Source organism: Psychroflexus tropicus DSM 15496 (assembly GCF_000378765.1).
GTDB lineage: Bacteria > Bacteroidota > Bacteroidia > Flavobacteriales > Flavobacteriaceae > Psychroflexus > Psychroflexus tropicus.
This window is the reverse complement of record NZ_KB905345.1, coordinates 57,672-115,342: the sequence shown is the minus strand read 5'-3', so window position 1 is coordinate 115,342 and position 57,671 is coordinate 57,672. Positions and strand designations below refer to the sequence as shown.

Below are 57,671 nucleotides of genomic sequence, written 5' to 3'. Positions count from 1 at the left end.
TCTCTAAGTTCATCGAGTTCATAAGGTAAAAGGCGTTTTGTTGCCTTTTTTAATTCCCTGCAAAATAACTGAGGATCAAAGCTTACTTTTTTCAAAATTTCTTTGGTGTATTCCAACATCGCTCTTGGCATGGTCGTAAAATTTTAAATTAAGTAATTGTGTGTCATAAATAATATTTTTACTAAAATAATAATTATATGCCTATATAATTATGATTCTTATCATTAAATGTTTCTATAATGAACATAAATTATTTTTTTCTTACCGTCCATTGAAATTTAAATTCTGAGACAATATCTCCTTTTGCATTCTTAGCGACAGAGGTCATCCAAAACTTTTCTCCTTCCGGATTGTTTAGGCATTCTTGAATATTGGATTTAACCAGACGGACATCTTCACAGGTGAAAGTTATTTTTCCCTTTGCTTTCTTATAGAATGATGATGAATTTTCCTGTACAAGCATAGAAATCTTTTCTCCACTATCATTAATCTCTTTCATCACTATGGCTCCAGTACTGAGTTCTGCAGCCATAGCCTGTACCGCAAAATACATGCTGTTAAATGGATTTTGATTGATCCATCTATGAGTTACTGTTGTCTCACAAACGTTTTCATCAATCGTTTTTAGCCTCACTCCACAGAGCCAAGCTGAGGGTAACTTTGAAAATAAAAATAGATTGATTTTGGATGGCGTTAACTTCATTGGTAATCATATTTAAATCTAAAATACTATTTATTTAGGTTCCTATCTTTCTATTTGATGTACATTTTGGATTCTTTTTTATCCCTCATAATCTTTTGTAATGACCATGACATCTAGGATTAGCAATAAATTGTAAGATTTTAAGTGTTAAGTAAAAGTTAAATTATATTACTATGTATTACAAAGTAGTGTTTAAAAGATATATCTTTGTAATATATTATTTGAAAAGAAGAACATGAAAATTGAAAATACGAAAGCCCAAATGCGTAAAGGAGTTCTGGAGTATTGCATATTGTCTGTATTGAGTCATGACGATGCATATGTTGCAGAAATACTAGACACATTAAAGTCGGCTAAGCTTTTAGTAGTGGAGGGAACTATTTATCCTCTACTCACCAGACTCAAGAATGCAAAACTATTAACCTACCGTTGGGAAGAATCGACGGGAGGCCCGCCTAGAAAATATTACAGACTTACAGATGAAGGCAAGGAGTTTTTAAATGAACTCTCAGATACCTGGTCCGAATTAAGTTATGCCGTGACAACAATTACTTCAAAAAAACAAACTAACGATGAATAAAACTATCAACATTAATCTTGCGAACGTATTTTTTCATATTGATGAGGATGCGTTTAGACAACTTGATCAATACTTGAAAGCTATTGAAAGCTATCTTGCAAATGAAGAAAGCAGAGATGAAATCTTGCAGGACATTGAGGCAAGAATTGCAGAGCTTTTTACAGAATCACAAGCTCATAAAGACCAAGTGATTACGATGAAGCAGGTACAGGACATGATTAAAATCATGGGTGAGCCAGAGGCCTATAAAATTGATGATGATGAAGATACTGCTACGAGTGCAAGTAGACCAAGACGGTCTAGAAAACTTTACCGTGACCTAGATCATAATTACTTAGGGGGAGTTTCGTCCGGCCTTCATCACTATTTAGGACTTAACACGCTTCTAATTAGATTTATCTGGATTATTTCTGCATTCTTCTCATTTGGAGCAACTGTAGCAATTTACATTATCTTATGGATAGCTATTCCAGCCGCCAAAACCACTTCGCAGAAGCTTGATATGCAAGGAGAGCCTGTCAATCTTACGAACATTGAAAAAAAAGTAAAGGAGAGTTATTCCAAGTTTGCCGATAGAGTAGGAGATATAGATTATGATAAGTATGGGCAGCAAACGAAGTCAGGAGTTAATCAATTTTTTGAAGGTCTTGGCGAAGTATTAAAAGCTATAGGACTTTTTATTTCCAAGTTCTTAGGCATAATTCTATTGATCATTTCTAGTCTTGCTTTGGTTGGATTGGTCATCTTCTTCTTCAGTTTTGGAACACTATCCATTTTTGAACTTGGAGATTTTAATCAGATGGAATTTTTCTCATTGGGAGCTCCTTATTGGACTCAAGTAGCTTTGTTTTTCTTAGTTGCTGCTATACCTTTCTTTTACTTGATGGTTTTAAGTTTAAAATTGCTTTTCAGAAACCTGAAATCTTTAGGCAAAATCACTCATATCACTTTAGTAGGTATCTGGATCCTGTGTATAATCATCATATCAACCTTAGCTATTAAAAGAGAGATGGAGGTGAGTGTAGATACTGAATTTGTAGAAGTGAACTCACTTGTATTTCAAGAAAACGACACGGTTCGTATTAGAATGAATACTAATCTGTTATACACCGATGATTTTAATAAGAGTAGGTCTCAAAAGATCGTTAAAGACGAAGATGATAATTCCAGACTTTTTAGTACAAACGTTAATGTGAATTTCAGAACCTCTAATGATGATGAATTAAAAGTAAGAGTTACAAAGAAGGGATTTGGTTCTACAGAATCGATAGCCAGAGAAGAGGCCGCTTTGGTAGACTATGATTACACTGAAGACGGTTCTACATTGAAACTTGACAACTATTTTTTAACGACACCTGAATTTAAAGAACAAAATGTAAGAGTAGATGTTACGGTCTATATTCCAGAAGATCGAATTGTGTATTTGGATAAAAGTTTGATGAGATTTAGCAGAATAAGAAACTTCAAATCCTCAGACTACAATACCTATTTAGGCTACACAGACAATGTTTGGAAACCATTAGATAACAAAACCAAAACAGATTCAATATCAACCAATAACTAAAGCCATGAAAACAATTACTTACACGCTTCTTATTTCTATCAGTATTTTACTGACCAGCTGTAATTTCAATTTCAATTATCCTGATAAAGTCAGAGGTGAGGGAGAAATCATTACAGAACAAATTATGCTGGATAAATTCAATGAACTTCAGCTGGAAAGGGGCTGGGACGTCACTCTGGAACCTTCAGATTCAAACTACATGATTGTAGAAGCTAATGAAAACCTATTTGAAGTTTTTGATTATGAGAACCAATCAGGAATACTCAAAGTAAGCTCCACGAAGCAGATCTCCAGTGCTGACGCAAAGCAAATCACTATCTACTTCACTGAGCAATTGCAGCTCTTAAAAGCTTCCAGCGGTACAGAAGTTACTTCTAGCGTACTTTTAAACTTTGATAACTTTATGCTGGACGTTTCCAGTGGGGCTGAAGTTGAATTGGACCTTAATGTCACATCTCTGGAACTTGAAACGTCCAGTGGATCTGAGGCCGAAATAAATGTAGAAGCTGATGATCTATTTGTTAATAGCTCCAGCGGATCTTCTGCAGACGTTCAAGTAAAAGCTATTTATACCAAAGCAGGAACTTCTTCTGGTTCTAATATTGACTTACAAGGAACCACCACAGAATTTGAAGCAAATTCATCTAGCGGCACTGACATTGATGCCAAAGGACTAACATCCAATTTCGTTAATGCAAAAGCAAGCTCAGGATCTTCAATATCAGTATATCCTGTCGAAAATTTGAGTGCAGCTTCTAGCAGTGGAGGAGATATTTATTATTTCAACGAGCCTTCAGGAAAGCTCGACTTAAATCCATCAAAATCTGGTGGGGCGATTAAGCTAAAGAATTAAACATAAAAACCTAACCTTATGATTTCACTAATTAAAATACTTGTTATTCTTTTGTTCTATTACATTCAATGCTATTAGTCAGTTTCCAAGTTTTCATTAAATGCAGATGGTAATAACTGAGGAATAAATTTAATTATGATTGGTAGTAAAACACTCCCTCCTGGCAAAACAAAAATAGCCAGCGAGGGAATGCTTTTAAAAATATCGTATAGCTGCGATTTCACTTTTGCTTTCTCTTCAGCATTCAATTCACGATGTCTGGATTGAGAGATAAGATAGACCAATTCTTTACTTTGAATGATTTCTTTATACAGCCGTTTCCGGTTTCTAGTCAACAAGAGTTTAACCGCTTTTTGGTTTTTCTTGTAAAAATGATTAAGCGGATGACTAAAATTAAAATAAGCAATGCTACTTCTGTGCTTAGTCACAAAATCATATAAAAATTCTAAACTTAAGTCGATGTAATTTGATTTCAATTGTAAATCTGAACCTAAATTTTTCATGAACAACAATTCGGTCAGTTCTATTTCTTCATCACTGTAAACAGCCATACAAGCCATATCAAACACATATAACCTGCCCAAATCACTTAAGCCTTTTTGAAAATCTAACTTATCTACAAAGCCTTTTTTTGAATTTGGAAAATTGTAGCGCAAAGAGCTATTCAGCAGTTTTAAAATGAGAAGATCGTATTTCCCTTTTGATGTTTTCTGTTCCAAAGCCTGATACACTGTGTTCATAATTATACCTTCTAAAGACCTGGCATAAGTATCCGGTTGAATGGATTTTGACAATGTTCTTTCATAGGTTAATACATCTGTAAATAACAAGGCGTTTGTAATAAGATGACTAAAATTCTTTTGAATAATTCCTTCATTGGTTTGAACACGCTTATGGATGAGTTGCTCCAATTGTTGTTCAGCTTTGGTTTTAAATTTAAATATGGAGCTTAAAAATGCTTTGGAGGAATGTAAGGCTTCGTAGAACCCTATTAATCTGTTAATGATTTCCTGGTCAGGCTGATCCTCACAATAGTGATGATCAATATAAATCAGAGTAATAAATAAATTGATTTTATCTAATTCTTCCTGAGTATAAGTTATTTGATCGCTTAAAGGAATAAGGGGATTTTGACTAGACCCATAAATAAAACCTGTAGACCGAAGTGCATTATAAAATTGAAATTGATCCAGACTTAATAGATCAGTTTCTTTAAGACGATGCAAGCATTTTATAAGCCAACCTGACGCTGAAGGATTCATAAATTTAAATATAGTTATAGTTCCAAGTTAAAATAAAAAAGGAGTCTAAATTTAGACTCCTTTACTAGTTAGTTGACTCAGATTATGAGTAAATCTTATTATATAAGTCCATGTATTTATCTTTAATGACTCTGCGTTTCAATTTCATAGTAGGCGTAAGATGTTCTTCTTCGATACTCCAAACATCTGGAGTGAGTTCAAATTTTTTGATTTTTTCCCAGTTTCCAAATTTCTGATTATAAAAATCAATTTCTTCTTGAATACGATTGATCAAGTCTTGATTTTTGACCATTCCAGATAGTGAATCACCAAGCTTGAGACCTTTGCGTTTACCCCAATCTTTTACAAATTCTTCATTCAGCTGAATTAAGGCAGCCGGCATTTTTTCTCCCTCACCAATCACCATGATCTGCTCAATAAAACGCGATTGTTTCATCACATTTTCTATGATCTGAGGGGCGATGTATTTACCTCCAGAGGTCTTAAACATCTCTTTCTTTCGATCTGTGATTTTTAAAAACCCATCTTTACAAATCTCACCAATATCACCAGTGTGGAAATATCCATCGATTAACACTTCGTCTGTCTTTTCTTTGTCTTTATAATAACCCATCATTACCTGAGGCCCTTTGACTAGGATTTCACCATCCTCGGCGATCTTGACTTCAGTTTCTGGAATCGGTCTTCCTACAGTTCCAATTTTAAAACCTTTATCTCTCATGTCGTTTACTGAAACTACTGGCGAGGTTTCTGTTAAACCATAACCTTCCATGACTCCCATGCCAGCTGCATTAAACACCCTTGCCAGTCTCGATTGTAGAGCCGCGCTCCCTGAGGCTATCACTTTTAGGTTACCACCTAAGGCTTCCTGCCATTTGCTGAAAATCAATTTGCGAGCTAATTTGAGCTTTTGCTCATATAACCAGCCATTTTGTCCGTAGGGTTCGTACTGAAGGCCAAGCTCTACAGCCCAGAAAAACAGCTTTTTCTTTAAACCTGTTAAGTCGGCACCTTTAGCAATAATTTTGTCATATACTTTTTCCAATAATCTTGGAACGGCAGACATAACCTCTGGTTTGACTTCTTTTAAATTATCGCTGATGGTTTCAATAGACTCAGCAAAATAAACACTCACTCCATTAAATTGATACATATATTGTAACATTCTTTCATAGACGTGGCAAACTGGAAGAAAGCTAAGTGCTTTGGCATTCCCTTGATCTAAGGGAAGACGAGTGGAGCTATGAATAGCATTACTGGCTATATTTTTATGAGAAAGCATAACCCCTTTTGGTCTTCCGGTGGTACCTGAAGTGTAAATTAAAGTTGCTAAATCATCCTCAGTCACTTTGTCCATCAGAGACTGTACTTCGCTCTGGTTACTGTCATCCTCTCCAAGCTCAAGAACTTCAGCCCAGTTCTTAGCACCTTCTACTTGATCGAATGTAAACACTTCTTTTAAGGATTCAACTTCACCCTTTATAGCCATGACTTTATCATAGACTTCTTTATCAGAAACGAAACAGTAGACAGATTCACTATGATTGAGGACGTAGGCGTAATCCTCTTCAGAGATTGTAGGATAAATAGGGACATCTTGGGCACCGAGTTGCATGATACCAATATCCATAATATTCCACTCTGTTCTGTTGTTGGTAGAGATAAGTGCTACTTTATCATTAGGTTGAATTCCTAATCTAAGTAATCCTCTACTTATTTTATTCACCTGATCGATATATTCCTGTGAAGAAGTCGATTTCCAGACCCCATCATATTTGGTGACCAGTGCATCGTTAAGATTATATTTTTCTAATTGGTAATATGGAAAGTCAAATAAACGTTTCAATGCAGACATAAAAGTTCGAATTTTGGTTAGGCAAAATAGAAAATATTTCCCTTAAATTCTACTAAAATATAATTTTAGATATCAATATTCTATCAAAATATTAAATTTTACTGCTAAATATTTGCAATTCAATAAGATCGGCTAAATAGTAAGTTTTTAAAAGCCAACAGCGGTATCATCTCCGCGATGATCTGCACCCCCTTCCAGTTTTTGATTAGGTAATCTTAAAATACCATCTACCTTACCTAAGATTTTAGAATCCTGCTGAATTACTTTATAACCTCTTTTACTCAATGAATCTAAAAGTTTTGATTTAAAACCAATGGTTTCGAATGTGATTTCATCAGGCTTCCACTGGTGGTGAAACCGAGGGGCGTCTACTGCTTCCTGCATGGACATATTGAATTCACTGACGTTTAGTATAGTTTGAAGAACTGAAGTAATGATCGTAGACCCTCCTGGAGTGCCGACACTCATCCAAAAATCACCGTCTTTTTCAACAATTGTTGGAGTCATTGAGCTGAGCATGCGTTTGCCTGGAGCAATAGCATTGGCTTCAGCTCCAATTAATCCAAACATATTGGGCACCCCAGGTTTGGTACTGAAATCATCCATCTCATTATTTAGAAAAAAACCTAATTCACTACTGTAGAGTTTCGAGCCATAGGCTCCATTGAGGGTGGTTGTTGCAGCAATAGCATTTCCATACTGATCAACGATAGAGTAGTGGGTGGTTTCATCGTTTTCATAGCCAGTGATTTCACCATGTTCAATATCTTTTGAGTTTGTCGCCTCTTCAAAGCTAAAGCTGATCATGCGCTGCTTAAGGTATTCTGAATCTAAAAGACTGTCTACCGGAATATCAACAAAATCTGGATCTCCTAAATAAAAGCTTCGGTCTGCATAAGCCCTGCGTTCTGCCTCTGTAAGCAACTGAATGTATTTTATTGAGTTATGACCAAGTTGTTTTAAGTCATAAGCTTCTAAAGTTTTGAGGATCTGACCCAAAACGATACCACCACTAGATGGCGGAGGCATGGATATTACCTTTAGATTTTTATAATCGAATTCAATGGGTTGTCTCCATACGGCATGATATTCTTCTAAGTCTTTCAAGCTCATGATTCCTCCATAGTCTGAAAGGAACTCAATCAAAATTTGGCCGGAGTGTCCACCATAAAATTCAGATAAGCCGTTTTCAGAAATTCGTTCTAAAGTATTGGCAAGAGCATAATTTTTTAATGTATCTCCTTTTGCAAATTGTCTTGAGAATAAGATAGAGTCTTTGTTAATTTCCAGAAAATTTTCTTGAAACCGATTAAGCATATTGGCCTGTTTTGCTGTGATCATAAAGCCACGCTTTGCCAAATCAATACTAGGCTTTAAAAGTTTTGCCATAGATAATGTTCCGAACTTCTCATTTACCTGAAACATGCCTGCAACAGTTCCAGGAACACCTACTGCAAGACTCCCTTCTCGACTGAGTTTTGGATTAGGCTCTCCGTTTTTATCCAGATACATAGTTTTACTAGCCTCAAGAGGTGCTTTTTCACGATAATCTAAAGCTCCAGTTGCACCGTCATTTGTCCTGTATACCATGAAACCACCACCTCCTAGATTGCCTGCAAAAGGATAACAAACGGCCAGAGCCATTTCTGTGGCCACCATAGCATCAAATGCATTTCCACCATCTTTCAGGATTTGAAGTCCAATCTCAGAGGCCTCTTTTCGCGCAGAAACCACCATGGCAGAATCTGCTATAGTGGTTTTTGAAGAATGAGTGTGTTGAGCAGTATCTTTTTTACTGCAACTCTGACCTATACTTAGTGTGATAAATATGACACAACTCCAAGAGAATTTTAACATGGCCTTTTTGATGCTAAGTTAATGCTTAACAACGAGTAATGGAATTCTTAAGTCTCTATTGAAAAGATCTTCTGTAACACTACCCAAAGTCAAGTTAGAGAATGTGTTCGATCCTTTATCGGCGACAACAAGCAGGTCGACTTCATTTTTATAAGCTTCTTTTTTTAGTTTGCTGGCTACATTGGCTTCTCGACCAAGAATCTTAAAACTTTGAAGTGTACCAGAATAATTTACTTTTTTCAAGAAATTATCAAATTTTTTATCTACATAAGAATCTAATTTAGGCTCTATTTTGGAGTTATTGACATATGGAGAAAAATGAATAGGTAAGCTATAGACATGAACAGCCTGAACATTCATCGATCCTTTAGATTCTAGATAATTGGTAAACTCAAAGCATTTTTTTGAAGTATTAGAAAAATCTGTTCCCACCCAAATTTTATCCATTTTAGGCTCAAAGTTGGAAGGTATCCAAAGGAATTGGCAGCGTATGGTTCTTAACAATTTGAAAGCTAATATACCAGAACCACTCTCGTTATTTTTATTACCGAGAATAAGCAAATCAATACTGTATTTGTTAACGATATAGCTCATCAATGACTCCGTGTAAGGGTCATCAGAAATCAAAATATCCCATTCAATGCTAGCAGTAAATTTCTGTTCTATTTTTTCTCTTAGTTCTTCTGTAATAATTTCTTCAAGATCTACATTCTCAATTTCTTTTTCAAGCATCTCTGAAATTTCATAGCGCTTTATATTATGAACAAAATAAACTTTATCCACCTCAGTCAATTCAGAAAAAAATGAACTATAGGCAATGAGCTGTTCATCTATTGAGGTTAAGTCTAGCCCAACTAAAATTTTTTTAACAGGTTTCATAATTTTAATTTTTGGTGCGTTTTTTAATGATATTACTTACAATTTCTTCGTAATCCTCTTTTTGCTCGTTCTCCTTTCGTTTCTCATGCTTCTTGGACTCGTCTTTGAGTCCATTAAATAATGAGTAACACATGATAAGGAGTATAATTGCAAAAGGTAAACCTGTGGTTATGGCAGCTGTTTGCAGTGCTCCCAGGCCACCACCTATTAAAAGTACCGCGGCTACGGCGCCTTCAGTAACAGCCCAAAAGATACGCTGTCCCACCGGAGCTTCAATTTTCCCACCAGAGGTTAAGCTATCTATTACTAAAGAACCAGAATCTGATGAGGTGATAAAAAAGCCCATGATAAGTAGAATAGCAACAACGTTTAGAACAATCGTAAACGGAAAGTCCTCAAAAAAGATGAATAAAGCTGTAGCAACATCATTATCTACGGCTGTGGCAATAGCGTTGTTTCCGTCCATAATGGCGTCTAAAGCAGAATTACCAAAGACAGTAATCCAGAAGAACGTAATTAAACTAGGAACTATAAGTACACCTAAAATAAATTCCTTTACAGTTCGACCTTTTGAAACTCTGGCGATGAAGGTTCCTACAAATGGGGACCAGGAGATCCACCAACCCCAGTAGAAAATAGTCCAGTCGTTCTGCCAATCTCCACCAGTAAAACTTTCATTCCATAAGGACAATTCGACAACGCTACTGAAGTAATTTCCCAAATTTTCTAAATAACTTTCAAATACAAATAAAGTAGGGCCTAGAATCAATACTAAAATTAGAAGAACAACGGCAATCCTAATGTTCCACTCACTTAAAATTTTAACCCCTTTATCAACACCAAGAACAACAGATATGGTGGCAACGGCTGTAATACCAGCAATCAACAGAACTTGTGTAGTTGTGCCACTGGACATGCCGAAGACTTGTTCTAAACCTGCAGCTACTTGCTGAACTCCAAAGCCCAAAGAAGTAGCTAATCCAAATAAAGTGGCTAACACAGCAAAAATATCGATGATATCTCCAGTTCTACCATAGATTTTATCTCCAAGAAATGGATAAAATACACTTCTAAAGGTTAATGGTAGGCCTCTGGAATAGGTGAAAAATGCTAAAGCCAACCCTACTAAGGCATAAATAGCCCAAGGATGAAAACCCCAGTGTAAGAAACTAAAATTCATAGCTTCTTTGGCTGCATCTATGGTATTAGGATCTGCATTAGGTGGTGCGCCATAATGGGTAACCGGTTCAGCAACACTCCAGAACAATAAACCGATTCCCATCCCTGCACTAAACAACATAGAAAACCAGGATACTGTTTTGAACTCAGGTTCAGCATCTTTCCCCCCTAATCTAATCTTTCCGAATTTACTAAAGGCCAGAAAAAGGACAAATACTAAGAACACGTTTACACTTAAAACATATAACCAACCTCCAAATTCAGAAACATTGGTTTGAACTTTATTAAAAAATTCCTCAGCAGATTCATTAAAAATCAAGACCAAGGTAATCATGGCGACAATTAATATTACTGAGGTGAAAAAAACAGGGCCATTAATTTCCAGGCCAAAAATCGATTTTTTTTCATCACTTCTAGTTACTTTCTCAGACATAAAATGCGTTTTATATTATTGAAATTATCTTGAAGAATTATCAGTTAAGAAATAATATCCAAAATTGATATTAAATCTAGACTCCCAACCCAGATTGGGCTTTCCGCTTCCAAATTCGTTGGTGAAATCTCCACCAAACCACGAATGATTGTATCCTGCAGCATAATCTACGTAGATATACATGTCTCCTGCAGTCACAAGCATACCCAACACGTTTTGGGCAGTGTTTGTGAATCCTTCGGCTCTCTTGTCCATGTATCCAAAGTCATTATAGAATTGTAAGTTGCTTATGGGACCAATATCTACTGGTAAAGAATATGAAATTGCTGCAGTGTACATCTCAAAATCAGAAGCTACATCATATGGAAATCCGTAAGCACCCATTCTCACGATATCTCTGCTTTGTCCATCTGCATTCATAGGATTGTGACGTGCTGTAAGTACAGTAGTCTTTAGGTTCCATCGCTTATAATCAACTTCATGGTGAAGTGATAAGGCATGATGATTACCCATTTCTTTAGTTTCAATATTGTAAAGACCACCATACTGAGCAGAAAACCCAAACCGTTGTTTGAACTGCTCTCCTGTCTTATAAATGAATTTACCATTAAACTGGTTGACTTCCTTATTGGTACCTACAATATCGTATGCATAGCGTTCAGAATCCACTGGTCTGGCACCTCCCAGGTCAAATAATTCTGAGCCTTTGAAAAAGGCAAGCTGATACTCAAATTTATCACCTATATTCATGTATTTGACACCAAGATCATGGTCATCTTCCAAACCTACGTAATAAGTAAGGTTGAAAAACCAGTTATGAGAATTATAGGTTTGAATTCCAAAAGGAACTTGTGTTAAACCAATATGAATGTCTTCTTTCTCATTAAATTTATAGCCCATCCAGCCTTGTTTCAGGAAGCCACCACCAAAATCTGGGGAGTATTCTCTGTACTCGACATTGAGATAGACATCCTTATAAGATGCCTCAGCATTAACTCTAAAAAAATCGTAGACAAAATCGCCTCCGATATCTTTTTGATCAGAATCCCAGGAACTGATGAGGTAATTGTATCTCAATGCGCCACCTATGTTGACCACTGGCTTTTCCTGGCTAAAACTATAAACTGGCATGAGAACCAATAGGAGTAAAAGTTTTCTCATTAAGTGAAAATTTAAGTTGAATAATTTCAAATTAATTGAAATATTATTCAACAAAAAAAGACTTAGGAGTAACTTAAGAAAAAACTAAACAAAATCTAAATACTATGTTAATTATAAATATGTATAAAACTGTAAATTAGGAAGTTAAGAGTTAATGCCGTTTTCCTTTCCAGGTCCCTCCATATTTGTAATTGGTGTCATTCTGGTGTTTTTCAACGCAAGCCTTACAAGCGAAGATCCATTCCTTGCCTTTTTTTAGTTGAATACGGTAAAGCACTTCAAATTCTTGGTGGCAGATAGCACAATTCTTAGATTTCAAAATATAACGATTAACGGGTCAACTTAGAAATGACACTTGTATGTTCGGGAAATTTCTGCTGAAGTTCAAGCCGATCTGCAAGTTCAAAATCTTTGAAATCAAAACCAGGGGCTACTGTGCAGCCTACAAGGGCAAAGCTATCTTTAGACTGAATTTCTGCGGCAAACCAGTGTTGGGCAGGAACAATGAACTGAGGCGTTTCATCATTCAAAAAATCGTTACCAATATGAATTTTTGAATACTCTCCTTCTGGAGAAATCATATGTAAATCGATTGTCGCTCCGAGATAAAAATGCCAGGCTTCGTCTTGATTGACCTTATGAAAGGCAGAAAATGAATCGGAAGTCAGCATAAAATAAATGCAGGTAGAAACACTTCTATCAGAAGTGAATTCTGAAGGTAAGTTTGACTCGGTTATAGATATTTCGCTTCTGTAGGTTTCCTTAAAATAGCCTCCTTCTGGATGTTTTTCTAAGTTTAACCTTTCAATAAGCTGTTCTTTTGTAAGCATTGACTATACTTTTTCTAACCAGTTTTTCGCATTTTGAAAAGCTTCTATCCAAGGTGATACTTCGTCTGCTTTTCTATCTTTTGGATAATGAGCCCAGTTCCATGAAAAAGTCGACCGTTCCAGGTGAGGCATCATCACTAGATGTCTTCCAGTGTCGTCGCACAACATCGCTGCATTGTAATCTGAGCCATTGGGATTACATGGGAATTCTTCTCTAAAGTACTTTGCAGGAATTGAATACTGGCTTTCTTCTAATGGCAGGTGGAATTTACCTTCACCATGAGCTGCCCAGATACCAAGAGTAGACCCTTCCAGACTTTTAAGCATCACGCTATTGCTTTCAGAAATGGTGACTGCTGTAAATCGACATTCAAATTTTCCTGAATCGTTATGCAGCATTTTTGGTTTTTCCTCATGCCCTGGAGTAATGAGACCAAGCTCAACAAAAAGCTGACAACCATTACAAACCCCAAGAGAAAGGGTATCTTCTCTGTTAAAGAAATTACGTAAGGCAAGATTGGCATTTTCATTATACTTAAAAGCACCAGCCCAGCCTTTGGCGCTGCCTAACACATCAGAATTAGAAAAGCCACCAACAGCTGCAATAAATTGAACGTCCTCCAGCGTTTCTGCTCCAGACATCAAGTCTGTCATGTGGATGTCTTTTACATCAAATCCAGCCAGATGCATGGCCTTGGCCATTTCACGCTCAGAGTTTGAGCCTTTTTCTCTAATGATTGCTGCTTTGATTCGATTGCCTTCTACTGATTTTAAATTTCCATCAAAATGAACCGGGAACTTGAATTTTAGCCCATTGTGTTTGAAATTATCGTGACGTTCTTTGGCTTTCTTTTTACCACTTTGGTGCTTGTCAAATTCATAAGAGGTCTGTAACCAGAAGTTTCTATAAGTATCAACATCAAAGCTGAGTTTTGTATCATGGTGTGCAATAGACAATTGACCTGAAGAATTGACTTCACCTAAATATACTGGATAAATATCAAGTGCTTTAAACTCTGAAGTTAAGTCTGAATTGGTCTGAAAGACTATCCCTGAGTTTTCTGCAAATAATACTTTAAGGATATCATTTTCTGTAAAGCTGTTGAAATCAAGATCAGCCCCCAAATCATTTTCAGCAAAACATAGTTCAAGCAAGGTGGTAAGTAGTCCACCGGATGAGATATCATGCCCGCTTGCAATTTTTCCCTTTTTGATTAAGGTTTGAATCGCGTCAAACTTGGTTTTGAATTCTGAATCGTTTTTAACTGATGGCGCTTCATCTCCAACTTTATTTAAAATTTGGTAAAAAGCGGAGCCTCCAAGTTTCAGATCATCCTGAGAAAAGTCTAAATAATAAATCGATCCTCCGCTTTTTTGAAATACAGGTTCAACCACATTGGTAATGTCGTTGCAATGCCCAGCGGCAGAAATGATGACCGTGCCTGGAGAAAGGACCTCCTGATCTTTATAGCGCTGTTTCATAGATAAGGAATCCTTACCCGTTGGGACGTTAATTCCTAAATTGATAGAAAACTCAGACACTGCTTTTACAGCATCGTAAAGCCTGGCATCTTCTCCGGGATTGTTGCAGGGCCACATCCAGTTAGCCGATAAGGAAACCGATGTCAACTGGTCTTCCAAAGGCGCCCAAATAATGTTGGTGAGAGCCTCGGCAATAGAATTCTTTGCGCCCGCCACTGGATCGATGAGACCTGAAATTGGGGAGTGGCCAATCGAGTTGGCAACGCCCTCTTTCCCTTTATAATCCAAAGCTACAACACCACAATTATTAAGTGGGACCTGAAGAGAGCCTACAGTTTGTTGCACAGCCACTCGGCCAGTTACACAACGGTCTACTTTATTGACGAGCCAGTCTTTACAGGCAATAGCTTCCAGTTGAAGCAGTTGTTCTGTGTAGTTATATATTTTGTCTGAATCTAATTCTGCGTTAGAATAGATTCTTTCTACCCTTTCATCGGTCATGATGGTTTTTGGGGAACTCCCAAACATATCTTCCAACTTGAGATCCAGAGGTTTCTCCTGAGTTTTTGAGTTTTTAAAAACAAATTGATGATCATCGGTAACCGTACCAACCCGGTACATTGGTGAGAGCTCACGTTTAGCTACCTTTTCTAAAAGTTCTGACTCTTTTTTGCCTATCACTAATCCCATACGTTCCTGAGATTCATTGCCAATAATTTCTTTAGCAGAAAGCGTAGAATCTCCCACCGGCAGCTTATCAATATCGATATGTCCACCAGTATCTTCAACAAGTTCACTCAGGCAATTCAGGTGTCCACCGGCACCATGGTCATGAATAGAACGAATCGGGTTCTCATCTAGCTCTACCATGGCACGAACCGCGTTGGCAGCTCTTTTTTGCATTTCTGGGTTGGATCGTTGTACCGCATTGAGTTCGATACCACTTTCAAATTCGCCAGTGTCTGCAGAAGATACTGCAGCTCCTCCCATACCAATTCTGTAATTATCTCCACCTAAAATGATGATATCATCGTCTTTTTGAGGAATGTCTTTAAGCGCCTGATTAGCTTTACCGTATCCAACACCACCAGCCAACATTATGACTTTATCGTAGGCTAGTAGTCTATCATGCTCACTATGTTCGAAAGTGAATAAAGATCCATTGATAAGAGGTTGACCAAATTTATTTCCAAAATCGGATGCGCCGTTGGAGGCTTTTATTAAAATATCCAACGGACTTTGGTAGAGCCATTCTCTTTGAGGAATAGCTTTTTCCCAGGGTTTATTTTCAGTAAGCCTTGGATAAGACGTCATATAAACGGCAGATCCGGCCAAAGGTAAAGAGCCTTTTCCTCCGGCAAGCCTGTCTCTAATTTCACCTCCACTACCTGTTGCAGCCCCGTTAAAAGGTTCTACAGTTGTAGGAAAGTTATGTGTTTCTGCTTTTAAGGATATTACAGAATCGAAAGGCGTGTTTTTATAGTCTGAAGCGATGTCAGGTCGTGTAGGAGCAAATTGCTCTACGCGTGGTCCTTTTACAAAAGCAACATTATCTTTATAGGCAGAAACAATTCCGTTAGGGTGAGTTTCTGAGGTCTTTCTGATCATCTTAAAGAGCGATTCTTTTTGCTCCACACCATCTAATACAAAGGTGCCATTAAAAATTTTATGTCGGCAATGTTCAGAATTGACTTGCGAAAATCCGAAGACTTCAGCATCAGTTAGTTTTCTTCCTAATTTTTTAGAAAGCGATTCCAGGTAGTTGACTTCCTCTTCATTTAAAGCCAATCCTTCTTTTTGGTTGTAAGCAGAAATGTCATCTATGTCTAGCACAGGTTCTGGCTGGATATTGATGGTGAAAATATCCTGGTCCAGTCCATCATAGCTTTGAAAAAGCATTTTATCATATTGCTTTTCGTCACCTTCTACCTCATAAAACTCCTCTATTCTTTGGACACCATCCACACCCATATTCTGAGTAATTTCTACAGCATTGGTACTCCAGGGGGTAATCATCACCTGACGTGGCCCTACAAACTGTCCGTCAATTTCTTTTTCATCGATGAACTGGGCGTCTCCAAAGACCCATTTAAGTTTTTTGATGGTTTCGTAATCTGGACGTTTATCAATGGAAACTGCGAAGTAGTGCGTCGATTTTGCTTTAAAGAAAAGGATCATTTCTTGATGGATTTGAGTTGTGTTTTGACGCCTTCAAAATTACGATAAATATGTGAGTATTTTTATAATTTGGTTAAGTTTGGATTCTAGGCGTTGTTTTACTCAATACTAGTCATCTTACTATAATTTATTCAGCACTTGAAAAAAATCACTTTAAAAGTTCTTGCCTTATTTTTTCCAATTCAGTTAATTCTGATATATTGGCTAAAACAGCATCCGGACTGGGTTGAACGCTATTATAGTAATCACTTTTTTATATTCATCTCACAGCTTCAGCATTACCTCACATCCTGGATTCCCTTTTCGATAGGAGATGTTTTTTATGCCACTATAGTCATCGGCATCGTGTATTGGCTGTTTAAATTATTAAAGAATAAATTCAAAAATTTAGCTACAAAAAGTCTCGAGGCCATAGCTTTTGTATCGCTTCTATATTTCTTATTTCATCTTTTTTGGGGCTTGAATTATTACAGGGTTCCATTGCACAAATCTTTAGGCATTTCAACAGCCTATACCAAAGAAGAATTACATGAGTTTGCCTGTGATTTGATTCAGAAAACTAACGCGCTGCATTCAGATTTAGTAAGTAACGACAGCTTGAAGGTGACGTATAATTATAAACAAATCGACCTTCAGAAATTGGTTTTTGACGCCTATAAAAATTCAACCAATGAAGATTTGAAGATTCCATATCGAGTTGAAAATGTGAAAAAATCATTGTTTTCTTTACCGCTTTCCTATGCTGGATTTAGCGGATACGTCAATCCATTTACCAATGAAGCTCAGTACAACTATAAAATTCCTAAGTACAAGCTGCCCACAACAATGGCCCATGAAATAGGCCATCAGTTAGGCTATTCCAAAGAAAATGAAGCCAATTTTATCGCTGCTGTCATTACTATGGAAGATGAAAACGATTTTTTACGTTACTCGGGTTTAACTTTTTCTTTAAAGTATAGTCTCAATGATATGTACAAAAAAGATCCTCTTTTATCAGAAGCTCTTATCGCAGAACTGCATTCCGGAGTTCTTGAAAATTACAAAGAAGTACAAGAATTTTGGCAGACCTATTCAGGCCCGGTAGAATTAATTATGGAAACTGTTTATGGCAATTACTTAAAAGTCAATAATCAACCTCAGGGCATAGATAGTTATAACTATGTTGTGGCTTTGCTTGTCAATTACTATCAACAAAAACGAACTATTAATCACTAAATCAAATTTCAATGAAACAAAAAGTCTTTCTTTTATTTTGCTTGTTGAGTTTTGGTCTTTTTGCTCAGGATTATTTTCCTGAAAATAAAGGCGTTAAAACAAGAACAAGTAATTACACCGCAGTAAAATCTGCTATCATTCATGTCTCTCCATCCCAAACCATTGAAAATGCAACTCTGCTTTTTAAAGATGGAAAGATCGTTGAAGTTGGTAAAAACGTAAAACTTCCAAACAATACGGTGGTAGTAGATGCTAAAGGCAAGCACGTTTATCCTTCTTTTATTGAAGTCTATTCAGACTTTGGAATTAAGGATATTTCATCAGCACCTCGATCTTCTCAACCTCAATATGACCCTAATCGAAAAGGATACTACTGGAATGACCATATGAGACCTGAGCAATCGGCAAAGTCTCATTTTGAATTTGATGAGAAAACAGCAGCAACTATGCGTAAAGCTGGTTTTGGTGCCGTAAACACTCACATTGCAGATGGTTTTATGAGAGGTAATGGAGCTTTATTTGCTTTGGTAGAAAGCGATAATTTTAATGAAAACCTTCTAAAGGATCAGTCTGCATTCTATTATGAATTCAGTAAAAGTAAGCAATCACGACAGGCTTACCCAAGTTCTATTATGGGGTACACGGCTTTGCTTAGACAATTTTACCATGATGCCAAAGCTTATGAGAACGGCATTATCGAAGAAAAAGATCTAGCTATTGAAGCTTATCTATCTAAAAAGAATCTTCCGCAATTATTCTCAGTAGACGATTACCTGGATGCTTTTAGAGCTGATAAAGTAGGAGATCAATTTGGAGTACAATATACCATCATTGGCTCTGGCGACGAGTACAAAAGAATTGATGATCTTAAAGAGATGAATGCACATTTTGTATTGCCTTTGAAATTTCCAGACGCGTACGACGTGTCAGATCCTTTCTTGAGAGAGTATCTCACTTTAGGAGAAATGAAGCACTGGCAATATGCTCCGGCTAATGCAAAAATCCTAGCCGATAATGGTGTGGATATTTCATTCACGACCAAAGGCTTAAAATCTCCTGGAGAACTGCTTAAGAATCTAAAACAAGCTGTAGAACGTGGTTTAGATAAAACTACAGCCTTTGCGGGAATCACAACTCAGCCTGCCAAAGCCATTGGAGCTTCAGACCTGCTGGGATCCTTAGAAAAAGGTAAGCTTGCTAATTTTATCATCACTTCTGAAGCACTTTTTGAAGACGAGTTCAAAATTTATGAAAATTGGGTGCAAGGTCATCGCCATCGTTTAGAACCTTTAGATGTCATTGATATTTCAGGGACTTATGATTTAATCGTGAATGGAAAAAGTCATGATTTAACGATCAATAACAAATCAGGAAAATTTTCAGCTGAGGTCAAACAAGACACCTTAAAGCTTGGAAGTAAATTGACTTATGAAGATGACTGGATGACATTAGTTCTTAGTGACGCCGATACTTCTAAAGAAGAGTACGCCATCTTAACAGCTAAAATACAGCCTTTTCAATCCAGATTTAATGGTAAGGCTATTTTAGGAGACGGAAATACATCAACATTTACAGCGACTAAAAAGCAAACGGAGTCAACTTCAGAAGAGAAAGAGGAAGAGGAGAAGGATGAAAAAGAGATGGAATTGCTCTCTATGACTTATCCTAATTCGGCTTACGGCAGAGCCTCAGCGCAATCTGAATCTCAACGCATTTTGATTAAAAATGCAACGGTGATCACCGGAGAAGCTGCCGGAACTTTAGAAAATACAGATGTTTTACTTAAAGATGGTAAAATTGATAAGATAGGTAAGGACTTAAGCGATCGAAGAGCTGAGGTCATTGACGGTACTGGTAAGTATCTAACTGCTGGAATAATCGATGAACATTCTCACATTGCTGGGACTTCTATCAATGAAGGTGGACACAATTCTTCGGCTGAGGTCACCATGGAAGATGCAGTCGATCCCGATGATATTAGTATATACAGATCTTTAGCTGGAGGTGTCACCAGTATTCAATTATTGCACGGTTCTGCCAATCCTATCGGTGGACGCTCTGCCGTTTTAAAACTAAAGTGGGGAGAGAATGCAGAAGATTTGATATATGACAATACGCCAAAACACATAAAATTTGCTTTGGGTGAAAATGTAAAACAATCCAATTGGGGCGGAAATTCAAGGTTTCCACAAACCAGAATGGGGGTTGAGCAAGTCTTTAGAGATTACTTCACGCAAGCTAAAGCTTACGGTGAGAAAAAAGCTTCTGGCGAACCTTATCGTCATGATGATGAAATGGAGACCTTATTAGAGATCCTTAATGGAGAACGCTACATCAGCTGTCACTCTTATGTACAAAGTGAGATCAATATGCTGATGAAAGTGGCTGAAGAATTCGATTTCACGGTGAATACCTTTACCCATATTTTAGAGGGGTATAAGGTTGCAGATATCATGAAAGAGCACGGTGCTGGGGGTTCGACCTTTAGTGACTGGTGGGCTTACAAATATGAAGTCAACGACGCTATTCCTTTCAATGCCGCGATTATGCATAATCAAGGCGTAACCGTAGCGATAAATAGTGATGATGGTGAAATGATAAGACGTCTAAACCAGGAGGCAGCCAAGTCTATGAAATACGGCGGAGTTCCTGCTGAAGACGCCTGGAAATTTGTCACTTTGAATCCTGCAAAATTGCTTCATATCGATGATAGAGTAGGTAGCATTAAAGAAGGTAAAGATGCAGATGTAGTGTTATGGAACGCTGATCCACTCTCGATTTACGCCAAACCAGAAAAAACCATTATTGAAGGTGTGGTTTACTTCGATATTGAGAAGGATAAAGCGATGAGAGCAAAGGTCCAGAAAGAAAGACAATACTTAATCAATAAAATGATGAAGGCCAAAAATAAAGGCTTGAAAACACAACCGATTAAGAAAAAAGAGAAGGAATACCTTCACTGTGATAGTTTAGATGATATTAACCACATACACGAATAAGATGAATTATAAACACCTATTAACGAGCTGTATTGTTGCGATAGCTATGGTTTTGACAAGCCAGGCTCAGCAAACGCCAGCTCCAGAACAATCTCAGGCCATTTCTATAGTAGGAGCAACAGCTCATATTGGAAATACTGAAGTGATTGAAAATTCTGTTGTCGTTTTTGAAGACGGAAAGATTATTTATGTAGGCACTGATAAGTCACAGGCCAAGGGACAAGAGATCGATGCAAATGGAAAACATGTTTACCCTGGATTTATCGCTCCCAATGCAACTTTAGGTCTGGTAGAAATCGACGCTGTGGCTGCGACTAATGATGAAGATGAACTCGGTAAAATGCTTCCGCATGTAAGAAGTTTAATCGCTTACAATGCAGAAAGTAAAATTGTAGAAAGTATGCGTCCCAACGGCGTATTAATGGGGCAAATTACCCCGCAGGGAGGCCGAATTTCAGGTACTTCTTCTGTGGTTCAGTTTGATGCCTGGAACTGGGAAGATGCAGTGATCAAAGAGGATGATGCTATTCATATGAACTGGCCGAGAGGATTCCGCAGAAGTGGAAACTGGTACGATGCCGATAGAGTATGGGAAAAGAATAAAGAGTATACCAGCGAAATAGATGAGGTGACTGCTTACATGAATAATGCTAAAGCCTACGTGCCAGGCTCTAAAGACACCGATTTAGAATTTGAAGCTATGGCTGGATTATTTGATGGATCTAAAGCACTTTTCATTCATGTGGAAGGGGAGAAAGAAATAAGGGATGTCATCAGTTTTAAGAACAAAATGAATTTGGATAGAGTCACCATCGTTGGTGGATATCATGCGCATAAGGTCGCCAAAGAGCTTGCAGCTAATGATATTTCTGTTTTAGTACAGCGTACGCACCTCAATCCAAATTTTGAAGATGACGATTATGATTTGCCTTACAAATTGCCTAAATTATTAAGTGATGCAGGTGTTCTTGTGGCGCTAGAAGGAAGCGGTCGTATGGAACGTATGAATTCCAGAAACTTACCCTTCTATGCAGGAACTGCAGCTGCCTTTGGAGTAGATAAAGAATTAGCAGTGCAAATGATTACACTGAATACCGCTAAAATTCTTGGTATGGAAAATCAGATTGGGTCGCTGGAAGTTGGTAAAGACGCGACGCTTTTTGTTAGTGAAGGCGATGCTTTAGATATGAAAGGTAATATTATTAATCATGCCTACATTCAAGGTCGTGATGTGAGTTTAGAGTCGCATCAAACTGAATTATACGAGAGATATTCTAATAAGTATCAGGATTAATAATCTTGTTACATGTTCGAGCGGAGTCGAGAACCAATACATCTCGACTTCGCTCGATGCTAAAAAATATCTAAAAAATAAAGTAAAAATTGATATTGACAAAAAGCTGCTTAAATGAGCAGCTTTTTTATTGTCATTCCGACAGAGAAGTTTTATCTGCTTCGTCGAGTCTGCTTGTCTTGCCTTCGGTAGGCAGGGAATCTTTATGCTTTTTTTGATGTCATTCCGACAGAGAAGCTTCTTCAGCTTCGACGAGGAATCTTCATTTATAAGGTTTTGCTTTTAGTTTGGCTGACATGCCCCTGCATGCAGGGAATCTCAAGAACTTTAGTAGAATAGATTTTTCATTTCTTCCCGCCAGAGGACGGGCAGGCCCGCCTGAACGAGTCAAGTCGGGCAGGCAGAATGGCATTTGGAAAAAGGCTAAATTTTCACGAATTATAGTATTTTCGTTTTATGGATTCCAAAACCCTGCAAACCCCAATAGAATATCTTAAAGGCGTTGGTCCGGGCCGTGCCGATTTGCTGAAAACGGAGTTGGGTATACATAGGTTTCAGGATTTACTGCAGTTTTTTCCTTTTCGGTATATCGATAAGTCCCGATTTTATAAAATAGCAGAGTTACAAGATTCTTCAGCAGAAGTTCAAATTATTGGTAAGATTACCAATGTTCGAACAGTACCGATGAAACGAGGCAAACGTTTGGTTGCCGAATTTGAGGATGACACCGGATCTATAGAATTGGTATGGTTCCGGGGGCACAAGTGGATTTTAGAAAATCTAAAAATCGATGCACCCTATGTCATTTTTGGTAAACTGAATTATTTTAACGGTAGCTTTTCAATGCCGCACCCAGAAATAGAGGAGTTGGAAAAGGCTAAAACTAAAGCTCAAATCAAGCTTCAACCCGTGTATCCTTCTACCGAAAAAATGAGCAAACGCGGTATTTCCAATCGTGTGATCAGTACTTTGATTTTTGGCTTATTGGAGCAGTCCAAAACTTTTCAGGAGACCTTACCCAACAATGTAATGTCTGACTTAAAGTTACTGTCCAAAACCGAAGCCCTACACAATGTGCATTTCCCCCAGTCAGCAGAGCTTTTAGGAAAAGCACAATTCAGACTAAAATTTGAAGAGTTTTTTTACATTCAATTACAACTGCTACGGAAAAATGCAGTTCATAAAATCAAAATCAAGGGATTTACCTTCCAACAGGTTGGAGATTATTTCAATACCTTTTATAAGTCCGTGCTCCCCTTTGAACTCACCAATGCCCAAAAACGGGTGTTGAAAGAAATACGAAAAGATTTGGGAAGCAATGCGCAAATGAACAGACTGTTGCAAGGGGATGTGGGTTCGGGAAAAACCATAGTGGCTTTGATGACCATGTTGATGGCGATTGATAATGGTTATCAGGCTTGTCTAATGGCTCCTACAGAGATTTTGGCGACTCAGCACTATGAAGGGTTAAAAGAACTCTGTGATCCTATTGGTGTTGAGGTTGAACTTTTGACAGGATCTACCAAAAAGAAAGATCGAAAAGTTCTTCACGAACGTCTTCAGAACGGAACATTGCATATTTTAATTGGAACCCATGCCTTAATTGAAGATACTGTTCAGTTTAAAAACTTAGGCCTGGCGGTGATCGACGAGCAACACCGCTTTGGAGTGGCACAAAGAGCGAAGCTTTGGAAGAAAAATTCACTACCTCCTCATGTATTAGTAATGACAGCCACGCCCATTCCCAGAACTTTAGCGATGAGTCTTTACGGCGATCTGGACGTTTCGATTATTGATGAATTACCACCTGGTCGTAAGGCAATTAAAACCGTCCATCGTTATGATAGCAATCGTCTCAAAGTCTTTAAATTCATCAAAGATGAGATAGATAAAGGCCGACAGGTGTATATTGTTTATCCATTGATCGAAGAATCGGCTAATTTCGACTATAAAGACTTGATGGATGGTTATGCTAGTATTGAGCGTGAATTTCCAAAACCCAAATATCAGATTTCTATAGTTCACGGTAAGATGAAACCCGAAGACAAGGCGTACGAAATGGAGCGCTTCGTCCAGGGTAAAACACAGATTATGGTAGCGACGACAGTGATAGAAGTAGGGGTGAACGTGCCTAATGCCAGTTTAATGATTATCGAAAGCGCTGAGCGATTTGGTTTATCTCAGCTTCATCAGTTACGAGGTCGGGTTGGGCGAGGAGCAGAGCAGAGCTACTGTGTACTCATCACGGGTAAAAAGTTAAGCTCCGACGGTAAAACCCGTATGGAAACCATGACGGCGACCAACGACGGGTTTGAGATCGCAGAGGTAGACTTAAAACTTCGTGGTCCCGGTAATCTGATGGGGACTCAACAAAGTGGTGTGCTGGATTTAAAAATCGCTGATTTAGTCAAAGACAATCAAATTTTAAAAACTGCTCGTAGTTATGCGCATCACGTTATCAATGCGGATCCTAACTTTCAATTGGTAGAGCATAAAATGATCAATCTGACCTACAGAGCCCTATTTAAAGACAAAACGATTTGGAATTATATTAGCTAGTAGTCGTATCCGACTAAGATAAAAGACCGCTACGCTGATAGACTTAAGAACTAAGAATTTGAGTTTATAAAATTGATAATCAACTACTTTATTGAATCATAATCAATCTTCTTGTCAACTATTTCGGAAAAGAAAATAGTAAGATCTATAAATTGAAAAAAGACTGATAACATTTTATATGTTAAGCTTTAAACTTTTTGTAAAATTTTATCGGACACTAATGTTTAGTTAGTTTAATTTTTATTTTCAATTAATATATGTTTTAAATAATACTCTTTTATGAAGTTTTCATCAGTTCTAAGTCATTTTATAAATTTAAGATATATTCTATGGATTTGTTTTATCCAATTCCCATTAACCTTCTCAATTCAAGCTCAATCTCCAGGCGTTTTCGAGAACGAAAAATGGCTCGTGGAATCACAAACGGGATTGTCCTTTTCTTGGGCAGATTTAGCGCTTGCAGACAACTCCTTGACTCTTGAGCAAGAAGCTACTTTTGAAAATGCGTTTAAAGCTGAGCTAAATTTGGGTATCAATTATAGCTTAGCAAAAAACCTTCTGGCCGGGTTTAATGCAGGAGTTGGGTACTTATCTTACGACACTCAACAAACTGGTTTAGCGAATACGTTTACCAATTATCAATTTGGCCCCTACCTGCGATACTATATTCCTCTTAATGGTCTTTTTGCCTTGTTTGCTCAGTCGGGTGTAGATCAAAATTTCCTGACGTCCAATCGGTATTCCAATACTTCATATTTCGATGCTTACCTTGACCTGGGTTTCAATATGAAATTAAAGTCAAAATGGTGGATTTCTTTGCGGTTCACAAATCTGGCTTCTTATTATTCTGATGATTTCAATTTTGAAGATAGGGACGGATTTGAGATCAGCAACCCACTTAAAAACTTTATCGACTTCCCTGTGTTTGGAGTGTTATATCAACTGGATTAAGATCAAATATTAAAAAGAAGTGTTTATTACTCGCCGACTTCAGTAGATTATCCCTCAAAACTGTTGATTGAAGCTACTTCTTAACTTTAAGAAATGTATCTATAGCCAACAAGCCAACCTTAACAAATTCAACTTAAGAAAACCTGAGTAATTATAGCCTTGGGGTTTTAAACCAAAACCGTATTTTTAAGTCTTAAATCAAACTCAAATTATACTTATGAAACATTTTAAGTTTGGCTTACTTCTATTTTTGCTTTGCGCGGTTTCCAGCGTGATGGCTCAATACGATGTCAAAGCCAATTACGACAAGCAGGAAGTCAATATCGAAATGCGAGATGGTGTGAAATTGCACACGACGATCTACACGCCAAAAGACAAAACCAAGGAGTATCCTATCTTGATGCAACGCACACCCTATAGCTCTAGACCTTATGGAGAGGATAAGTTTAGACGGCAAATTGGACCCAACAAGTTCCTGATGGAGCAGGGAAATATCATCGTCTATCAAGATGTGCGTGGACGCTGGATGAGTGAAGGTACTTACGATAATATGCGAGGCTATATCCCTAAGAAAAAACGTAAAGAGTCAGACGAAGCCTCCGATACTTACGATACTATCGAATGGCTGATCAATAATGTAGATAACAATAATGGTAATGTAGGTACTTGGGGAATTTCCTACCCAGGCCATTATGCGGCCATGTCGGTGTTGTCTGACCATCCAGCCCTAAAAGCGGCCTCTCCTCAAGCGCCTATCGGTGACTTTTACTTTGATGATTTTCATCATAATGGCGCTTACTTGTTGAGCTACTGGATTGCGACAGCAGTCTTTGGTTATGATAAAGAAGGGCCTACGACAGAGTCCTGGTATCAAATTCCAGATATCGGCACCAAAGATGCTTATCAATTCTTTTTAGATATTGGTCCGTTATCCAATCTTGATAAATACTATGGAGAGGATAATGTATTCTGGCAGCAGTTAAAAGAGCATCCAGATTACGATGAATTCTGGCAGGAGCGTGGACTTGTTCAACACATGAAAGATGTTGAGCCTGCTGTTCTAACTGTGGGTGGATTATTTGATGCTGAAGATCTTTACGGTCCGTTTGAAGTTTATAAAAGTTTAGAAAATAACAGCGATAACTTTAATGCCATGGTTTTTGGACCCTGGAGTCACGGCGACTGGGCGAGATTAAGAGAAAGACAAGCTGTAGGTAATGTGTATTTTGGTGATAATTTGTCTGAAAACTTTCAGGTGAATTACGAAACCAAATTTTTCAACCATTTCCTAAAAGGAGAAGGTGAGTTTGATGCTGCCGAAGCGACGGTTTATGATACTGGCGCCAGGCAGTGGGATAAATATGAAGTGTGGCCACCAGAAAATGCTACAGCAACTGAATTTTTTCTGGGAGATAACCAAAGCTTAAGCATGGAAGCGGATGCTGAGTTTGAAAATAAATTCGTCAGTGATATTACAAAGCCCGTTCCTTTTACGGAAGATATTAAAGTCACCTTCACGCCAAGAAAATTCATGACTGATGATCAGCGATTTGCGGCCAGACGTCCAGATGTGTTGGTCTATGAAACTGAGGTGTTAGAAGAAGACATGAAGCTATCTGGTGAAGTGCTTGCCGACCTGGAAGTCGCCACGACGGGTACAGCAGCAGACTGGATTGTAAAAATTATCGATGTGTATCCCGCAGATGCAGAAGATTCTGAAGAAATGCAGGATCATTTAAGAATGAGCAATTACCACATGATGGTAAGGAGTGAAGTCTTTAGAGGGCGTTACAGAGAAAGTTTCTCTGATCCTAAGCCATTTGTGCCTAACCAAAAAACAAGCGTTGAGTTTGCTTTACAAGACATCAACCACACCTTTAAGAAAGGACATAAGCTACAAATTCAGGTCCAAAGCACGATGTTCCCATACATCGATAGAAATCCACAAAAATACGTGGATAATATCTTCGAAGCGAATGAAGAGGATTTTGAAACCCATACCCATACGATTTTTGGCGATTCTAAAATTGTCCTTCCAGTGGTGAAGTAAAGTTAAGTTACTTTTTACTGAAAAACCCTGAGTTTAGACTCGGGGTTTTTTGGTAATAAGACGGTTAGAATCAAGACTACTAGAATCAAGACTATTAGACTTAAGACTATTTGACTAATTGACTCATGACTATTTCACTCATAAAACTATACAACACCCCTATAATCCCCTCAAGGGGATAGGTTTTAAAGTTCCTCCCTTGAGGGAGGACTAAGGAGGGTGTTCTTAATGGAGTAATAAATTAAACACCCCTATCATCCCCTCAAGGGGATAGGTAAGAGAAGCTTTTAATGTTCTCATAAAGTTTGATGTCTTGTTTATTTGATTCAAAACTCTTAGAGACAAGGCTTAGGACCCACGACTCACGACTAATTGACTCAAGACTCATTGACTACAAAGTGACACCAAAATGATATTCACAAAGGGATAGTATTAAAACTTCCTCCCTAAAGGGAGGGTTGAGGAGGGTGTTAAAAAAAAACCTCGAATCATATCCGAGGTCTTTTGGGTTAACTAAAATAAACGAAATTACTGAATGATTAATTTTTGAGTTTGAGACTGCTGCTGGCTTGTATATTTTACAAAATATAATCCAGCACTAAGGTTTTCTGAACTAAAGCGATGATTCGCTTCAAACCCTCCAGCATAATCTTTCACTAACCTACCATTGATATCAAATACCTGAACGCTATCTACTTTATTAGAAATAGAGAAAAAGTCTTTGGCTGGATTAGGATATAAGCTGTAGTTTAATTCTGATATTTGATCAATGCTTAAAGTGGGTTGTTGGTCAAAATAGATCTTAAATTCTCCTGGAGCTAAGGTAACGCTCATTGCCGTATCTGTCACCTCAATTGAGGTTTCAGTAACCACATCAAACCAGTTACCGGCTTCCTGAAAAAACGGCTGAGTTGTTAGCTCGGTAACTCCAAAGTTTCCAATGATGATTACATATTTGGGCTCATCTCCGGTAGCATTGTCGTCTACCAGATAGATTTTCTTTTCAAAGTCATCAGCGACTTCTAAGGTGTAATTATCGGTCTTGAAGATTGGCTCATTGGCTTTTAAAGCGATTAATTTGGACCAAAAATCGTAAACATCAGTCCGGTTAGCGTCATCAAGGTAATCCCAGCGGATAGGCTTTGGAGCGGTTCTACAGTCATCGTCAATGGTGCCATCTTCACAATAGTTAATGCTGAATTCATAGCCTAGTTCACCAAACTGCCAGATCATTTTTGGACCAGGAATCGTAAAGTAAAACGCTCCCGCCAATTCCAATCGATCGAGTGCTGTTGGCAATTCTGTAACATCGTAAGCGCCGCTTCCATTTCCAAACTCAAGGTTTTTGTACATTAAGCGTTCTTCATCGTGGCTTTCCATATAACCTACCACAGATGGCGTAGTCCAACCTCTGGATTGAGCTGCGACTCTGTTAAAATTAGAATTATCATAACCCATGGTCGCCTGGTTGTAATTGAAGTTGACATTTCCCCAGACCAGCATTCCCGGTTCCTCAGAATTTCCAGTAGCTCTGTGATTGATCAATACGGTTTCTTCAGAATCTGGAGCAAAATGCTCTAAAATAATATAAGCTTCAGGGTCATAGCTTCGGATATCGTTGTACATTCTGGTCAAGAGATCAATTCGAGATTGATCGTAACCACCGCCGTCACCAACTGTATTGGTAAAACCTTTAGTGAAATCGAATCTGTAACCATCAATTTTATACTCTTCTATCCAAAATTGATTAATCGCATCCATATAATCTTGAGTCGCTGTGGATTCATGATTGATATCATTGAAAAATTGAAACGCCGTGTTAGGATCATTTTGATTAAAAATCGGATTGTTGGCAGTAGCTTGCCCGTTGTAACAGCCTCCACAGTCGTTATACATTCTGTAGTAAGGATGCTGGCCAGTAGCGTGGTTAAACACCACATCCAGAATCACAGCAATACCGCGTTGATGACAGGCATCTACAAAAGCTTTAAAATCCTCTGGTGAGCCGTAGTATTTATCTAAAGCCATATGAAGCGCAGGATTATACCCCCAGCTGATGTTACCATCAAATTCGTTTACAGGCATTAATTCAATGGCGTTGATGCCTAAATCTTCCAAATAGTCTAAGCGGTCGATGACCGACTGGAAACTGTGGTTTTGATCAAAATCGCGAATCAGTAATTCATAAATAACCAAATCTTCCTGAGCAGGTTTAGTAAAATTCTCCACTTGCCAGTCGTAGTTAGGTTGATTGAGCTTCACCCAACTCACCAGTTCTGTTGTCTGGCCCTGAGGATAAGCGGGAAGACTAGCAAAAGTAGATTCATCGATAAACTGATCGTTGAAGGGGTCTAAAACAAGTTCAGAATAAGGATCTGGAACCACCAGACTGGCTTCAACACTATATTGAAATAAGAAATCATCTTCTGGAACACTAAAGTTGCTCAAGGTGATCCAATGCTGATCGGTAGTATCATCAAAATTCAGTAAGTAGGTGTTATCTATAGTCCAGTCGTTATTATTGAAGTTTCCGATGAGATGAACAAATTCCTTTTCAGGAGCATAGAGGACTAACGTGATTTCGTTGGGATTGCTGATGTCATAATTAATTCCATTTCTTGCCCCTGCTGGTACAGGTGCAATGGTGACATCTGGGGTTAATACTGCATTGAATTCAAATTCGAAAACTTCACTTGAATTCGGTTCAGTAGCTGTTAATATAAAATCGGAATCTTCTGAAATCGTGACAGAATTTGTGTAAGACAATACTCCATTTTGGGTATCCACAGTAGTGCCGTTTTGAGTGAGAACAAAATTAGCCTCCAGACTAGCGGTAGCCTCGATTGCGAGCTGCTGACCAGCATCTATTATGGTCGTCATTTCAGAAGGACTTTGAAGGCTGACCTGAAAGCTTCCTACAGGGAAACGATTGTCCTGAGTTTTTTTATCACCCGTTCCGTCCTTAGCCTTGGCCAACATCCCGATTTCAACAATATCGGTAGAGTTGTATAATTCGGTTGGGGTAAATGTGAAAGAAAAGCTACCATCACCATTAGCGGTCATTTTTTGAGCTTCATTAGAGTTGGTCCACTCACCATTAGTTGGTGAATCGAATTCTTGTCCCCCAGAGTTTTGATACCAGGCCCAAAAATAGACATCGCTTACGCCCCATAGGGCTGGATCGATTCCAGAGACAGTGATCGTTATTTCCTCATCCTGATCGAAGGTAGGAGGAGAAACCGTAAAGTTTCCATTTTGTTGTTGTGCAAGCGTCAGCATGGAAAAGAGAACACTTGCTAAAAGTAATAGATGTTTCATGAGATTAGGATATAAAAAAGGCTATCTGCAACAGATAGCCTTAATTATTATTCAAAATTACTGAATAGGAATTAGGATATAGTGACCATTTAGGTCATTAAACCATACTTCATAAGTTGCTGCTCTCGTAGGAATATTAGCACCTCCTAAATCTCCAAAACCTGAAAATTCAGTGTTTGAGCCCCAGTTTGCGACTTCCCAGTCATTTTCAGCTCTAAACTTGACTTCACCATTGAACAACTCTATTTCCGAAATGTACCAGATGTGAGGATCAAATGTAGATTGGGTCATATCGATGTCTTGATTCCAACCCTCATCAGTTCCCGTAGTTCCAAAGCCAATAATTCCTATAGTAGAATAAGTTTCAGAGCTTGATTCGTCAAAAGGTTCAAAACTATAAGTTTTTTCTTCTGTGTTTACTTCCAACGTATAATAACCTTCACCCTCGTTATTAAAAAATACATCAGGTTGACCTTCGATATCCTCACTAGTTTCTAGTTCACCATTTGTTAATCCCCATTGAGGTTGCGAAGCTCCTCTGTTTTCAATTAGTTTGAACTCATTTGTATCCCCACCAAGGAATTTTCCGGTGTAAGAAAATACATTCTCGTTTTCAGGATCTCTTACTAGTGGAAAGTTATTGTTGTTGTTATTCCAGTCTGCAGCAGTTGCATTTCCAACCAAGTAAAGATTTGGAAAAACAGGTAGTGGTTCTGGTCCACCTGAAGAAATTAAGGTAACATTTATAGTAGTTACTTCTGAAATGGTTTCTGGTGAATTTTCTGCATTTTCTGTTCCAATGGCGGCTCTTACTCTAAAGAATACTTCTCCGCTCTCAGGGTTTTCTGTTTCTGGATCCAGGTCTAAGCCAGCTGCTTCTGCAAGACTAATCATCTGTCCAACCGTGACAGAAGCTTGTGTATTAGAAGTTTCTGCTAAAACTACAGGACTTGTAAATTCAAAATCAGTAGAACCCTGAAGTTCGTAAGTAACTGGAGTCGGTACTCCAAAATCTGGAGCCTCCCATACGAAACGCTCTGCATTGTTAGAGGCTGTCTCTTGAATTAATAAATACTCGCTCAAAAAGTCGTTGGTAAACGCAATCTGATCGGGTGGGGTTTGGGTAGTGAATTCTATCTTATCATCCTCACTACAAGCGTTAAATGCAACTATTGCAAAAAACACCATCATCAATTTTAAAATTTTTGTGTTCATAACTATAGTATTTAATATTAGTAACCTGGGTTTTGTGTTAAATTTTGATTGGTTGCTAAACTGGCGGTCGGGATAGGGTATAGCGCTCTAAAATTATCAATAGACGTTCCCGTAGAAGGTCCACCCTTGAAGGACCAAATATACTGATTTCCAGTGTATAAGCCAAAACGAATTAAGTCTTGGCGTCTGTGACTTTCCCAGTACAATTCTCTTGAACGCTCATCGATTAAGAAATCTAATGTTAACTGAGCACCTGTTATGTTTCCACTGGTATCCCCAAATGCTCTTTCTCTCAAAGCGTTCACGTAACCTACAGCTGTATTAAGATCTCCGCCACCACCTCTGAGGTGAGCTTCGGCATACATCAAGTAGGCATCAGCCAATCTAAACATAGGAAAGTCAGTATCGGTAAAGGTTCTATCACTTCCAAAGCCTCCTGTTGAAGTTCTATTGGAATATTTAGTGGTGATGTAACCAGTATTAGGATCAGGAATGTCCAATTCGATTGGTCGGTCTTCTGTTATGATCAAATTTCTGGAATCGTTTTCGAATAAAGGATTCAAAGTAAATTTCTGAGAGAATTGAGGACGAAGTCTAAAAAGACCACCAAATCCTCCTGGATTCACACCAAGATCTTCTCCGTTTTGTTCCTGTGCACCGACCTGACCTTGAATCAGAATTGTTGTCCCTCCAAAGTTTTGAACTGTCTGTCCATCGTTCACCACTGGAAATATGATTTCGTTTTGAGCACCATTAGTCGCATTATCAGCTAAAAAGTTAAACTGATAGTCGTCAACTAAGGTATATCCAGCATTAATTACATCTTCCGTCTTTGATAAAGCTTCTGCATAACGAGGTGTTCCTGTATAGACTTCAGCATTCAAATAGATTTTGGCTAAAATCATATCAACCACACCTTGGTCCATTCTGCCATAATCTCCGGAGTTACCTTCAGGTAAGTCTTCCCTAGCTTCTAGAAGTAAACTTTCAACCAGATCAAACAGCTCGGTTCTGCTCAATTCTGGGCCTTGTGTAAAGCCGGGAGGTGTGGTTTCATCGTAAAAGGGAGCTTTTCCAAATAAGTCCATCAAGTGATAGTAAGATAAAGCTTTCAAAGCTTTGGCCTCTGCTCGATAGGTTTGAATCACTTCTGGAGAGCCGATGCTACGAGATTGAAGTAATTCATCCGTAGATTGTCTTAAAAACTCATTAGCTAGAGCGACAGAGAACATCCCTCTGGAAAACACTCCTCTCAAAAGTACATTTTCTGGAGAAGCAGTATTTCTCTGTATCCCAGCAATACCAGCATCGGTTTCAAACGTAAAAATAACTTCATCGGTAGCCAGGTTTTGTAGATTAAACAAACCACGCATATACTGTCCCGTTCCAGGATCTAAGCCACCAATATTGGACTGTCCAGGATCTGTTAGTGAGGATAAAGCTAAATTAGCGTAGATACCAGCTAAAGATTGCTCATAAGCTTCCACTGATACAAAAATATCATCGGCTAATCTTTGATTGGGGTCTTGAGGCACTATGTCCAAATCTGATTCACAGGAAGTGAATAGAAGGGAACCGACCAAAAATAAAATTATATAGTGTGTAAATTTCATAAGTAATTATTTTAAAAATTATAATTAATTCCTAGTAAGTAGGTTCTTCCTCTTGGATAAATCGTATTATCGATGCCACCAGAATCTAGTTCAGGATCCACCCCTGAATAATCAGTAATCACAAAAGCATTTTGTAAACCCATCCAAAACCTTAGACTAGTGGATTCTCTTTCAAAACCTCTTATAGTATAACCAAGAGTAATATTGTCCATTCTTAAAAAAGATGCATCCTCTACATAATAGTCAGATAGAAAAACATCATCAGATCTTGAAAAGTTAGTTTCAAGAACATTTATTGGTAAATTTCGAGGTGCTCCTGCTAAGTTTAAGTTTAATAATTGAGCTCTTGATGAGTTGACATTGTTATAAACATCATTTCCCAAACTAGCTCTCAGGTTAAAGTTGAAATCGAAATTTTTGTAAGTTAAGTTGGATTGAAAGCCCATTAACACATCCGCCTGACCTTTCCCAGAAACATAACGATCCCTCTCGTCGATATTGCCGTCACCATTGAGATCAGCATAAGCCCCTTCAATTGGCTGTCCAGCATCATCATATAGTTGAGCGTAAGTAAAAAATGAGTTTGGCCATTCACCATCTCGAATTACTTGAATGTTCGATCCAGTACCACCAGATATACCCCCGACTAAGATATCCTGACCAAAAGCTAAGCTGGTGATTTCTCTATCGATCGCCGTGAAGTTGTAATTGACATTCCAATTCAAGTCATCTTGCCTCACGACATTATAATCTAAGTTAACTTCAACCCCCTTAGACACAAATTCTCCAATATTTTGTACACCTTCATTTGAGAAGTTAGCACCATCGGTTACTGGAACAGGAGATAATAAATCATCGGCGGTACGCTCAAAGAGATCAACAGAACCAGATAGTCTTCTATCGAACAGCTCAAAATCGACCCCTAAGTTGATTTCAGTAACAATTTCCCACTTAATATCTGGATTTGTATAAAGTGGCTGGAAAGGGGTAATCGGTTCGATAGTAACTGGTTGTGATGGATCCTGGGGAGTATTACCAAATAGATATCTTTGATTTGATAAACCTGATTGGTAACGTCTTAAATAATCAGAAGAAGATTCTCCAATATCTTGCTGACCTGTTTGTCCCCAACCTGCTCTAATTTTTAAGCTGTTGATGACATTGCTATCGGCTAGGAAACTCTCTTCACTAATTTGCCATGCTCCAGAAAAGGAAGGAAAGAACTCAAATCTATTTTCTGGATTAAATCTAGATGTTCCATCTCTACGTATGGATGCATTTAGGAAATACTTGTCCTTAAAACTAAAATTAGCCCTAGCAAAATAACCTAATAAAACAACATCATCTTCTATAATTGTTCTAGGCTCCTGAGCATTAGGATCAAGTATTTCATTGGTGGTAAAACTTTCTTCTTCAAATTTTTGATAAGAATAACCTGCGGTGGCTTTGACACCAAACTCGTCGAACTCAGTTTCATAAACAAAATAAGTGTCTAGTGAGGAGTTGGTAAGTGTATTAGAATACCTGGATTCGTTACCGATAAATTCACCTTCCTCTGCATTCACTCCAAGCGCACTGGTTCGGGGTCTTGTTAAAGAACCTTCACTTTCAGTTCTGTCTAAACCAGCATTTACGACAAATCGGAGTTCAGGTAAGAAATGAAATTTATAATCTAAATTTAAGTTTCCATACACTCTATCCGCATTACTTACGTTTCTAGTCTGAAGCAATTGGGCTACAGGGTTTCTAGGAACATTAGATGATGCTGAACCATCATCATCCTGAAATTCGAAAAAACCACCGTAAGGTGAATTTGGATCCCTCACGGGTTGAGTAGGGTCAAAGGTAATGGCATTTCCCTCAACACCATCGGCAAAGCGGTTGTCTTCATTACTGTAGTTAGCATTCAGTCCTAGCTTTAAATGATCGTCAAATAATCTAGGATTCAAAGACAAAGAAGCGGTAGTTCTGTCAAATTTAGAGGTTCGTCTTAATCCTCTTTGATCAGAACGGTTTAAAGACAAACGTGCTGGTAATTCCCCAAATAAAGCCCCACGAACGCTCAAATTAATATCAGAAGACTTAGCATCTCTGTAGATTTCGTCTTGCCAATTGGTATTTGCATTACCAAGTTCAGCTAAACGACCTGGAAAGTTTTCTCTCACCAAAGATCTAAATTGAGAAGCGCTTAATACATCTACTGTATTATCTATCGTTGTGACATTTTGCTGAATGTCTAAAGAAACACTTAAATCACCCCGACCTCTTTTGGTATTGATAATGATTACACCGTTGGCTCCACGAATACCATAGATCGCAGATGCTGAAGCATCTTTTAAAACCGAAAAGGATTCGATGTCACTAGGGTTAATGTTCGATAATATGGAACGTGTTCCATCTGCTGTTTTATTTTCTAGTGGTAACCCGTCCAAAACAATTAATGGAGCGTTATTTGCAAAAAGTGATGATCCACCACGAATTCTGATTTCAGATCCAGAACCTGGTCCACCGCCTTTTGTAACAGAGAGTCCAGGAACTCGACCCTGAATCAGGCTTTCTGAAGTGACAATATTTCCTTTATTAAAATCTTTTTCTGTCACAGAAGCCACAGATCCGGATATGGATTTGACGGTTTGGTCACCATAACCGACGACAACGACTTCACTTAAGGCTTCGGCATCTTCTACCATTGTTATATCAATGCTAGTGTTATTTCCATTGAAAGTAATATTCTGGGTTCTGTATCCCACATATGAAAAGGATAAAGTCTCACCGTTTTCTAAAACGATTGAGTAATTTCCATCAAAATCTGTTGTTGTCCCCTTTGTTGTATTTTTTACTGAGATGTTTACACCAGGTATAGGCATACCATTGTTATCCATCACCGTTCCACTTACAGTGGACTGGGCAAAAATACTTAGAGGCATCAGCATTAGCAACAGACCTAAAAGTTTGATTGTTCGCATAGAGCTATTTTTTGTGTTATTAATACGTTATATTTTTACTTCCAACGTTAAAGTTATATAAACAAAAGCTTATAACCTTAGCCTGCGTTGAGCTACATCGTTTTCGTGTTGATAACTTTTTAATATTTTAGAAAATCGACGGTCTTTTATTGAATATTTGCTTATTTTGAGAGTTGAATCTTGATGAGAATTTAAAATGAAGCAAAAACCTACTTTAAAAGTCATTGCCAAAGAATTAGATGTTTCTGTTTCAACAGTTTCTAAGGCACTAAGGGACAGCAAAGAAATAGGAGAAGAGACCAAACAAAAGGTGAAGGCCTTTGCTAAACTTTACAATTATAGACCCAATAATATTGCATTAAGTCTTAAAAATAAGAAAACTAAAACGCTTGGAGTCATCATCCCAGAAATCGTTCATCATTTTTTTACCACCGTCATTTCAGGAATAGAGCAGTTTGCCAATGAAAAGGGCTACAATGTAATTGTAGGTCTTTCCAATGAATCTTTTAAAAAGGAGGTGATCAACCTGGAAATGTTAGCCAACGGTAGTATTGATGGATTTATTATCTCTGTTGCGAAAGAAACGCTATCGGTGAAGGATTATTATCACCTGTCTGAAACTATAGATCAAGGAATACCAATTGTTATGTTTGATCGCGTTATTGATGAGATTGATTGTGATAAAGTGATTGTAGATGACGTTAAGACTTCAGAAAAAGCTGTTCAAAAGCTAATAGACAGTGGTTGTAAACATATTGGTATCATCAGTACAAAAGATTATGTGAGTGTTGGCCGATTAAGAACCGAAGGCTATAGTAATGCTCTAAAAGCTAGTAAAATCGCAATAGATGAGAACCTGATATTGAAGATAGATGATAAGTTTAATTCTAATGACAACCTGGAATTTCTGGAAGAACAGATTCATGATTATTTCGAAACGAATGAAGTGGATGGTCTTTTTGCCGTAAATGAACTTTATGCCATAACAGCCATGAAAGTGGCAAGACAAAAAGGGCTGCATATTCCAAAGGACTTACAGATTATAGGGTTCACAGATGGTGTTTTATCTAAGCATGCTTATCCACCATTAACCACCATAAGTCAGCACGGCTTCGAAATGGGAGAGGAAGCAGCAAAGCTTCTCATCGACAGATTGGAAAATCCTAACGAGGAAGAGGAACCATTTAGAACAACGGTAGTTAAAACAGAAATTATAGATCGGGAAACCACGAAATTGTAGAACTTAAAAATTTAAATATATTTGCAATTCACAAAGCTATATTTTTACTTCCATGAGATAGGCTTTGTATGACATAAAGTTTATCGTTTTAATCTAAATTAAACGATATGCAAAAGCGAAAACTTAGTTTTTGGGAAATCTGGAACATGAGTTTTGGGTTTCTTGGAATTCAATTTGGATTCGCCCTTCAAAATGCCAATACATCACGAATTTTTGAAACTCTTGGTGCTGATGTCGAGAGTATTCCTATACTTTGGATAGCCGCCCCCGTTACAGGATTAGTTGTACAACCCATTGTTGGGTATTTTAGTGATAAGACCTGGACGCGTTTAGGCAGAAGGAAGCCTTACTTTTTAGTAGGAGCTATCTTGGCTTCAGCAGCCTTGTTTTTTATGCCAAACTCCCCTGAATTATGGGTTGCTGCAGGGATGTTATGGATCATGGACGCCTCTATTAATGTGTCTATGGAGCCTTTTCGGGCTTTTGTTGGTGACAATTTAGCCGAAGAACAACGTACTCTTGGATTTGCCATGCAAAGTTTTTTTATAGGGATAGGCGCCGTAGTTGGCTCTGCTTTACCTTATGTTTTAACCAACTGGATAGGCATTTCGAACACCGCCCCTGAAGGCATTATACCAGACTCGGTGAAATGGTCGTTTTATGTGGGTGGCATTGTGTTTTTTCTGGCGGTGTTGTGGACTGTGCTATTTTCAAAAGAATACACACCAGAAGAATTAGAGGCATTTGATAATAGTAAAAACACACCAAAGATTGAACCCAAGACTGATCAGGAAATCAAGCGAAACATCTCGACCCAAAAGATTTCGGGATGGATTATGATTCTCAGTGGAGGAATCGTCTCGTATTTCATCTATACAAACGAGCTAACCAAAGAACTTTACATTTTATTTATTGGTCTTATCGTTGTAGGAATTCTATTCTTGATAGTATCGGAATTAAGAAAAAAACGCATCAGGAATGGTTTTACAATTATCGTTTCAGACTTGCTCAATATGCCTAAAACCATGAAGCAGCTAGCCTGGGTTCAGTTTTTTTCCTGGTTTGCATTGTTTTCGATGTGGATTTATACCACACAGGCCGTAACAGGTCATGTATTCGATACCAGAGATACAACCTCCAAGCTTTATAACGATGCAGCAGATTGGGTAACGGTCATGTTTACGGTGTATAACGGGGTTGCAGCCATCGTGGCGTTTGCTTTACCCGTTTTAGCTAAGAAAACCAGCAATAAATTCACCCACATGTTAGCCCTAAGCTTAGGCGGAATAGGTTTGATATCTATTTATTTTGTCTCCACCAAACTAGGCCTTATACTTTGTATGGTAGGCGTTGGTATAGCCTGGGCATCGATATTGTCTATTCCCTATGCGATGTTATCTGGGTCTCTGCCTTCATCCAAAATGGGCTACTTCATGGGAGTTTTCAATTTCTTTATTGTGATTCCTCAAATTGTAGCCTCAACCATTTTAGGTTTTATCGTATCCAACCTGTTTGATAACCAACCAGTTTACGCCTTGATTATAGGAGGTGTAGCTATGATCGCAGCTGGTATTTTTACGCTAAATGTAACTACTAATTCCAGAATTGATTTAAACCAAACCAATGACTAAAGCATTTATATTTGACCTCGATGGGGTCATCGTAGACACCGCAAAATTTCATTTTTTAGCCTGGAAAAACCTGGCTGAATCGCTTGATATTTCTTTTACTGAAAAAGAAAATGAGCAGTTAAAGGGAGTATCTCGAGTGCGTTCACTTGAAAAAATATTGGAATGGGGAAATGTCTCCATTACTGAAGATAAGTTCAATGAGCTTATGGCAGAAAAAAACGAAGAGTATTTGTCTTATGTCGATCAAATGAATGCTAAGGATATCCTCCCAGGCGTTCTAGAAACATTAAAGTATCTAAAACATAATAATCATCTTATAGCGCTTGGGTCGGCAAGTAAAAATGCCAGACTTATTCTAGATAAGGTAGGCTTAACTGCTTATTTTGAAGCTATTGTTGATGGTAATGAAGTAACTAAAGCCAAACCAGATCCAGAAGTTTTTTTGATGGGGTGTCAGTTTTTAAAAGTTGATCCTAATCAGGCCATCGTTTTTGAAGACTCTCAGGCTGGAATTAAAGCTGCTAATGCAGCTCATATGACGAGCGTAGGTATAGGAAGTGTAGATATTTTAAGTGAGTCTGATTTCATTTTTAATGACTTCACCGAAATAGACGAGCAAACCATACACGCGTTGATGAATTTCAATAAATAATTTTAAAAAGTTACAATGAATCAAGATTATATCACATCCCATCCTTGGTCAATTATAGAAGACGGTTTTGAAGTAGACCGCGTTCAATCTTCAGAAAGTCTTTTCAGTATAGGCAATGGTGCAATGGGACAGCGAGCAAATTTTGAAGAAACCTATACAGGACCTTCTTTTCAAGGCAGTTATATAGGCGGAATTTTTTATCCGGACAAAACCCGAGTAGGCTGGTGGAAAAACGGATATCCAGAATACTTTGCAAAGGTTCTAAATGCTCCCAATTGGATCGGTATCAACGTTATGGTTAATGATGAAATGCTGGATCTGTTTAGTTGTAAAAACGTAAACAACTTCAGAAGAGAGCTGAATATGAAAGAAGGATGGTTGGGTAGAAGTTTTGAAGCCACTCTTCAAAATGGCATCCAATTAAAAGTTGAAGTAAAACGTTTTTTAAGCTTAGCTCACGAAGAGCTAGGTGTCATCGATTATAAAGTAACTCCATTTAATTCTGATGCTAAAATTACCTTCATACCCTATTTAGATTCTGGGATTACCAATCAGGATACCAACTGGGATGATCAATTTTGGAAGACTACCAATAAGAAAGTCAATAGCCAACAAGGATTTATAGAAAGCCATACGTTGAAGACCAAATACCATGTATGCACTTTTATGAAGTCACAGTTGTACCTCAATGGACATAAATCTGAAACTGTTGGAAAACCTTCAGAAAAAGAAATGGAAGTTTCTATTTCTTATGAAGAACATGTTGCAAAAGGGAACACCTTAAGTCTTCAGAAGTATGCAGGCTATACAACCTCTCTGAATCATGATAAATCTGAATTGATTAATGCGGCTAAATCTATTTTAGAAAAAGCAATTAAAGCAGGATTTGAAAACCTTCTATATACTCAAAAAGAAGCCTGGAGTAAGATCTGGAAGATGAGTGATATTTCTATTGAAGGGGATGTGAAAGCGCAGCAAGGCATACGCTTTAATATTTTTCAACTCAACCAAACCTACACTGGGACAGATCACCGCTTAAATATCGGTCCTAAAGGCTTTACCGGAGAGAAATATGGAGGCAGTACGTATTGGGACACTGAGGCGTATTGTATTCCTTTTTATATGGCAACCAAGGACCAGAAGGTCGCCAGGAATCTATTAAAGTACCGTTACAATCATTTAGACAAAGCGATTGAAAATGCTGAGAAGTTAGGCTTTACTGGTGGAGCAGCCTTGTATCCAATGGTGACAATGAATGGCGAAGAATCTCATAACGAATGGGAAATTACCTTTGAAGAGATTCATAGAAACGGCGCCATAGCTTATGCTATATTCAATTATCATCGATATACGGGCGATTACTCCTACATTCCAGAGATGGGTCTCGAGGTGCTTATTGCTATTGCCAGATTTTGGCAGCAACGCGCTACGTTCTCTTCCCAAAAAGACAAGTATGTCATTCTTGGAGTCACCGGGCCAAATGAATACGAAAACAATGTCAATAACAACTGGTATACTAACTATATCGCCAAGTGGTGTATAGATTATGCTGTAGAAAATCTAAAGAAAGTTGAAGCTGAATTTGCTGATGATTATGCGCGTATCATTCAAAAGACTAAACTGACCAATACTGAAATTGATGCGATGAAACATGTTGCAGATCATATATACTTGCCATATTCCGAAGAGCATAACATTTACTTACAGCAAGATGGATTTTTGGATAAAGAAATGGTGAAAGTAGACGATTTGGATCCAAAAAACAGACCTATTAATCAACATTGGTCTTGGGACCGGATTTTGCGTTCTCCTTACATTAAACAGGCAGATACTTTACAAGGCTTTTACTTTTTTGAGCATCACTTTAATAAAGAGCAGATAGAGAAGCACTTTGATTTTTACGAACCCTTTACGGTTCATGAATCTTCATTGTCGCCGTGTGTTCACAGTATACAGGCCGCTTTACTCGATAGAATGGATCAGGCTTATGCGTTTTATTTAAGAACCTCAAGGCTAGACCTTGATGATTATAATAAAGAAGTGAAAGAAGGCTGTCACATCACGAGTATGGCAGGGACCTGGATGAGCATCGTAGAAGGATTTGGAGGCATGCGAGTGAAAAATAATCAATTGCACTTTGCTCCAAAAATTCCTAAAGAATGGACTTCTTATTCATTTAAAGTGAATTACAGAAATCAAATTTTAAAAGTTGAAATCGATCATGAGTCAACCAAATTTTCATTAGAAAATGGCGGTGAACTGCAGATTATTGTCGACGGAAAATCTGTTGATGTCAACTAAAATATAAAAGACAATGAGATATATTTTTTCTATTGTAGTCGTGGCCATGCTCATATCGACTACTCAAGCCCAAAAATTAACCTCGCCAAGTTCTGAATTCAAACTTAATTTTGAGCTTGATGCTGAAGGAACCCCTGTATATTCCTTAAATTATAAAGGAGATCAGGTTATTGCTAAAAGTAAGCTTGGCCTGGAATTGGTGGATGATGAAAGGTCACTAATGGATGGGTTTGAAATAAAAGAAGTTACAAATTCAACTTTTGATAACACCTGGACCCCAGTTTGGGGAGAACAGTCGGAAATCCGAAACCATTATAAGGAGATGGCTGTCACTTTAGCACAAGCTAATATGGACAGACATATTATTATCCGATTTCGATTGTTTGATGAAGGCTTAGGCTTTAGATACGAATTTCCTCAGCAGGATAATCTGGTGTATTTCGTCATTGAAGAAGAGCATACTGAATTTGCGATGACTGGAGATCATACAGCCTTTTGGATTCCTGGAGATTACGATTCTCAGGAATACGACTATACCACCTCAAAGCTTTCTGAAATTAGCGATCGCTTTGATGATGCCTTAACGGGAAATGCCTCTCAGGAACAATTTTCGAAAACAGGAGTGCAAACTTCTTTAATGATGAAAACCGAAGACGGTTTATACATCAATTTACACGAAGCCGCTTTAAAAGAATATTCATTGATGAATTTAAACCTCGATGAATCAAACCTGACGTTTACATCCTGGCTTACTCCAGATGCTATTGGTAACAAAGGTTATTTACAAGCACCAGCTGTATCGCCCTGGAGAACTATCATGGTAAGCGATGATGCTACAGATATTTTGTCTTCTAATATGACTCTCAACTTAAACGAACCTAATGCCTTAGAGGACACTTCCTGGATCAAACCAATCAAATATATGGGCGTTTGGTGGGAAATGATTACTGGGAAGAGCAGCTGGAATTACACCGATGAATTGCCCTCCGTCAAGCTGGGTGAAACCGATTATTCAAAAACAAAACCCAACGGAAGACATGCGGCGAATACTGAACACGTCAAAGATTACATCGACTTTGCTTCTGAGCATGGATTTGATGCTTTACTGGTAGAAGGTTGGAATGAAGGCTGGGAAGATTGGTTTGGAAAATCCAAAGATTATGTGTTTGATTTTGTGACGCCTTATCCCGATTTTGACGTTGAAGAAATTCAAGACTATGCGGCATCAAAAGATATTGAAATGATGATGCATCATGAAACCTCTGGAGCCATCAGAAATTATGAGCGTCATTTAGACACAGCTTATCAGTTCATGAACAAATTTGGTTACACCTCGGTAAAAAGTGGCTATGTGGGTGATATTATACCACGAGGAGAACGGCACTACGGTCAATGGGCCATCAACCACTACTTGTACGCCGTTAAAAAAGCAGCAGATTATAAAATCATGGTCAATGCACATGAAGCCGTGAGACCAACAGGACTGCGAAGAACCTATCCCAATTTGATTGGAAATGAATCTGCAAGAGGTACCGAATTCCAGGCCTTTGGAGGTTCAAAACCAAATCACGTGACTATTTTACCTTTCACCAGATTAATTGGTGGACCTATGGATTATACTCCTGGAATTTTTGAAATGGATATTAGCAAACTGAATCCTGATAATAACTCCCACGTCAATTCTACCATCGCTAACCAGCTAGCGTTGTATGTGACCATGTACAGCCCTCTTCAAATGGCGGCTGACCTGCCAGAAAACTATAGGCGGTTTATGGATGCATTCCAGTTCATTAAAGACGTAGCTGTAGACTGGGAAGAAAGCCATTATTTAGAAGCAGAGCCGGGTGAATATATTACAGTGGCCAGGAAAGACAAGCAGTCGTCTAGCTGGTATGTAGGTAACGTGAATGGAACAACCCCAAGAAAAACGAAAATCGATCTGAATTTTTTAGAAAAAGGCAAAACTTATGCAGCTACGATTTATGCTGATGCTAAAGATGCTCATTACAAAACCAATCCACAGGCTTACAAGATTAGCACTAAAACCGTAACTAGTAAATCCACATTAAAACTAAAGTCAGCTCCAGGAGGTGGCTTTGCTATCAGTATTAAAGAAAAATAAGAGTATGAAATCAAAACATGTTTTATCGGCATCTCAATTCGTTTTCTCTTTTCTGTTTCTTCTGAATTTAAGCATTACTGAATTAAAAGCTCAAGATTTACGCATAGAGCCCCCGAATTGGTGGGTGGGGATGCAAATGAACGACATACAGCTTTTAGTTCATGCTGATAACATTTCTACTTATCGTCCGGAATTATCATATAAAGGCGTTGAGCTTACTAAAATTCATAAAGCTGATAGTCCGAATTATCTCTTTATCGACCTTATTATAGCTGATGAGGCTCAACCAGGACGTTTTGAGATTAAATTCAAGAAAAAAGGTGCTAAAAACCAAAGCTTTACCTATGAGTTGAAATCCAGGCCGAAACCTGCCGAGGAGTACTTTGGATTCAATCATACCGATGCGGTTTATCTCATTACTCCAGATCGTTTTGCTAATGGTAATCCAGAGAACGATGTTGTAGAAAGCATGAGAGAAACAGAAGTGGACAGAACCGATAATTATGCACGTCACGGAGGCGATATCCAGGGAATCATAGACCACTTGGATTATGTAGCCGACATGGGATTTACCAGTATTTGGTCTAGTCCGCTTTTGACCAACGATATGAAATCCTCCTCATATCACGGCTATGCCATTACTGATTTTTATGAAGTTGATCCCAGATTCGGGGATTTGGAACTTTATAAAAAACTCTCAAAACAAGCTTCAGAAAAAGGGATTGGTTTGATTATGGACATGGTGGCCAACCATTGTGGCAGTGGGCATTGGTGGATGCAAGATTTGCCATTTAAGGACTGGCTCAATTTTCAAAAACTATATGAAGAGGGTAAATCCATACCAAACTCCAATCATAAACGATCGACAAATCAGGATCCGTATGCCTCAAAACATGATTCCAAACTTAACAACCAGGGCTGGTTTGTATCAACTATGCCCGATTTGAATCAAAACAATCCAGTTCTTGCTCAATACATTATTCAAAATAGCATCTGGTGGGTAGAAACTTTACAGTTGCATGGTATTCGTCAGGACACTTATCCTTATCCAGATAAAGCATTCATGTCAGATTGGGCAGGGGCGATCATGAAGGAATATCCTAACTTTAATATTGTAGGGGAGGAGTGGACGACAGATCAGGTGCTGGTAAGTTACTGGCAGGAGGGACAACATAATAAAGACGGTTACGACTCCAACTTAAGATCTGTTATGGATTTTCCCATGCAAATGAAAATTGTTCAGGCACTTAACGAAGGAAACGAAGGCTGGGGCAATGGACTAACTAAGATCTATGAAGGGCTGGCTAATGATTTTAACTATCCAGAACCTAAGGATATCATGATTTTTATGGATAATCATGACATGGATCGCGTATTTACTCAGCTGAATGAGAATGTACAAAAAACCAAAATGGCACTGGGTTTAATTTTGACTTTACCGAGAACACCTCAAGTATATTATGGAACTGAGATTCTGATGGAAAATTCAGATCAACGTGGTGACCATGGATTGATTAGAACTGATTTTCCAGGGGGCTGGAACGGAGACACAGTCAATGCTTTTACTGGAGAAAACCTGACTCCGGAGCAACTTGATTTTCAATCGTTCTTAAAAGCACTTTTAAATTTTAGAAAAACCTCTTCAGCTTTACAAGATGGTAAAATGATTCATTTTGCCCCTTTTGATGGTATCTATGCGATTTTTAGAATTCATAAAGATGAGACTACGGTTGCTTTTCTCAATACTAATTCCAAGACTACAACCATAGACCTGTCTAGGTTTGATGAGTTGGAACTTTCAGGGAAATCATTTACAGAAGTCATAGAAGGAACCGACCTGCTCTGGAAAGAGCAAATAGATCTGAAACCTGGATTTACATTATATAGTCATTTAACCGAGCTTAAATAAGCTCTTAACTATTTTAATACACCTGTTATGAATTTACATAAGTATATAAGCGCCATGTTTGGAGTAGCTCTTCTATTAACTGCATGTCAGAACAAAATTGAAAAGAATAAAGACGAAACTTCACAGGCTTCTTATCAGCCTATTTCCAATACTGTATTGGAATCTTCTGTCATTTATGAAGCAAATATTCGTCAGTATTCACCAGAAGGAACGTTTTCAGCATTTACAAAAGACATTCCTCAATTGAAAGAATTGGGAGTGAAGGTCATTTGGCTAATGCCTGTCTACCCCATTTCGATGAAAAATAGAAAGGCCACTCCAGATTTGTCTATTGAAGATATTGAAGATCCAGCTGAAAAAGAAAAGTATTTAGGCAGCTACTATGCAATTTCAGACTACACAGCTATTAATCCAGAGTTTGGAAGCATGGAAGACTTTGATAAGTTAATAAAAACAGCTCATGAAAATGGAATGTATGTCATTTTAGACTGGGTAGCCAATCATACAGGGTGGGATCATGAATGGATAGAAAAGCACCCTGAATATTACCACAAAGATAAAGAGGGAAACGTCACCGATCCTATCAATCCAGATACAGGAGAATCCTGGGGTTGGACAGATGTCGCCCACTTAAATTATGAGAATGATTCACTCTGGATGGCTATGAAAGAGGAGATGCTCTATTGGGTGAAAGAAAAAAATATTGATGGCTTCCGTTGTGATGTAGCTGGAAATGTGACTACAGAATTCTGGAATTACGTGGTTCCTGAATTACAAAAAGAGAAACCACTCTTTATGCTGGCAGAGAGCGAGGACAAAGATTTGTTTTATGAGGCCTTCGATATGGGATACAATTGGGAAGGACATCATATCATGAATGAAATGGCTCAAGGCGAAAAAAACGTTAAGGCTTGGGATGCTTATATGGCTAAAATAGACACCACCTACCAGGACGATGACTACCTGATGAATTTTATTACCAACCATGATGAAAACTCCTGGAACGGTACTGTTAATGAGCGCATGGGTGATGCCGCAGAAACGATGCTGGCCTTTACCTATGCTTTACCGGGAATGCCTCTGATCTATAGCGGACAAGAATACGGTATGGATAAACGTCTTAAGTTTTTTGAGAACGATAGTATTCCAAAAGAAAAAGGAGAGATGTGGAAGCTTCACTCTACACTTGGAGCCTTGAAAAACAATAATAAAGCACTTAATGGTGCTAAAAAGGCAGCGTCTTATCAACGATTAGAGACCAGCAATGATGAAAATATCATTGCTTTTGAAAGAAATAAGGGTGATAGTCAACTTTTTTATATCGCTAATTTTTCCTCAAGCCCTCAATCATTTAGTCTTCCACTTACTGGGCAGTTTGAAGATGTTCTAGCTGAAGATACTATCGAATTTAAAGCTGATCAGATTCACAATTTCGAGCCCTGGGAATACAAAATTTTGATAATCAAGTAGTTTTTGACTATCTTTTATAAAATTTTGATAAGCTTTAGTTACCTATATCGTTTTAGTCGAAAACTTAATTGGTGAGAATGTTATATTTAAAATATATTTGATTTTAATGAAAAACTTACAAAAAATAGCAGTACTTACCTCTGGTGGAGATTCTCCGGGAATGAATGCTGCCATTCGAGCGGTCGTTAGAAACGCTGCATATTCTGGCCTTGTTTGCGATGGTATTTATAGAGGCTACCAAGGCCTAATAGAAAATGACTTTATAGAACTTGGTCCACGTGATGTTAAAAACACAATTAACCGGGGAGGTACATTTTTAAAATCTGCTCGCTCTAAAGATTTTATGACTAAGGAAGGTCGTCAAAAGGCTTTCAACAATCTGCAAGCCAGACGAATTGATGCCTTAGTAGTTATTGGTGGAGATGGTACCTTTACAGGGGCGTCTGTTTTTAGTTCAGAATTTGATATTCCAGTCATTGGGATTCCCGGAACTATAGACAATGATATCAACGGGACAGATTATACAATTGGCTACGATACAGCTTTAAATACTGTCGTTGAAGCCATCGATAAAATTAGAGATACGGCTAGTTCCCACGATAGACTGTTTTTAGTTGAGGTTATGGGACGAGATGCTGGTGATATCGCCTTGAATAGTGGTATAGGAGCAGGTGCAGAAGAAATTCTTATTCCTGAGGAAAACTTAGGCATAGAACGATTGATTGAATCTTTAGAAAAAAGCAGGAAAACAGGTAAGACCTCTAGTATTGTAGTTGTTTCTGAAGGAGATCAGATTGGTAAAAATATCACCAATGTTGCAGATTCCATTCAAACCCAACTTCCAGATTACGAAGTGAAAGTGACTGTTTTGGGACATATCCAGCGGGGTGGTTCACCAAGTTGTTTCGATCGTGTTTTAGCCAGTCGTCTTGGGGTTGGTGCTGTAGATGCGCTAATTGAAGGGAAATCTAACATTATGGTAGGTATTTCACATAAGAAAATTGTTCATGTTCCATTTGAAACTGCTATTAACGTGAAGAAAATAATTGATACGGATCTTATTCGAGTTGCGGATATAGTATCCACTTAATAAATTAAAATTCAATAATTATGACTAAAATAGGTATTAACGGTTTCGGCCGTATCGGAAGAATTGCTTTTAGAATAGCAATGGATAATAAAGATGTAGAAGTCGTAGGTATTAATGATCTATTAGACGTTGAGCATTTAGCCTACATGTTGAAATATGATTCTGTTCACGGCAGATTTAAGAAAAATGTTGAAGTAAAAGATGGACATCTGGTTGTCGATGGCAAAACCATCAGAATTACAGCAGAAAAAGATCCAAAACAATTGAAATGGGATGCTGTAGGAGCAGAAATTATTCTAGACTGTACAGGAATTTTCAAAGATAAAGATAATGCTTCTGCACATATAGAGGCTGGTGCAAAGAAAGTAGTAATTTCAGCGCCGTCGAAAACTGCTCCTATGTTTGTGATGGGTGTAAATGAAAATGATGCAACGGCTGAAGATACGGTGGTGTCTAATGCTTCTTGTACTACCAACTGTCTAGCTCCAATGACTAAGGTGATCAACGATAGTTTTGGAATTGTAGAAGGCTTAATGACTACAATACATGCTGCTACTTCAACTCAATTTACAGTAGATTCACCTTCATCTAAAAACTACAGATTAGGAAGAAGTGCTATCAATAATATTATTCCAACGAGTACAGGTGCAGCAGTTGCTGTAGGAAAAGTCTTAAAAGAAGTGGATGGTAAATTAACCGGAATGGCTTTTAGAGTACCAACTGCCGATGTTTCTGTAGTGGACTTAACGGTGAGAACCGAAAAGTCTGCCACTTATGATGAAGTAAAAGCTGCTATGAAAGCTGCAGCAGACGGTCCTATGAAAGGCGTTTTAGGCTATTATGAAGATGAGGTTGTATCTCAGGATTTTGTTTCTGAAACAGCAACTTCTAATTTTGATGCCAATGCTGGTATCGCATTAAACGATAACTTCTTTAAGCTTGTCGCTTGGTATGATAATGAATATGGCTACTCTGCTAAACTTGTTGATTTAGCATTACATATTGCTAAATTATAAGTAACAACTTATCAAAAAGGCTTATTTCTTCAATGGAATAAGCCTTTTTTAATATTAAACAAAGCCTATGATACTTATAGCAGATGGTGGTTCTACGAAATGCGACTGGATCTTATTAGATGATAAAGGGGAGGTTGCTTTAAAGACTAGAACCAAAGGTTTAAATCCAGCAGTTTTTAAGCCAGAAAATTTAAAAGCCCGCCTGGAAGAAAATGAAGACTTAAAAACAATTACTTTTAAAGTAAGTAGGGTCGACTTTTATGGGGCAGGATGTGGAACTCCAACGCCAGTTAAGAATCTTAAAAAAATTCTGGAAGATTATTTTCCTGATGCCGAAGTAAATGTTGACGAAGATATGGTTGCTGCTGCTTTGGCCGCCACTACAGAACCTGGTATTGTTTGTATTTTAGGGACAGGATCCAATTCATGTTATTTTGACGGTAAAAACGTGCATATGCAGGTTGAATCTTTGGGTTATGTGCTGATGGATGAAGCGAGTGGTAATTATTTTGGAAAACGTTTGATTAGAGATTACTACTATAATTTTATGAGTGATGATATGAGCAAGGAATTTGCTAAACGCTATGATTTAAATGCTGATACTATCAAAAAGAATGTCTACAAAGAAGATAATCCAAATACTTATTTAGCATCGTTTGCTGAATTTATTTTTACAGCCCAGGAACGTAATGGTTATTTCTATAAATTGATTTACGAAGGTATTGAAAAATTTATCGAACGCCGTGTGATGTGCTTTAAGCAAGCTCAGGGCGTGCCTATTCATTTTATAGGTTCTATTGCCTTCTTTTCTGAAGATATCATCAGAGATGTAGCCAAACGTTATCATCTGGACATTGGTAACATTATAAGAAGACCTATTGATGGTCTGATTAAACATTATAAACACAACGTTTTAAAAGTTAATTAAATGCCCTTAAATACTACGTCACCTGTCAACTTCAAATCCTGGAAGACTTTAGAAAAATTATCTCAAGCTAATTTTGATTTAAAATCATTATTTGAATCTAACACCAACCGATTTGAAGAATTTTCGATTCATGATAATGAGTTTTTGGTAGATTTTTCTAAAAATCTTGTAGATAAAGAAGTGTTTAATCAGCTAATGAAGCTGGCCGAAGAGTCAGATTTGAAATCAGCGATTCAAAAATACTTCAATGGCGATAAAATCAATCAAACTGAAGGTCGTGCTGTGTTACACACAGGTTTAAGATCGGCTAAAAACAATTCAGCTCAGGTTGACGGGGTTGATGTTTATGAGGACGTTCAGTCTGTATTAGCAAAAATTAAAAATTTTGCTAATCAGGTTAATTCAGGAAATCGTAAATCCTATACAGGTAAAACATTCACAGATGTGGTGAATATAGGAATTGGCGGATCAGATCTTGGTCCACAGATGATTGTAGACGCCTTGGCTTATTATAAGACTGACATCACACCCCATTTCGTTTCCAATGTTGATGGCGATCATGTGATGGAAACGATTAAACACCTAAATCCAGAGACGACTTTATTCGTTATTGTTTCTAAATCCTTTAGCACTCAGGAGACGCTGACTAATGCCAATACAATAAGAGACTGGTTCCTGAAAACAGCTAATCCAGACGATGTTAAGCATAATTTTGTTGCGGTATCCACTAACATTTCAGCAGTAGAAGATTTTGGAATTGTGAAAGAAAATATCTTCCCCATGTACGATTGGGTCGGAGGTCGATTTTCACTATGGAGTGCAGCTGGGCTTTCTATTGCTGTTAGTCTTGGTTCAGAACATTTTCAAGCACTGTTAGATGGAGCCGAAGAAATGGATGTGCATTTTAAAAATGCAACTTTCGACCAAAATATACCTGTAGTTCTTGCGCTTATAGGTATATGGTACAACAACTTTTTAGGAGCAGAAAGTGAAGCTATTATTCCTTACACCCAGTATCTTCAAAAATTAGCCTCTTATCTCCAACAGGCTTCTATGGAAAGTAATGGTAAAAGTGTAGACAGAGCAGGCGATAAAGTAAACTACCAAACGGGCACAATTGTTTGGGGGGAACCAGGTACCAATTCTCAGCATGCTTTTTTTCAAATGATTCATCAAGGAACTAAGTTAATACCTTGTGATTTTATTGGATTTAAAGCGCCTTTATATGGAAATAAAAATCACCATGATATTTTGATGGCCAATTACTTTGCTCAGACTGAAGCTTTAATGCAAGGTAAAACGAAGGATGAAGTTCATAAGGAATTAGAGGAGCAGGGCCTAAGCACGGAAGAGATCCAAAAATTACTTCCTTTTAAAGTCTTTGAAGGTAATAAACCCACCACTTCAATTTTAATTGATCAGCTCAATCCGAAATCTCTTGGAAAACTTGTGGCTATGTATGAGCATAAGATCTTCGTTCAAGGCGTGGTTTGGAATATTTTCAGCTACGATCAATGGGGCGTTGAACTAGGAAAACAATTGGCTAAAAACACATTGAAAGATATTCAGTTTTCTAAAATTGAAAATCAACATGATTCCTCTACAAATGAATTATTAAAACATTATAAGTCCTAGAAACTGTAAGCAAGACTACTGATTAAAAATCCGAAATATTTATTTCGGATTTTTTTTTGCGTTTTAATTAGCCATGTTTTCAATCTGGTTTTTTCTGATTTTAAGGAAAAAAGTATATTTTTAGGTTAACTAACCACTAATCAGATTATTATGCTTGTTAAAGTCTTTGGAAGTTCTGTTTTTGGAGTCGATGCTGAGATTATCACAATCGAGATCAATATGGAAAAGGGCATTGGCTACCATTTGGTAGGACTACCAGATAATGCCATTCGTGAGAGTAGTTTTAGAATTCAAGCCGCACTAAAAAACAATGGCTTTAAGTTTCCGGGCAAAAAAATCATCGTGAATATGGCACCTGCAGATATGCGAAAAGAAGGTTCAGCTTATGATCTTACATTAGCTTTAGGTATTCTTTCAGCCTCAAATCAAATCAACTCTGAAGACATTGATCGCTACATCATTATGGGAGAACTTTCGCTGGATGGGAGTTTGCAACCCATCAAAGGAGCCTTGCCTATCGCGATTAAGGCTAGAGAAGAAGGTTTTAAAGGCTTTATTCTTCCTAAGCAAAATGCTAAAGAAGCAGCTATCGTTGATGATTTAGAGGTCTACGGTGTAGAATCCATCAGTGAGGTCATTAATTTCTTTGATAAAGGCGAAGCTTTAGAGCCTTTGAAGATCAACACCAGAGAAATCTTTTATGATAACCTGGCGCATCCTGAGTATGATTTTGCCGATGTTAAAGGTCAGGAATCCATCAAACGCTGTATGGAGATTGCTGCAGCTGGGGGTCATAATATTATCATGGTTGGTCCTCCTGGCTCTGGTAAAACCATGTTGGCCAAACGCTTGCCAAGTATTTTACCGCCTATGAGCCTGCACGAGGCTTTGGAAACCACCAAAATTCATTCTGTTGTGGGTAGAGTCAAAGAAAATGTAGGATTGATGGCTGAACGCCCATTTAGAAGCCCGCATCACACGATCTCAGATGTAGCCCTTGTAGGTGGTGGAGCCTATCCGCAACCTGGAGAGATTTCTTTAGCTCATAATGGTATTCTATTTTTAGATGAATTGCCTGAATTTAAACGGACAGTGTTGGAAGTCATGCGTCAGCCTTTAGAGGATAGAGAAGTAACCATCTCCAGAGCTAAATTTACGGTTACTTATCCCTCAAGTTTTATGCTAGTAGCCAGTATGAATCCAAGTCCTGGTGGGTACTTTAACGATCCTGATGCACCCGTGACCTCTTCTCCAGCAGAGATGCAACGCTATTTGGGTAAAATAAGTGGACCTTTGCTCGATAGAATTGATATTCATATTGAAGTGACTCCCGTGCCTTTTGATAAACTGAGTGATGAACGAAAAGGGGAGAGTAGTGTACAAATAAGAGAACGCGTGACTAAAGCCAGGGAGTTTCAAACTGAGCGCTTCAAAGACTTTGAAAATGTGCATTATAATGCTCAAATGAACGTGAAGCATATCAAAGCCTTCTGTAAGCTAGAGGAATCTTCAAAAACACTGCTAAAGACCGCCATGGAAAGGCTTAACCTATCGGCAAGAGCCTACGATAGGATTTTGAAAGTTTCCAGAACCATTGCCGATTTAGAGTCTAGCCCAGATATTCAAGGAAGCCATATTTCTGAAGCTATCCAATACAGAAGCCTGGATCGCGATGGCTGGTTGGGGTAAGTTAATGCAGTAGAATTTACTAAAAACAACATAAGTAAATAATATTCTTAAATTATAATTGATACGTAGATACGAAGGAAATCTTCATACCTAGGCGTTAAACCTTTTGGATTCTTTTATTGTATAATAGATATGATTAGTCAATTTGATATAAAGTGTCTGAGAAAAATGCTGCCTCATATTCATAAAAATTATCGTAATAATTAGATCTATTAATGTTTTCTAATTGATAAAGACCACCTATTACAATTGAATTAAAATCCCAATATATGTATGATTTAATAAAATTGTTAGCCATACTTAATTTATCAGTGTAATTGTTAAAATAAGGATTTACAAAATTATAGTCGTTATATTGATAAAGGTGTATAATTTCATGAGCCAAGACTGAGTAATTTTTAATTTCAGATTCTCTTACTTTAAAACTTGTTAATAACGCTTGGGCATTTAAATTATTCAAATTACTTTCATTTGTAGAAAATATTACTTCACCAGAACGTAACATTAGATTCCATTCGGGTTTACTATCTATTGCGCTAACAAATGTTGTGACAAAAGCAGCTGGCATTAATTTATATTTAACCCTAAAATCTTCATTCGGGTAAAACTCAATTCGATTAAACCCTATATTTATATGAATTTGTTCTAAAAACCCTCTATTGCTGGAGGCATTTTCAATTATAGATGTACCCAACGAGTTCAATACTTTTGCAGGCCAATTATACTCTAATTTCTCTTCAATATAAATTTGGCTAACCATTTTTTTGCTCCCAAAAATTAGAGCTCCACCAACTGATCCTTTCAAGAATCCATTAGTAAATACTTTTAAAAATTTTTCATTAGGTTTCTTATTTATAACAGCCCCAATCCCACTTCCAATTCCACCCAAACTAACGTTGTAAATCCCAATTTCAAACTCATTCGGCTGGCTATGTATAAGCAAGTAATTCATGAAAAAAAATACTATAATTATTTGCCTCATAAGTGGATGATTAGCTGTTTTTAAAAATATTTAATTCATCGTTCAGTTCAATCAAAATATTACCTTTAGAATCTATCATGATTGAACTCCCATAATTAGAGCTTTTAATCATTGGCATTTTATTTTCAATACAACGTAATTTGAGAATATTATTATATTGTCTAGCACCCCAAATAGTATTATTAAAAAATTTTTCGCTTGATAATAAATACATGATTTTTGCATTTTCATTTTTTTGCAGTATAAAGTAGCAGTAAAATGCTTCATAACAGATAAGCGGTAAAACACCTAGATCATTTGTAATATTATCGGATGTATCATTAGCGTAAGGATTAAATTTTTTCTTAAATAGTGTTGTAGAAAATATTTTAGGTACATATTCATTGAATATAATTAATTTTTCTTTCGTTTTAGTGTAATTTTTTTTTTGTTATAAATACACTACCATTGGCAATGTATTGTTTAGATTTATACAGTGAAGTACCAAAGTAAACTTCTTCAAAACCGTTTTCCGTAATTATTTTTTCTAAAAATTTATATATTAAATGATGTTGAAATTTATCAATATTTAGTCCTTTAAATGTTGTCTCTGGAATAATTAAAACCTTATTTTTGGCTTTCAAGTTTCTTGTTTTTTTAAGTATATAAAAGGCCAAATCTTTTCCGTATAATGAATCAGAAACTTTTTCGTTATTGAAGGTTATAAAAGTTTTATCCCTTAAAGTTCTATCATTTTCTGATTTTTTTACAATAAAATAGTTTATAGAAAAAATACTTGGTAGCAAGAAAAGTAATAAAACCGAAATGAGGTAGTATCTACGTTTTTTATGATTTATGACACAATATAAAAAATAGCATATTGTAAGAAACCACAAACTTCCACCTAAAACTCCAGTGTAGTTATACCATTGAACTAAATTAACATTAGTTGAAAATAAATTACCTAGAGTTAGCCAGGGAAATGAAATACTAGATAAATTATGAAATACTTCATATAATAACCAAATTGGAATAAAGAAAAAGAGCTTAAATTGTTTCAAAATCTTTTTAAGTTAAAAAAATACTGCAAAGGGAATAAGAGATAAAATTATTACAATAAATAATCCATGTACGGGAAAACCGTAATTAACTATTGTTTGGCTACTTAACAAGATTTTAAGTTTCTAATCTTAATACGAGCTTTAATTGATTATTAGGTTAGTTTTAATACTTCAGTAGAATTGTATCGATAACCCCTGTGCCTTTTGATAAACTGAGTGATGAACGAAAAGGGGAGAGCAGTGTACAAATAAGAGAACGCGTGACTAAAGCCAGGGAGTTTCAAACTGAGCGCTTCAAAGACTTTGAAAATGTGCATTATAATGCTCAAATGAACGTGAAGCACATCAAAGCCTTCTGTAAGCTAGAGGAATCTTCAAAAACACTGCTAAAGACCGCCATGGAAAGGCTTAACCTATCGGCAAGAGCCTACGATAGGATATTGAAAGTATCCAGAACCATAGCCGATTTGGAGTCTAGCCCAGATATTCAAGGGAGCCATATTTCTGAAGCTATCCAATACAGAAGCCTGGATCGCGATGGCTGGTTGGGCTGATTTAAGGTCTTAAGTAAAGCCTTCTATTCTTTGGATACTTTACTGTGTAGCTATACTTTAAAGTTTTAGTTGCTCCTGGTTCGAGATTAAACTCCCAATTCAAATAGCCCTTGTCCTCATCGAGAGTTGCTCCCTGATAAGTTTTGTTTTCGATCTTTATCGCTTCATTTCTGGAAATGGGCAAACGTTCCTGAACCAGTATAGAAGTGGCTAATCGCTTATTGTTTTTTAACTCCAATTCATAGGCCTTATCCACAATAGTCGTACTTCCAAAAAAATTTTTAGAAGTCTTCTTCTTAGGCAGTGTTCTGTCTAAAAGTATCTTATCATCAATTCCTAAAGAGAAAACAAGATTGTCTTCCAATTGAGCTGTATTTACAAACGTATTACCAAGATAGCTGTCTTCAAAGTATAGA

Annotated in this window: 40 protein-coding genes and 1 pseudogene (2 of these 41 cut by a window edge); 22 read left to right on the top strand and 19 right to left on the bottom strand. The window is 37.6% G+C overall.

Features of this window, described 5'->3' with window-relative positions; genetic code table 11:
* Nucleotides 1-131, bottom strand: the 5' portion of a protein-coding gene (locus F598_RS0111640; RefSeq protein WP_019039237.1) for a hypothetical protein. 64 nt of this gene lie to the left of the window's left edge; the window shows 131 of its 195 coding nt (coding positions 1-131); the start codon lies at nucleotides 129-131; its stop codon lies beyond the left edge, outside the window.
* Nucleotides 132-250: 119 nt separating this feature from the next.
* Nucleotides 251-703 (bottom strand): DUF4442 domain-containing protein, encoded by a 453-nt coding sequence (locus F598_RS0111635; protein WP_019039236.1) that lies wholly within the window; start codon nucleotides 701-703, stop codon nucleotides 251-253.
* A gap of 235 nt (nucleotides 704-938) precedes the next feature.
* Between F598_RS0111635 and F598_RS0111630 the strand changes: the two genes are divergently transcribed.
* From F598_RS0111630 to F598_RS0111620, 3 genes are read left to right on the top strand one after another with little or no spacing between them, the layout of a single operon-like run.
* Nucleotides 939-1,283 (top strand): PadR family transcriptional regulator, encoded by a 345-nt coding sequence (locus tag F598_RS0111630; protein WP_019039235.1) that lies wholly within the window; start codon nucleotides 939-941, stop codon nucleotides 1,281-1,283.
* Nucleotides 1,276-2,847, top strand: a complete 1,572-nt coding sequence (locus F598_RS0111625; protein WP_019039234.1) for a PspC domain-containing protein — start codon at nucleotides 1,276-1,278, stop codon at nucleotides 2,845-2,847. Before F598_RS0111630 ends, F598_RS0111625 begins: the two co-directional genes overlap by 8 nt.
* Nucleotides 2,848-2,851: 4 nt before the next feature.
* A complete protein-coding gene (locus F598_RS0111620) occupies nucleotides 2,852-3,700 on the top strand; it encodes a head GIN domain-containing protein (protein WP_019039233.1) in 849 nt (282 codons plus the stop codon).
* Between the two features lie 74 nt (nucleotides 3,701-3,774).
* Here F598_RS0111620 and F598_RS0111615 read toward each other — a convergent pair whose 3' ends face one another.
* The 9 genes from F598_RS0111615 to purL all read right to left on the bottom strand — a co-directional run bounded on the left by F598_RS0111615 (nucleotide 3,775) and on the right by purL (nucleotide 16,816).
* Nucleotides 3,775-4,962 (bottom strand): LETM1-related biofilm-associated protein, encoded by a 1,188-nt coding sequence (locus tag F598_RS0111615; RefSeq protein ID WP_019039232.1) that lies wholly within the window; start codon nucleotides 4,960-4,962, stop codon nucleotides 3,775-3,777.
* 82 nt (nucleotides 4,963-5,044) lie between these two features.
* Nucleotides 5,045-6,817: an AMP-dependent synthetase/ligase gene (locus F598_RS0111610; RefSeq protein ID WP_019039231.1), complete on the bottom strand. Its 1,773-nt coding sequence runs from the start codon at nucleotides 6,815-6,817 to the stop codon at nucleotides 5,045-5,047.
* Between the two features lie 147 nt (nucleotides 6,818-6,964).
* The gene (gene ggt / locus F598_RS0111605; RefSeq protein ID WP_019039230.1) at nucleotides 6,965-8,674 is read right to left on the bottom strand and encodes a gamma-glutamyltransferase; all 1,710 of its coding nucleotides are present in this window, start codon (nucleotides 8,672-8,674) and stop codon (nucleotides 6,965-6,967) included.
* Between the two features lie 18 nt (nucleotides 8,675-8,692).
* A complete protein-coding gene (locus F598_RS0111600; protein WP_019039229.1) occupies nucleotides 8,693-9,553 on the bottom strand; it encodes a universal stress protein in 861 nt (286 codons plus the stop codon).
* A gap of 4 nt (nucleotides 9,554-9,557) precedes the next feature.
* Nucleotides 9,558-11,165, bottom strand: a complete 1,608-nt coding sequence (locus F598_RS0111595; protein ID WP_019039228.1) for a BCCT family transporter — start codon at nucleotides 11,163-11,165, stop codon at nucleotides 9,558-9,560.
* A 24-nt stretch (nucleotides 11,166-11,189) separates the two neighbouring features.
* Entirely contained in the window at nucleotides 11,190-12,326 is a 1,137-nt protein-coding gene (locus F598_RS0111590) for a hypothetical protein (protein ID WP_019039227.1), read from the bottom strand.
* A 151-nt stretch (nucleotides 12,327-12,477) separates the two neighbouring features.
* Entirely contained in the window at nucleotides 12,478-12,645 is a 168-nt protein-coding gene (locus F598_RS15470) for a hypothetical protein (protein ID WP_169334106.1), read from the bottom strand.
* A gap of 10 nt (nucleotides 12,646-12,655) precedes the next feature.
* Nucleotides 12,656-13,156, bottom strand: a complete 501-nt coding sequence (locus F598_RS0111585) for a cupin domain-containing protein (protein WP_019039226.1) — start codon at nucleotides 13,154-13,156, stop codon at nucleotides 12,656-12,658.
* Between the two features lie 3 nt (nucleotides 13,157-13,159).
* Nucleotides 13,160-16,816: a phosphoribosylformylglycinamidine synthase gene (gene purL / locus F598_RS0111580; protein ID WP_019039225.1), complete on the bottom strand. Its 3,657-nt coding sequence runs from the start codon at nucleotides 16,814-16,816 to the stop codon at nucleotides 13,160-13,162.
* 138 nt (nucleotides 16,817-16,954) lie between these two features.
* On the opposite strand from purL, the gene F598_RS0111575 reads away from it, so the two are divergent.
* From F598_RS0111575 to F598_RS0111550, 6 genes are all read left to right on the top strand, one after another.
* On the top strand, nucleotides 16,955-18,031 hold the full coding sequence (locus F598_RS0111575) for a DUF3810 domain-containing protein (protein ID WP_019039224.1): 1,077 nt from the start codon (nucleotides 16,955-16,957) through the stop codon (nucleotides 18,029-18,031).
* A gap of 11 nt (nucleotides 18,032-18,042) precedes the next feature.
* A complete protein-coding gene (locus F598_RS0111570; RefSeq protein WP_026302689.1) occupies nucleotides 18,043-21,030 on the top strand; it encodes an amidohydrolase family protein in 2,988 nt (995 codons plus the stop codon).
* 1 nt (nucleotide 21,031) lies between these two features.
* A complete protein-coding gene (locus F598_RS0111565) occupies nucleotides 21,032-22,324 on the top strand; it encodes an amidohydrolase family protein (RefSeq protein WP_026302688.1) in 1,293 nt (430 codons plus the stop codon).
* Nucleotides 22,325-22,780: 456 nt separating this feature from the next.
* Nucleotides 22,781-24,883 (top strand): ATP-dependent DNA helicase RecG, encoded by a 2,103-nt coding sequence (gene recG / locus F598_RS0111560; protein ID WP_019039221.1) that lies wholly within the window; start codon nucleotides 22,781-22,783, stop codon nucleotides 24,881-24,883.
* Nucleotides 24,884-25,162: 279 nt separating this feature from the next.
* On the top strand, nucleotides 25,163-25,834 hold the full coding sequence (locus F598_RS0111555) for an outer membrane beta-barrel protein (protein ID WP_019039220.1): 672 nt from the start codon (nucleotides 25,163-25,165) through the stop codon (nucleotides 25,832-25,834).
* Between the two features lie 217 nt (nucleotides 25,835-26,051).
* On the top strand, nucleotides 26,052-27,884 hold the full coding sequence (locus tag F598_RS0111550) for a CocE/NonD family hydrolase (protein ID WP_026302687.1): 1,833 nt from the start codon (nucleotides 26,052-26,054) through the stop codon (nucleotides 27,882-27,884).
* Nucleotides 27,885-28,412: 528 nt separating this feature from the next.
* On the opposite strand, the gene F598_RS0111545 is transcribed toward F598_RS0111550, so the two are convergent.
* Genes F598_RS0111545 through F598_RS0111530 form a run of 4 tightly spaced genes read right to left on the bottom strand, consistent with a single transcriptional unit; the run spans nucleotide 28,413 to nucleotide 36,996 of the window.
* Nucleotides 28,413-31,202, bottom strand: coding sequence for an alpha-amylase family glycosyl hydrolase (locus F598_RS0111545; RefSeq protein ID WP_026302686.1), 2,790 nt, complete (start codon nucleotides 31,200-31,202; stop codon nucleotides 28,413-28,415).
* Between the two features lie 57 nt (nucleotides 31,203-31,259).
* The gene (locus F598_RS0111540) at nucleotides 31,260-32,417 is read right to left on the bottom strand and encodes a SusE domain-containing protein (protein WP_026302685.1); all 1,158 of its coding nucleotides are present in this window, start codon (nucleotides 32,415-32,417) and stop codon (nucleotides 31,260-31,262) included.
* 17 nt (nucleotides 32,418-32,434) lie between these two features.
* Nucleotides 32,435-34,030, bottom strand: a complete 1,596-nt coding sequence (locus F598_RS0111535) for a RagB/SusD family nutrient uptake outer membrane protein (protein ID WP_019039215.1) — start codon at nucleotides 34,028-34,030, stop codon at nucleotides 32,435-32,437.
* An 11-nt stretch (nucleotides 34,031-34,041) separates the two neighbouring features.
* The gene (locus tag F598_RS0111530; RefSeq protein ID WP_026302684.1) at nucleotides 34,042-36,996 is read right to left on the bottom strand and encodes a SusC/RagA family TonB-linked outer membrane protein; all 2,955 of its coding nucleotides are present in this window, start codon (nucleotides 36,994-36,996) and stop codon (nucleotides 34,042-34,044) included.
* Nucleotides 36,997-37,192: 196 nt separating this feature from the next.
* On the opposite strand from F598_RS0111530, the gene F598_RS0111525 reads away from it, so the two are divergent.
* The 12 genes from F598_RS0111525 (at nucleotide 37,193) to F598_RS0111470 (ending at nucleotide 54,679) form a co-directional block, all read left to right on the top strand.
* Nucleotides 37,193-38,236 carry a LacI family DNA-binding transcriptional regulator gene (locus tag F598_RS0111525; protein ID WP_019039213.1) on the top strand — a complete coding sequence of 348 codons (1,044 nt, stop codon included), beginning with the start codon at nucleotides 37,193-37,195 and terminating at the stop codon, nucleotides 38,234-38,236.
* A gap of 107 nt (nucleotides 38,237-38,343) precedes the next feature.
* The gene (locus F598_RS0111520; protein ID WP_019039212.1) at nucleotides 38,344-39,867 is read left to right on the top strand and encodes an MFS transporter; all 1,524 of its coding nucleotides are present in this window, start codon (nucleotides 38,344-38,346) and stop codon (nucleotides 39,865-39,867) included.
* Nucleotides 39,860-40,519, top strand: a complete 660-nt coding sequence (gene pgmB, locus F598_RS0111515) for a beta-phosphoglucomutase (RefSeq protein ID WP_019039211.1) — start codon at nucleotides 39,860-39,862, stop codon at nucleotides 40,517-40,519. Before F598_RS0111520 ends, pgmB begins: the two co-directional genes overlap by 8 nt.
* A gap of 15 nt (nucleotides 40,520-40,534) precedes the next feature.
* The gene (locus tag F598_RS0111510; protein ID WP_019039210.1) at nucleotides 40,535-42,820 is read left to right on the top strand and encodes a glycoside hydrolase family 65 protein; all 2,286 of its coding nucleotides are present in this window, start codon (nucleotides 40,535-40,537) and stop codon (nucleotides 42,818-42,820) included.
* A gap of 13 nt (nucleotides 42,821-42,833) precedes the next feature.
* Nucleotides 42,834-44,942, top strand: coding sequence for a glycoside hydrolase family 97 protein (locus F598_RS0111505; protein ID WP_026302683.1), 2,109 nt, complete (start codon nucleotides 42,834-42,836; stop codon nucleotides 44,940-44,942).
* A 4-nt stretch (nucleotides 44,943-44,946) separates the two neighbouring features.
* Nucleotides 44,947-46,851, top strand: coding sequence for a glycoside hydrolase family 13 protein (locus tag F598_RS0111500; protein ID WP_019039208.1), 1,905 nt, complete (start codon nucleotides 44,947-44,949; stop codon nucleotides 46,849-46,851).
* A gap of 27 nt (nucleotides 46,852-46,878) precedes the next feature.
* Nucleotides 46,879-48,321, top strand: coding sequence for an alpha-amylase family glycosyl hydrolase (locus tag F598_RS0111495; RefSeq protein ID WP_026302682.1), 1,443 nt, complete (start codon nucleotides 46,879-46,881; stop codon nucleotides 48,319-48,321).
* A 106-nt stretch (nucleotides 48,322-48,427) separates the two neighbouring features.
* A complete protein-coding gene (pfkA, locus tag F598_RS0111490) occupies nucleotides 48,428-49,411 on the top strand; it encodes a 6-phosphofructokinase (RefSeq protein WP_019039206.1) in 984 nt (327 codons plus the stop codon).
* A 20-nt stretch (nucleotides 49,412-49,431) separates the two neighbouring features.
* Nucleotides 49,432-50,427 carry a type I glyceraldehyde-3-phosphate dehydrogenase gene (gene gap, locus F598_RS0111485; RefSeq protein ID WP_026302681.1) on the top strand — a complete coding sequence of 332 codons (996 nt, stop codon included), beginning with the start codon at nucleotides 49,432-49,434 and terminating at the stop codon, nucleotides 50,425-50,427.
* Nucleotides 50,428-50,494: 67 nt separating this feature from the next.
* Nucleotides 50,495-51,355 carry a BadF/BadG/BcrA/BcrD ATPase family protein gene (locus F598_RS0111480; RefSeq protein ID WP_019039204.1) on the top strand — a complete coding sequence of 287 codons (861 nt, stop codon included), beginning with the start codon at nucleotides 50,495-50,497 and terminating at the stop codon, nucleotides 51,353-51,355.
* Nucleotides 51,356-52,990, top strand: a complete 1,635-nt coding sequence (gene pgi, locus F598_RS0111475; protein ID WP_019039203.1) for a glucose-6-phosphate isomerase — start codon at nucleotides 51,356-51,358, stop codon at nucleotides 52,988-52,990.
* 150 nt (nucleotides 52,991-53,140) lie between these two features.
* Nucleotides 53,141-54,679: a YifB family Mg chelatase-like AAA ATPase gene (locus F598_RS0111470; protein ID WP_019039202.1), complete on the top strand. Its 1,539-nt coding sequence runs from the start codon at nucleotides 53,141-53,143 to the stop codon at nucleotides 54,677-54,679.
* A 136-nt stretch (nucleotides 54,680-54,815) separates the two neighbouring features.
* Here the strand turns inward: F598_RS0111470 and F598_RS0111465 are convergent, their stop codons facing one another.
* The 3 genes from F598_RS0111465 to F598_RS0111455 form a co-directional block, all read right to left on the bottom strand.
* Complete coding sequence (locus F598_RS0111465; protein WP_019039201.1) at nucleotides 54,816-55,661, bottom strand: hypothetical protein; 846 nt, start codon at nucleotides 55,659-55,661, stop codon at nucleotides 54,816-54,818.
* Between the two features lie 10 nt (nucleotides 55,662-55,671).
* Nucleotides 55,672-55,875, bottom strand: a complete 204-nt coding sequence (locus F598_RS15465) for a hypothetical protein (protein ID WP_019039200.1) — start codon at nucleotides 55,873-55,875, stop codon at nucleotides 55,672-55,674.
* A 196-nt stretch (nucleotides 55,876-56,071) separates the two neighbouring features.
* Entirely contained in the window at nucleotides 56,072-56,701 is a 630-nt protein-coding gene (locus F598_RS0111455; RefSeq protein WP_019039199.1) for a hypothetical protein, read from the bottom strand.
* 182 nt (nucleotides 56,702-56,883) lie between these two features.
* Here F598_RS0111455 and F598_RS0111450 point away from each other — a divergent pair.
* A pseudogene (locus F598_RS0111450) lies at nucleotides 56,884-57,255 on the top strand (magnesium chelatase subunit ChlI family protein); the annotation flags it as partial.
* A gap of 1 nt (nucleotide 57,256) precedes the next feature.
* Here the strand turns inward: F598_RS0111450 and F598_RS0111445 are convergent.
* Nucleotides 57,257-57,671 carry the final stretch of a mucoidy inhibitor MuiA family protein gene (locus F598_RS0111445; RefSeq protein ID WP_033408670.1) on the bottom strand. The gene runs 1,439 nt beyond the window's last position, so 415 of the gene's 1,854 nt are visible here — the last part of the coding sequence; its start codon lies beyond the right edge, outside the window; its stop codon occupies nucleotides 57,257-57,259.

Excerpts from the sequence above, each read along its gene's own strand:
- F598_RS0111635 (WP_019039236.1), bottom strand. The coding sequence starts at position 703 with ATGAAGTTAACGCCATCCAAAATCAATCTATTTTTATTTTCAAAGTTA.
- F598_RS0111630 (WP_019039235.1), top strand. The coding sequence starts at position 939 with ATGAAAATTGAAAATACGAAAGCCCAAATGCGTAAAGGAGTTCTGGAG.
- F598_RS0111625 (WP_019039234.1), top strand. The coding sequence starts at position 1,276 with ATGAATAAAACTATCAACATTAATCTTGCGAACGTATTTTTTCATATT.
- F598_RS0111620 (WP_019039233.1), top strand. The coding sequence starts at position 2,852 with ATGAAAACAATTACTTACACGCTTCTTATTTCTATCAGTATTTTACTG.
- F598_RS0111615 (WP_019039232.1), bottom strand. The coding sequence starts at position 4,962 with ATGAATCCTTCAGCGTCAGGTTGGCTTATAAAATGCTTGCATCGTCTT.
- F598_RS0111610 (WP_019039231.1), bottom strand. The coding sequence starts at position 6,817 with ATGTCTGCATTGAAACGTTTATTTGACTTTCCATATTACCAATTAGAA.
- ggt (WP_019039230.1), bottom strand. The coding sequence starts at position 8,674 with ATGTTAAAATTCTCTTGGAGTTGTGTCATATTTATCACACTAAGTATA.
- F598_RS0111600 (WP_019039229.1), bottom strand. The coding sequence starts at position 9,553 with ATGAAACCTGTTAAAAAAATTTTAGTTGGGCTAGACTTAACCTCAATA.
- F598_RS0111595 (WP_019039228.1), bottom strand. The coding sequence starts at position 11,165 with ATGTCTGAGAAAGTAACTAGAAGTGATGAAAAAAAATCGATTTTTGGC.
- F598_RS0111590 (WP_019039227.1), bottom strand. The coding sequence starts at position 12,326 with ATGAGAAAACTTTTACTCCTATTGGTTCTCATGCCAGTTTATAGTTTT.
- F598_RS0111585 (WP_019039226.1), bottom strand. The coding sequence starts at position 13,156 with ATGCTTACAAAAGAACAGCTTATTGAAAGGTTAAACTTAGAAAAACAT.
- purL (WP_019039225.1), bottom strand. The coding sequence starts at position 16,816 with ATGATCCTTTTCTTTAAAGCAAAATCGACGCACTACTTCGCAGTTTCC.
- F598_RS0111570 (WP_026302689.1), top strand. The coding sequence starts at position 18,043 with ATGAAACAAAAAGTCTTTCTTTTATTTTGCTTGTTGAGTTTTGGTCTT.
- F598_RS0111565 (WP_026302688.1), top strand. The coding sequence starts at position 21,032 with ATGAATTATAAACACCTATTAACGAGCTGTATTGTTGCGATAGCTATG.
- recG (WP_019039221.1), top strand. The coding sequence starts at position 22,781 with ATGGATTCCAAAACCCTGCAAACCCCAATAGAATATCTTAAAGGCGTT.
- F598_RS0111555 (WP_019039220.1), top strand. The coding sequence starts at position 25,163 with ATGAAGTTTTCATCAGTTCTAAGTCATTTTATAAATTTAAGATATATT.
- F598_RS0111550 (WP_026302687.1), top strand. The coding sequence starts at position 26,052 with ATGAAACATTTTAAGTTTGGCTTACTTCTATTTTTGCTTTGCGCGGTT.
- F598_RS0111545 (WP_026302686.1), bottom strand. The coding sequence starts at position 31,202 with ATGAAACATCTATTACTTTTAGCAAGTGTTCTCTTTTCCATGCTGACG.
- F598_RS0111540 (WP_026302685.1), bottom strand. The coding sequence starts at position 32,417 with ATGAACACAAAAATTTTAAAATTGATGATGGTGTTTTTTGCAATAGTT.
- F598_RS0111535 (WP_019039215.1), bottom strand. The coding sequence starts at position 34,030 with ATGAAATTTACACACTATATAATTTTATTTTTGGTCGGTTCCCTTCTA.
- F598_RS0111530 (WP_026302684.1), bottom strand. The coding sequence starts at position 36,996 with ATGCGAACAATCAAACTTTTAGGTCTGTTGCTAATGCTGATGCCTCTA.
- F598_RS0111525 (WP_019039213.1), top strand. The coding sequence starts at position 37,193 with ATGAAGCAAAAACCTACTTTAAAAGTCATTGCCAAAGAATTAGATGTT.
- F598_RS0111520 (WP_019039212.1), top strand. The coding sequence starts at position 38,344 with ATGCAAAAGCGAAAACTTAGTTTTTGGGAAATCTGGAACATGAGTTTT.
- pgmB (WP_019039211.1), top strand. The coding sequence starts at position 39,860 with ATGACTAAAGCATTTATATTTGACCTCGATGGGGTCATCGTAGACACC.
- F598_RS0111510 (WP_019039210.1), top strand. The coding sequence starts at position 40,535 with ATGAATCAAGATTATATCACATCCCATCCTTGGTCAATTATAGAAGAC.
- F598_RS0111505 (WP_026302683.1), top strand. The coding sequence starts at position 42,834 with ATGAGATATATTTTTTCTATTGTAGTCGTGGCCATGCTCATATCGACT.
- F598_RS0111500 (WP_019039208.1), top strand. The coding sequence starts at position 44,947 with ATGAAATCAAAACATGTTTTATCGGCATCTCAATTCGTTTTCTCTTTT.
- F598_RS0111495 (WP_026302682.1), top strand. The coding sequence starts at position 46,879 with ATGAATTTACATAAGTATATAAGCGCCATGTTTGGAGTAGCTCTTCTA.
- pfkA (WP_019039206.1), top strand. The coding sequence starts at position 48,428 with ATGAAAAACTTACAAAAAATAGCAGTACTTACCTCTGGTGGAGATTCT.
- gap (WP_026302681.1), top strand. The coding sequence starts at position 49,432 with ATGACTAAAATAGGTATTAACGGTTTCGGCCGTATCGGAAGAATTGCT.
- F598_RS0111480 (WP_019039204.1), top strand. The coding sequence starts at position 50,495 with ATGATACTTATAGCAGATGGTGGTTCTACGAAATGCGACTGGATCTTA.
- pgi (WP_019039203.1), top strand. The coding sequence starts at position 51,356 with ATGCCCTTAAATACTACGTCACCTGTCAACTTCAAATCCTGGAAGACT.
- F598_RS0111470 (WP_019039202.1), top strand. The coding sequence starts at position 53,141 with ATGCTTGTTAAAGTCTTTGGAAGTTCTGTTTTTGGAGTCGATGCTGAG.
- F598_RS0111465 (WP_019039201.1), bottom strand. The coding sequence starts at position 55,661 with ATGAGGCAAATAATTATAGTATTTTTTTTCATGAATTACTTGCTTATA.
- F598_RS15465 (WP_019039200.1), bottom strand. The coding sequence starts at position 55,875 with ATGTATTTATTATCAAGCGAAAAATTTTTTAATAATACTATTTGGGGT.